The organism is Nostoc sp. (genome assembly GCF_041747015.1).
Classification (GTDB): Bacteria; Cyanobacteriota; Cyanobacteriia; order Cyanobacteriales; family Nostocaceae; genus Nostoc.
In genome coordinates, this window is record NZ_JBGTFY010000244.1 from 57,672 (window position 1) to 102,320 (window position 44,649).

Genomic DNA, 44,649 nt, shown 5'->3' on the forward strand with positions numbered 1-44,649 from the left:
TCGATCGCATTTTGTAAATGAGGCGCTGGGTAGAGTCCGTAAACAGCTAAACCTACTCGCACAATGTCGTAATGCAATGCTGGATCTGTGAGTGCAGCCGCTGAGTTTGCCAAGTGTAAGCAGGGGGGGTGAATTCCCATTGCTTTGATTTGAGCGATCGCTTCCTCAAATCGTTTATGCTGTTCTTCCATTACCGTGGTATCAGGATCATCTGCTGTTGCCAAATGAGAATAAATGCTGGCAATGTCAAGATGTGGTAAGCGCTGCACTAATTGCACAAATTCACCAGCTTGCTGCCAGTTAGTTCCCAATCTAGACATTCCCGTGTCTAATTTGATGTGTACGGGTATGGAGGAACCATAATTCATCGATTCTAAGGTGTCAGAAAACACTAAAGCTTGTTTAGGGCTACAGAGTGTCGGCTGAAGTTTCCAGTGTGCGATCGCATGAATCTGCTCTAGTGTATGAGTCGCCCCTAGAATTAAAATGGGTGCTTGAATCCCGCCTTCTCGCAATTGAATCGCTTCTGGAACTGTAGCGACTCCCAGCCAACTAGCTCCCGATTGGATTACAGTTTGGGCGACTGTTACTGCTCCATGTCCATAAGCATCAGCTTTTACTACCGCCATTAGTTCAGTGTGCGGCGATAACAACTGCACCAGTTGCTGTACATTGTACGACAACGCCCCTAAATCAATTTCTACCCAGGCTCGTTGCGAGAACCACGCGTAGGTGTCGCACTGCTGATTAGTAACGACACCAGGGATTTCTTTGCGACTTAACATTTCTACTGACTCCTATCCCACCACGGCTAAACTTTCAAGTTATCTATCTATACACGCTCCTAGAAGCGATATCAGATTAAACAGGAAGTTTACTCTTCATTTAAGAATTGATACAAGATACCTGAAAAAGTAAAGCACGAGTTACGAGTTTTGCTGCCAAACTCTTCACTCTTACCTCATAACTTAATTCTGGAATTATCCTGAAAGTATAATTTATTCTCGTCTCCATAACAGAGTATATTTGTGTTAATATTTATGTAAAGCTAATACCCTGAGCGCAGATAAATGGGGAAGGTTTTAGTCTTAAACGCCTCTTACGAACCTCTCAATATAACGAGTTGGCGTCGCGCTGTGGTTCTGTTAATCAAGGGCAAAGCAGAACACCTAGAACACAACGGTAAGTTCTTGTACTCGGATTTCCCATTGCCGACCGTGATCCGGTTGCGTCATTATGTGCGCGTTCCTTATAAAGAAATTCCTCTAACTCGTCGAAATATATTGCACCGTGACGGTCATGCCTGTCAATACTGTGGTTATACAGGGGATGAGTTGACCCTAGATCATGTAATACCGCGATCGCGTGGCGGGGGCGATAGCTGGGAGAATATTGTAACAGCTTGTGTCCGTTGTAACGTCAAAAAAGGCAGTCGTACTCCCCACGAAGCTCATATGCCTTTGCGTCATCCCCCTCGCCAACCTTATAGTAGCCTCTATTTTGAGGTCAGCAAACATCTTAAAAGTGGACTACACCAAGAGTGGCAAAAGTATGTTATTGGTCTTTGACATGACCAAATAATTACTAATTCGTAACTTGTAATTAAAAGGGTAGTCACAGGTTCGCGTTCCTGCTTGCTTTTAGAGTTGGGCTAAAGCTGAGTTAGACACATTTGGCTTTAACAAGTTGTATGTTGAATCAGGTTTGTTCATAGATTGTGATGTACATTTTCCGGTAAAAGCTAACACAGTAGTACAGCAGCGGAAATAAAGCTACACTCAAAATCGGTGAGAAGCCTACTCTATAAGCTTTTTGACTTTTCACAAATGACAAACAGACGAAAATTTTTAAAAGGTGTAGCGGCGCTTTCTAGCTTGTCTTTAGCTAGTTGTGGCTGGAGACTGGGCCAAGTACGTGCTAATTCTACTACTTCTGGTCAACGTGACCAACTTTATATCTATACCTGGACACAATATACTGACAAACAGTTACTGAAAACCTTTAGCGCCCAAACTGGCATGAAAGTGCTAGCGGATGTGTATGATTCCAATGATGTCATGCTGGCTAAATTGCAAGCTAGTGGTGGTGGCACTTACAGCATCATCTACCCATCAGATTACATGGTGCAGAAGATGGTAAACAAAGGTTTGTTAACAGAAATAAATCACGATCGCTTAATTGGTTTAGAGAATTTATTTCCCCGGTTTGATAATCCTAGTTATGACCCCAATAATCGTTACAGTATCCCTTTTAACTGGGGGACAACAGGTTTACTTTACAATTCCGAAAAAATCAAAGATGCACCACAAGATTGGGATTACCTTTGGCAAAACCAAAAGCAACTTAATCAGCGGATGACCTTGCTCAATGATGTTCGAGAAGTCATGGGTGCAACGTTACGGATGCTAGGCTACTCTTACAACTCAAAAAATGAAGCAGAAATCAAACAAGCTTATGAAAAGTTGAAGGTACTAAAACCTGCGATCGCCCGTTTTGACACCGACGCTTGGCAAAATCAAATTCTGGCAGGAGATTTACTATTGGCAATGTGCTATTCAGCAGATGCGGTGAAAATCTCTCAAGAAAATCCTAAACTTAAATATGTGATTCCTCGTAGCGGTTCTTCATTATGGACAGACACTATTGTTATTCCCAAAACAGCCCCCAATTTAGCTGGAGCCTATGCTTGGATTAACATGATTTTACAACCAGAAGTAGCAGCTACAATCAGTGAACGTCTGAATCTTTCTACGCCTAATAAAGCCGGATTTGAGCAATTACCAAAAAAAATCCAGAACAATGCTAATCTGTTTCCCTCAGAGTCAATTTTAGCAAATTGTGAGCGGATCAGTCCTGCAGAACAATTTGAAGAGATTTATGAGCGCTATTGGACTGAATTAACTAGTAGCTAAAATAGTTAGGAGTTTAGAGGTAGGAGTTAGGAGTGATGGATTCCGAAAAAGAAGATATTTTCAAAATAGAAGAATTGCATCGCCCGCAAATAAGTTGGCTTCAACCATTAATATTGCTTGCACCATCGGGGATTTGGTTATTACTTTTGTTGGTGCTGCCAACTGTGATAATTTTCGAGTTAAGTTTAGTTGCAGACATCCGACCAGGAGATTTGGTTAATCCCAACGGATTCAAAAACTACATCCGAATATTTGATCCTCTTTACTTGCAAGTAATTGGGCGATCGCTATTTTTTGCGTTTAGTACCACAATTATTTGTTTAATTTTGGGCTTTCCTGTCGCCTATTGGATTGCTCAGATAGCGCCGCAACGTTGGCGGAATTTGCTGTTATTAGCCTTTATCTTGCCTTTGTGGACTTCCTCGTTACTTCGTTCCTATGCTTGGATTACAATTCTTCGTCCTACTGGTTTATTGAACAGTTTACTTCGCAATTTAGGCTTGCCTACTTTGCAATTACTTAACCAGAGTCCAGCTGTATTAATTGGCATGAGTTACAGCTTGTTACCTTATATGGTTTTGATTTTATATGCCTCTCTAGAAAAGCTAAACAAGCAGTTGTTAGAAGCGGCAGCTGATTTGGGTGCAAATCCTGTGCAAACTTTTTTCAAAGTAACTGTACCACAAATTTTGCCTGGAATTGCGGCTGCTTCTATGCTTGTATTCATCACAGGCTTGGGGGATTTTGTCGATCCAGAATTACTTGGTGGTGCTTCTAGTATGACGGCGGCGCGGTTAGTTTACAATCAGTTTCTTGGAGCAACGCAAAATTGGGGATTTGGTTCAGCCATAAGTATGACGTTAATTTTGCTTGTTAGTATTGCGATCGCGCTTTTGATTAAATTTGGTGAACCTGCACCCAAACGCTAAACTTTCGTCACTTACTTATAATAAAAGCATCAAACGCCAGCGAGACAACGGTCATGCTCTCACCTGATCTCAAAAATGCGTTACCAACTACTGACGAACAAAACTCGGTGTATTGTACTACGTAATTTATAACCCTGAGTTTTGGCGACGCGACCAACATCAACCTTTTGAAGTGTATAAGTTGATAGGTGGAAACTACCAACTACAAATAGGTGAACCTTATTTGATGCCAGAGGTGGGGTTAGGTATTGGGCGACACCAAGCAGTAATTGCTGGGATACAACAGGAGTTTTTATGTTGGTACGATCAGCAAGGAAACCGTTATTTGACAGATGGAGAACAGGCACAACAGCAGCGACAAAGGGCTGAACAGTTAGCGCAATATTTACGTTCTCTAGGTGTAGATCCAAATAATCTACCTTAGTAATTAAGGCGATGTCTACGACGGGCTATGCCTACGCATTTCCAAAAATATCAATGATTTGTCATTACAAGTAAATGATTGAAATCATCTGTATTACTGTCAATTAAATCATTAATTGTAGAAAGAAACTCATGCTCTAAATAAGGCTTAGTCAAGTAAGCCTTTGCACCCAATTCTTGGGCAAGCTGGCGATGTTTTTCAGCGCTGCGAGAAGTGAGAATCACTACAGGTATTTTTGCTAAATTTGTGTATTGACGGAAATTGCTCAACAACTCAAAACCATTCATTCGTGGCATCTCTAAATCGGAGACGACAACTTTAATTTCAGGATGTAATTGCAACTTTTCTAGAGCTTCTACACCATTTTGGGCTTGTATTACTTGATAGCCAGATTTTTGCAAAGTCAGAGAGAGAGTTTGACGTAGACTAATTGCGTCATCTACGACTAAAACAACTTTTGGTGATTTATTATCTGGCTCTTGAGAATAACTGGGTTGGGTTTCTATAGTTGTTGTGGAAGTAGATGCAGTAAGTAATGGTGTAGATGAAAAAGTATGTCCCGATATTGGCAAGGCTTTTTTATTTGAGGAAGAAGGTACTGGTAGCGCCCTGATATCAAGTGTTGTTTGTTGGATATCGCTAGACTTTACTAGCAATAAAGCATCAATCACTAAGATGAGATTACCATTGGCTAAACTACTACAACCATAAATGTATTTTGGCGGTGCGATCGCATTTCCTAAAGGTCTAATTACCAGTTCTTGTTCACCAATTATTTGGTCAACTTCTAAAGCAAACATTCCCTGATTTCGTCGTAGCAAAAGCACCGGATTTTTCGCTATGCTTGGCTCGTGACTATTTGACGTATTGTATGGAGTAGCACTATTAAAGAATGAACCATTATAATCAATCAACTTTGAAAGTTGATGGAGGCTGACCATAGTCTCATCATTGTCTGTATTCCAATGAAAGATTTTTTTCCCTTCAATTTCTTTAATCTGTTGTTCAGAGGGAATCAATATTTTTTCGATACTGTCCAAAATAAGGCCATAAACAACACCTTTGGCTTGAACTAGCATGAGTTTTTCTGTAGTCATAGAAAAAGGAATTTTGAGGATGAATATTGTTCCTTGGTTAGGCAAGGATTGTACTGTAACTGAGCCATTGAGTGCGTGCATCTGAGTACGCACAATATCTAAACCCATACCGCGCCCAGAAATTTCACTCACTTTATTAGCAGTAGAAAATCCAGGTGAAAATATCAAATCTAAAAGTTCAGATTCAGCCAGATTAGAAGCAGAACCTCTAGTTTTTTCTTTAGTTTCTATGAGACAAAATTCATCAGCTTTTCTGCGAATTCTATCTAAATTCAATCCCTGACCATTATCTCGAACTTCGATAACAGTTTGGCTACCCTGATGATAAGCGCAGATTTCGATTAAACCTTGTTCTGATTTACCAAGCTCTCGGCGAATATGTGGAGCTTCAATGCCGTGGTCAAAAGCATTACGCACTAAGTGTAATAAAGGATCGTAGAGCTTTTCTGCGATCGCTTTATCAACTAATACTTCAGTACCACTAAGTTTCAATTCTACAAGTTTGGCATAAACGTTCCCCAACTTATTAATCATGTGGGGGAAGCGATTCAGGATATTACCCAAAGGCGACATTCGTGCTTCGACTAAGTTATCTATAATATTAAGAGTTAAATTCTCTTGTTTATCACTAATTTGAGTCGCTTGCGTCACGAGCAAGTCAAGAGATTCTGTAGTTTCTTGTAGTTGCAGTGTTTCTTCTATTGTTTCATGCAATGTCATGTGAAACTCTGTATATACATCCATTTCTAAAGAATCAAACTTCACTGCAAAATCTTGCGTTTGTTGTAAGGAAATATTTTGTATTTGTAATGGTAAATCACGTAATTCATTTAAAGTTGTTTGGTGTCTAGTGAGTTGCTGTACTAATTGCTCAATTATTTCTTTGACTTGTTCATCTTGCAAACTACGGCGTTTTTGATAAATCAGCAATTCTCCAGCTAGATAATTGAGATGTTGCAGTCTTTCTGTATCTACTCGAATAAATGAAGGTTGGCGCAAATTTTTAGTTTGAACATACTGAGATTTGTCTTCTATTTCTTGGTTAATTTGCGTAGCTAAATCAGGCATAATTTCAATAGTTGTTTCAGAAACTACCTGTTCACTGATAGTTAATGAATCAAGCTTTTCTGAATAATCATCAGGCTGAATTGTCACGACTTCAACAACAATATTTTGGCTAGATTCTTCTCCCCATATTGCTTCTAGTAGGTGATCATTTGTTTCAGAAAAGACCGATTTAGATACTTCTTTAAAGACTAACAAGGTTTGTAACTTGGGACGATCCAGCCAATTTTTATCTTCGCCAGTCACAGGAGGATAATTTTTATATTCTTGTGCTAATTTATGAATTTGATTCTGTAATATTTTAATTACTGAGAGGTAGCTGTCAGATGCTTCAAGAGAATATTGAAATTTTGCAACTGCAAATAGGATAATTAAGATAATCCCACGTCGATAAATACAAAGACTTTGACTATCTTCTTGATTTTGGACAAAATTAAGAAACTTTTTTAGCCAATTTTGGATATAATCAAGCAGACTTTTTCTTTCTAATGTAGGAACCAGTAAAGTTAAACTGAGTTCTTCTGCCGGTATTTCCATCTCATGATGAAACCAGCCAAAAATGTAACGAATTACTTTTAAATAAAACTTGGCAGTTGTTGGGTTAACGGATTGATTTTTATTGTGATCAGATGTAGTGAGAAACTGGTAAAATTGTTCTTCATTGATAGTAAATGTACCAGCAAATGAATTATTTGGCAATTCTTCAGATGGCTGATTATTTGCTACTGTTGTGAGTTTTCGCAAACCTGGAGAAGGTTCTCCACCAGAAGTGCGATCGCCCGCTAATACTAATTGTTGTGCTTGTTGTAAATCTGCAAGGGCAATTTCTGCTATTTGCTGCACCTGCGTAGGATTTGCTTGCAGCGCTGATAGAATTGTTTGGGCTATTTCTCCCAATCCAGGTAAATTTAGAGATTCTGCCAAGCCGAAAAACACTTCAGCTTGAGACTGTAAAAACTCGATAAATTCGTCACTATTTGGTGGATTGTTAACAGCGTCAGCAATACTATTTAGACGTTGTTCTACACCCACTTCAAAAACGGACTGCACAATATCAAATCCCAATTCTTCAGAACTGGGAATATGAGACTCAGCACCAAAAGCATCACCCAGTTTTTCTTGCAACTGTGCAAACACTGAAGTTGCTCGATGTATGAGTTCTTCATTATTAATACTACTGCCTATCAACTCGGTATTTAATGCTATGCTAAGACATTCGTAAGCTTGTAACAAAAGTGTTTGCAATTCGGCATCAATTACTACTTTTGGATTATATAGAGCCTTAAATACATCTTCTAAATAATGGGCTATCATCTTAATTACTTCTAGTCCAACATTAGCCGCTCCACCTTTAAGTGTATGAGTAGCCCGCATTAAATTATGAACTTTAGCAATGCTATAACCTTCCGATAAGCTAAATAGTTCTTGTTCAATAATTTGGATTAATTCCGGGGCTTCAGCTAGAAAGTAAATGTATCCTTGTTCGCGGATTTCTTTATCTGTGATCATATTTTAGATTTTGGATTTGTTGCGTAAAGTTTTGATTGATGCAACTGTCATCAATACGCTTGGGTTAAGAAAAATAGTAGGTTGGGTTGAGGAACGAAACCCAACATTATCAACCATTTGTTGGGTTTTGCTATTGCTCAACCCAACCTACACCATGACTTACCACGACTAACTCCTAACTCCTAACTCCTAACTCCTAACTTTTTATTAGTTGACTTTAAACTTGCCAGCAGTTGTTAATAAGTCTTTTGCCATTCCTGATAAATCTTGGAACACACTAGCAATTTCCTGAGATTCAGCAAAAGTTTTATTGGCAATTCCTGCTACATCTTGCATTGATTTAGTTACTGTTACAGATTGCGTCATTTGTTTTTGAGTCGCTGCGGTAATTCGCTCAATTAGCTGACTAATTTCGGCAGTTGCAGAAACGATCGCATTTAAGTTTTGGCGGGTATCATTGACAAGATTTGTGCCTTCTACTACCTGTTGAATGCCAGTTTCCATCGCTACTGCAACTTCTCCGGTTTCTGTTTGAATCTCCTGGACTAATTTTTCAATTTCAATACTGGCTGCTGCTGACTGGCGAGATAAAGAACGGACTTCATCAGCTACAACTGCAAAGCCTTTGCCATATTCACCTGCACGGGTGGCTTCAATGGCTGCATTCAAAGCCAGTACGTTTGTCTGTGTGGCAAAATTACCAATCAAATTCACCACTTTGGAGATTTTTTGCGAGGATTCGCTGAGGCGTTTAATCTTTTTGCTGGTCTGAGCAACGGTTTCACGAATTCCTTGGATTGCTTTGACAGTCAGGTTCATCGCAGTATCGCCAGACTCTACAGTTTGATTGGCTTGTTGCACTGCTAGTTGCACCAATTCAGCATTCGCCACCACAGCTTCAGTAGAGTCCACCATCAGTTGAATTTCGCCTAAAGCTGCGGTAATTTCCTCAGATTGTTGTTGCGCTAAATTGGTCAATCCTGTTAGTGAAGCCTCGCTATTACCAGAAGTTTGGGCAACTTGTTGAGCAGCTCCCTGTACCTGAATAACGATTTGTCGCAGTGCTTGCAGAGTGCTATTGTAAGCATCAGCGATGGTGCCTAGCTCGTCTTCTGTAATCGGTGCGCGTACCGTTAAGTCGCCGGTGAGGGCGGGTCTAAGAGCCATTAAGAGTTGAATAGAGCGTTGTTGTAGTAATTCCTTGGCTGCCTTTTCTCGTGCTGCTGCTTCTGCTAATTTTGCTGACTGCGCTTGTACTTGTTGCAAATATTCGGCTTGTTGTAATGTCAGTCCTAACTGACCGCTAATGCGTGCTAACAAATTGACTTGCGATTCTTCCCAATCACGAGGGCTGGAATTTTGATAAGCTGCCAGCAAGCCCCACAATTGCTCCCCAAAGAATATGGGAACTATGATATAAGCTTTGGCTTCAAACTGCTCTAAAATTTCAATGTGGCAAGTAGAATGACCTACCTGATAAATGTCGTTGACAACAAAGTTTTCCCCTTGGGCATATCGACCTCCCTGAGTTTCTTGTAAGTGAGTATCTTCCCAAACGGTTTTGATATCGGGTCCTACCAGTTTTATCCAACCATAAGCTACTGACTCCGCTACAAATTCACCACTCCAGTCGGGATTGAAGCGATAAACAGCGACGCGATCGCATCGCAATAATTGTCGCACTTCTTGAGTGGTTATCTTGAAAATATCTTCCATATCAAAGATTTGCCGGATGCGGTTACTAATCTTGGTAACAGCTTTCTCTTGTTCCGCTATCTCAGCTAGTTTCTCAGATTTTACCCGCACTAATTCTAGATAGTCTATCTGTGATTTAGCTAGGGTAAATTGCAAGCTAGTCTGAACCAAAAAGTTAACTTCCCAGGTTTGCCATTCACGTGCTCCCGAATTTTGATAAGCTGCCAACAAGCCCCACAATTTATCCCCGAAGAATATAGGAACAATTATGTAAGCTTTGGCTTCAAACTGCTCTAAAATCTCAATGTGGCAGTCAGTAAGCCCTATTTGATAGATGTCATTAGCAATAAAGTTTTCACCTCTGACATACCTACCTCCCTGAGTTTCTTGCAAGTAGGTATCATCTAAAACGGTTTTAATATCAGGTCCTACCAGTTTTGTCCAACCATTACCTACAGACTCAGCCACAAATTCGCCACCCCAGTCAGGGGTAAAGCGATAGACTGCGACGCGATCGCATTTTAGTGATTGACGCACTTCTTGAGTGGTTGTTTTGAAGATCGTATCTACATCTAAAGATTGGCGGATGCGGTTGACTATCTTAGTAAAAGCTTTTTCTTGTTCGACTATTTGAGCTAGTTGATCAGATTTTGTCTGCACTTGCTCGACATATTCTTTTTGTGATACGGCCACACCAAATTGCAAGCCAATCTGAGTTAAAAAGTTTTCTTCCCAAGGTTGCCAATCACGCGGCCCAGAATTTTGATAAGCTGCTAGCAAGCCCCATAGTTTCTCTCCGGTGAATATGGGCGCAATGATGTAAGCTTTGATTTCAAACTGCTCTAAAATGTCAATGTGGCATTGAGCATGACCCATTTTATAGATGTCTTTGACCACAAAGCTTTCACCCGTAGCATAACGTCCTCCTTGAGTATCTTGTAAGTGGCTATCTTCCCAGACTGTGTAAAAATCAGGGCCGACCAATTTTGTCCAATTATTACCCACTGATTCAGACACAAATTCGCCACTCCAATCAGGTTTGAAGCGATAAACACCGACGCGATCGCATCTTAGTAATTGACGTACTTCTTGAGTGGTTGTTGGAAAAATCTTATCAAGATTTGATACGCGGAGAATTTTGTCGATGACTTTAGCCACCGATTTTTTTGCTAGTATCTGCTGTTGCTGCTCATTTTGGAATTCAAAACTCTGCAATTTGTAAGTTAATTCTGTTGTAATTTGAGATAGTAAACTAATTTCTACCTCTTGCCAATGCCGCACTGAAGAACAATTATTTACTACCAGCAACCCCCATACTTTACCTTCTACTACAATCGGTAAACTCAAACTAGCTTTAATTTGAAACTTCTCTAGTAGTTGCTTTTGATAAGGGGTAAGTTGTATCTGATTGATATCATCAATAACTACAGGTTCTATATAGTCTTGATTGGTATATAAGCCAAAAATAATTCCGGGAATATTTTCGCCTAAAGTTGGTGTCCAACCTAGTGTTCTGGATTCTGCTAAAACCTCACCTGATTCTAGGGAGGTAAACTGATAAATTAAGGCGCGATCGCAGCCAATCTTTTCTCTAATTTGCGCTACAGTAATTTTAAGTAGTGTATCAAAGTCTGGTGCTTGACGCATATAAGTTGCGATGTCTTGCAACTGTCGCCGCCAAGTTTTAAATTCTTGAGCGATCGCATTTAATAAAGATATTTCATTACTGGCAATATTCGCTATATTCGGATCACCATTAATATTTTCTACTTCTGAGATTAGATTCTCATTTTCCTGGCTATTTTTATACAAAAATGTCATTTGATTCACCTCAAAAATTGTGATTGGTAATAACTTGATATTTGGTAGAGAAGAATGATCTGGCTTTTGGTGATTCAGGATTAGTAATTGTTAAAATACTACGCCTAATCACCCATTATTAAATTTTCAATTATGAGTCCCCCACATAGGAGCTTGAATAATCGTTATAGCATCCAAATTAAAAATCATCTCCTCGGAATCATTAATAAAGTATCCCTGTAAAAAAGGTGAAATTTTCGGATAAAATAATTCAGGAGTTGCGGGTTTCATTTGCCTAGTATCTAGCCATTCAATATCTATCAGATGTCGCACCAATAGTCCCAAATACTTACCCTTGTTTTCCAAAACAATCCCCATCATTATTGAAAGTAAATTTGATCCTTGCGAAATTGGCGGATAACCTAACATTGCCTCTAAATCTATCAACCAAAGCATCTCACCGCGCCAGTTATAAATACCCAAGACGCTATTGGGCATCTGAGGAACGCCGCATATTTCAGGTAATGATACTTGCAAAACTTCTGTGATGTGTTGTAACGAAATTACGGCTGTATCACTTGCTCCCAAATTAAAACTTAAAAACTTTTCTTTGGTTTCCAAAGTTATTGAGCCTTTGTAATTGATGATTTCTTTTTAGTCATTATTTGCAGTTTATATTTAACTTAGAAGTAGTTAGTTTTATTGACTGTATTGCATTTTTACTTCTTAATCAATTGGTTCAATATTGTCATTAATTCCTCTCGTTCAATCGGTTTTGATAGATAACCATCAGCGCCCAACATATTACCCCAAATTTTATCTACATCAGTATTTTTGGTAGAGCAAAAAACCACAGGTATTTTGCTAGTGTTGGGATTGGTTTTCAATTCTCGGCAAATTTCAAAGCCACTTTTACCTGGTAAAATTACGTCGAGAAATATTAGGTCTGGCTTGTTTTTATCTATTTTGTCTTGAACCTCTTCACTGCTTGTGGCGCTAATCACAGAATAACCTGCCTGTTGCAAGTAACGGCTGATTATTTCCATATCTGTTAAGCCATCTTCAACAACTAAAACAGTATTCATAGCAATTACTCGTTAAACCTTTCTCACAATGTAAACGAATTAGACATACAAACCCTAAATGATTCCTTAACAAAGACATAGAAAGGACTAGAGACTAGCCGCTAACCTCTTTGCCCCAACCACTATTTCACAACTCACATAGAACTGCTATAAATACACAAAATTGTATTTGTCTAATTTTGATTCAATCTTTATGTATTAACCTCAGAAAAACTACGTACTAAACATAACTTAATATAGTAATCGTAAATTGTTTTTGAAAAAATCTAAATAGCTTTTTAGGGTTGTTAGACGAGAGTAAGGCAGCAAAAGCTTGGAATGATGCCGTACTTTCTGCGCTAACATCACCCTACACTTAATATTTTGTTTATAAATAAGTAAGTCGGCATGAATCATTAAAGGTTCATAGTAAGGGTGAAACCCTCATCCTATTAATTTTTGAAGATGTGCCTACATAACTCACGCGAAACTATATATGTAGGGGCAACTGATAAATTGTCCCTACATGAATAAAGTACAATCTTATATAGAATTGGTATTATTATGAGCCAACTTAATTAATTTTATATTGCGTAACATAGTTTGATTTATTCTTGCCGACTTACTTAGCCTCTAATTCCCAAATTACAAACCTCTTAATTAGAATTAGATTTATTCTTGTCAATGGATACACTTGGTATAGGTAAATATTTACGTATTATGGCCATTACCTTATCAGCCATTACGGGTTTTGTGAGAAAATCTGTAGAACCAACTACCTTTGCACGAACTCTATCTAAAAAACCATCATTTCCTGTTAATACGATTATTGGTGTGTTGGCAAAAGTAGATATTCGTCGCAACTGAGTGCAAATTTCGTAACCACTAGCAACTGGCATAATTAAATCCAAGAAAATCAGGTCTGGTTTCTCCTGAATGAGGGTTGGTAGAGCTTGTACAGCATCTTGAATTTTGATAAATCTCAATCCATTGGAAGTGATAATATCCTCTAGCATTTTACAGACTTGAGGGCTATCATCCACACAAGCTATTAAGGGAGCAGTCCGCTTCTTTGTTTGTGTGGTGGTGGAGTTATTGTTGACTTCAGTAACTCCTAAAGGTAAGTCAGGTGCTTCCACCAATTCAATGATTCCTTTAAGAATATATGGAAGTAACGAACGCGTGAGCGGTAGTACACTCTGCTTCATTTTCACGGCTAAATCTCGCAGAGTAAATTTGCCGTTAATTAAATTGACAAAGTTTTTGTAAATAGATGGACTTATCATCTGCTTAAGTTGTTCTGGTCGCCGCAGAATGGGTGCCAAGTCAGGAGAAAAATTTGCTAAACCAGCTTCTGACCAAATTTTCCACGAGTCTTCCATGTGCTTGACAGGCATTTCTGTACTCGTAAAACTCATTGGTGTTTCTAGGATAACTTCTTGACTGCGATCGCAACTCATAGAAGCAAAGTTTGCTTGCAGAGCTAGATCAAATAATAGTTCTGCTATCGTGCTTTCCACAATAGACTGAATCTGTTCCCGCTGGATTTTCTGCTTTTTATACAATATTTCTAAAAGGTTATAATCCCAGTAATTGATTGATAGGTCTTGCAAACGCACCTGCAACTTATCAACATCAATCTGAGGACAATTTTGCGCTATTTGTCTACGCCAGCGTCGGAAGGGATGAGTTCCCCCTGTTGCCCAAACTATCCGTCCCAGCCGATAGTAAAAAGTCCATTGGCTGCCTTTTGAACTCTTAATATTTAATTTGCCATTATATTGCAGCTGAGTACAATTTTTAAACTCATTTACTAAATTATTTGAAATAACTTCCCGGTGGGTCATATTTTATTCCTATTATTAAAAAGCCAGCCGTTGAAAAACCCACACTAACTGTATAGTGGTCACCAAACATATCAACAAGTGCAAATACATTTGGTATATAGCAGTCTAAATCAAGATTATTAAAAGCAAGGGAGATGGGAATGGGCAGATAGCAAAAACCTTTCTAGCAAATAAGTCATCTAGCACAGAGTTTCTTATTGGCAGACTTTACTTTTCTGCTAATATTTCATCACTCAAGTAGATTGCTATAGTCCACATCATTAAGATGCATTCAATATTAGTATCCTATTTTAATAATTTTAATACGGAATCATAACCGTATAAATTCTGAATTTTTGTTTAAAAAAGATTAGCAGCTTCTAGAGATTTTTGCTTCAATTATTGAAATTTGACATAAAGTTAAAAATATTTATTTAAAGTTATAATTCTTAATTTATATCAATCATAGATGAGTTTTTCTAGGAAATATTATCCTTAAAGAAGGCGTGCTAAACTGTTCATAATCTAGTTTTACAGGTCAATCTAAGGCAGCAAATGAGTTTAGGCACTAAACTGTTTATCCTTTGGGGGCTGAACTACAGCGCTTCCGGCTATTATGGAATATAGTTTTTCTCCTTGCCCCTCTCCTAGCATACCTTTCAGCTTTGAGGATGTACCCCATAGCTGCCGGAAGTGCTGTATCGAAGTAATCTTCAGTAACTTTTGCGATGAAGTCTCTTTTGCGGCTGCAAGTTAGTTTATTGGCTGCATCTTTGAAGGTAGATTTTATAGTGTCGGTAAGCATGAAAGAATGCGATTCCAATTCTAGAGATTAGAGCAGGCGCTGGCAGATCCGCGCTTCCTATTCTTCTAGAATGGCTGATATTTTATTTCTCTGCAAGTCCCTAAAGCGCTTACTTAACCGGCTGAGAACTAAACTCTCCCAATCCCCAATCCCTTTTAACCCGATTTTCACATCTGGTCGTATTTACGTAGAATCTTTGATAAAAACTCATATAAACTGTATATTTTAAAGTATCTTAGCAAATTATTCTTTAATTACTGCGAAAGTGAGGTTAGCGTACCTAACTCGGTGGGACTAATGCAAAAGCTCCCAGTGAATAGGCTACGGCGTAGCTTCTTGACAGACGAGATATTCTTGAGATGCCCGAGAGCTAATGATGACTGAAGCAATCCAAATCGGTAATCGTACAATCACAGCTAGTGAACTGATTTCTTTACTGGCAAATTACCAAATGCTGCCACAATTGCAGCGGGAATTGATCATTGATGAGGCAATTGAGCAAAGCTCACACGCTGCAAACGTAACAATAGAGTGTACTTCTGAGGAAGTAGCCCAAGCTAAACAGCAGTTTTACACTGAAAAACAGTTCAAAAATGAAGAAGATATCCAAGCTTGGATGGCACGTCAAGGGCTTATCCCTGAACAACTAGAAGTTATTACCACTCGTAAGCTGAAAATTGAAAAATTCAAGCAAGCCACTTGGGGTAATAAACTGGAATCTTACTTTTTTCAGTCCAAGGCAAAACTAGACAAAGTAATTTATTCTCTACTGCGAACCCAAGATGTAGGAATTGCCCAAGAACTTTATTTCCGGATTCAGGCAAAAGAAAACTCTTTTGCTAACTTGGCGCGGGAATATTCACTCGGTCCAGAAGCCCAAACTGGCGGTTTAGTAGGCCCGATTGAACTGAATGCACTACATCCGATAATGATGCAAATGCTCTCTAGCAGTCAACCAGGTCAGATATTACCTCCTAGCCGTATTGCTGAGTGGTTCGTGATTTTGCGGCTGGAAAGATTTATCCCCGCACAACTAGATGAATTGATGAAAGTGCGTCTGCTGAATGAACTCTTTGAAACCTGGTTACAAGAACAGCAAAAGCAAATCATGTCTGCACCACAGAGGGAGGGTAGCAGAGGAGGACAGCAAGAGGGCGATAAACCCTTAACCTAAGGCTGAGAGGCGACTCCTATGCTTGACTTTAAAACCGGGAGTGAGGTGAGGTAGATGGTCACGCAGAAAGTGATCTAACTTTTAAAAGCCACAAACTAAATGTTATCAGTTGCTACCAAAGTTTTTTTGTGCTTTAATTTTAAGCGTTTCAGAGTGCGGGACAAACTTGATATACTTACTTTTATTTCTGTGCGCTCTTTTATTACTTCTTGAATTTTTCGTAAATATATATCACTTTACTCTGTCACCATTATTTTTACATAATTTATATCAAAGCGATCGCTCATACTAGGAATACTAAGAAATCAGCAGCAAATCTTACTTACTTAGTATTCCTAATTACAAGTACTATCTAACTCAAGGTATGATGTCGCCGTCGGAAGCGTATTATCTCCAACACCGATTTAGCCGCAGTAAACTTTTTATCCTCTGACAAAATCTTTCTACCAGAGGTCTAGGTTTTGATATAGGTCTGGGTGATCGTGATCTACGTGTAGCCCCCGGATTTTTTAACTCTTGTTCTATAAGTGCCGCTTTATTTAAATCGGAAGTGGCTCTATATTCGTATCCCAGTTGAGAGCAAATCAGCCCACGATATTTATATGCGTCAATATAGTAAGGATTCAGACGAATCGCACGGGTAAAATCTGCGATCGCATCTTCATATCTTCCTTGTGTAGCATTTTCTACTCCCCAAGTATAGAAAGTTTCTGCATCTCAACGATCGACAGATATTTTTGGAGGATTTGTAGGCGAAGATGAAGGTGGATTTTTAGGAACAAAGGCGATGTCTACGATGGTCACTGAGCTTGTCGTACCCTTCTCCTGTCGGAGACGCTACGCGAATGGGATCTTGCTACGCGCAGCGCGATGCCCTAAGCTTGCCGTACCCCTGCGGGGAAGCAAGCTACGCGGAGCGTCTCGTAGAGAAGTGCGGGCTACGCCTACGCAGCGTTACTATACTATTGGTGCGTTAATCTACACTTTTTTTCGAGAACCCACTAAAGTCTTGATGTCTTCTAATTGACTAAATTAATCCATAGAAACAATTGTGAGGTAATGAATGCGTTGCATTAGATTTTGGGTATTTTTGCCCGTTACCGTGATATTCGGCTGCTCAGATCAAGTGTTTCAATCTAGCCCATCTGTAGCAAACTCTACCCCATCTCTAGTTCAACCAGCCAGTCCAATTTTGTTAGCAAAGGCGAGTTACCTTTCACCGTTGGAACAACAGGTAATTGTTGAAACAAATAAGGTACGAAGAAATCCCAAGGCATACCTCCCGATTCTAGAAAAGTATAGAAAGAGCTTTGATGGGAACCGAGTCAAAATTTTTAATAATACCTATTTGCAAACTCAAGAAGGAGTCAAAGCAGTTGATGAGGCGATCGCATTTATGAAATCTGCTCGTCCTCTAGGAACGTTGAGTGCATCTAAAGGTATGTCTTTAGGCGCAAAAGATCACGTAAAAGATCAAGGACCAAAAGGTGCTACAGGTCATAGTGGTAGCGATGGTAGCAACCCCTTTACTCGCATCAACCGCTATGGTAAGTGGCAAATAACCGCAGGTGAAAATATTAGTTATGGACTAAACACTGCCCAAGATGTCGTCATGCAGTTAATTATTGATGATGGTGTGCGCGATCGCGGTCATAGAACAAACATCTTTAACGGCGCTTTTAAAGTGTCTGGTGTTGCTTGTGGAGCTCACAAATCATATAGAATAATCTGCGTAATTAATTACGCTGGTGGATACAGGGAAAAATAACTTGAGGTGAAAGGTTATTTTTGAGGCAATACAGTTTTATTGATAAGGGAATAACGTAATACTTTTATCTCCGCTACCACTACCCACTGTCTTACCATCTGGGCTAAAAGCAACGGAATAAACCGCATCTTCAGAGCCTGAAAAAGTACAGAATTCATTGCCTGTATCCACTTCCCATAACTTGATAGTTTTGTCTTTACTACCGCTAGCTATTATCTTGCCATTGGGGCTAAAAGCGACAGAACAAACATGATCAGAATGCCCAAATAAAGTGCGGATTTCTTTACCACTTTCTACGTGCCATAGTTTAATCGTCTTGTCCCAACTACCACTGGCTAACATCTTGCCATTGGGGTTGAAAGCAACAGAATTTATCCCTCCAAACCAATCAGAATGCCCTGTAAGGGTAAGGACTTTCTGTTTATCCAAATGCCAAATCTTGATGGTTTTGTCATTACCAGCACCAGCACTGGCTAAAATTTTTCCATCTGGGCTGAAAGCAACGGATAAAACGTCATCTGAATGCCCTTTGAGTGTGTGTACTTTCTTTCCTGTCTCTATTGACCAAAGTTGGATCGTCTTGTCCTTACTGCCACTGGCTAAAGTTTTTCCATCCGTGCTAAAAGCAACAGAGTAAACCTTTTCTTCATGTCCAGTTAAGGTACAGATTTCATTCCCTGTTAGGACTTCCCACAATTTAATAGTTTTGTCATCACTAGCACTGGCTAGAATCTTACCATTAGGGCTGAAAGCAACAGAATTTACTCCTCCAGACCAAGAAGACTCTCCATGTCCCTTAAAGGTGCGTGGTTCATGGTTAGCTAAATGCCAAATTTTTATGCTTTTGTCATCACTACCACTAGCTAAAGTGTGTCCATCAGAACTGAAGACGACAGACATTACTTTATTTGAGTGCCCTTTGAGAGTGCGTACAGATATTAAATCTTGCATATTTAAGAATTAAGAAATCAGCAGCAAATCTTACTTACTTAGTATTCCCAATTATAAGTACTATCTAACTCAAGGTATGATGTCGCCGTCGGAAGCGTATTATCTCCAACGCCGATTTAGCCGCAGTAAACTTTTTATCCTCTGACAAAATCTTTCTACTAGAGGTCTAGGTTTTGATACAGGTCTGGGCGATCGCAATGTACGTGCAGCCCCCGGATTTCTTAACTCTTGTTCTATAAGTGCCGCTTTATTTAAATCGGAAGTGGCTCTATATTCATATCCCAGTTGAGAGCAAATCAGCCCACGATATTTATATGCGTCAATATAGTAAGGATTCAGACGAATCGCGTGGGTAAAATCTGCGATCGCATCTTCATATCTTCCTTGTGTAGCATTTTCTACTCCCCAAGTATAGAAAGTTTCTGCATCCCAACGATTGACAGATATTTTTGGGGGATTTGTAGGCGAAGATGAAGATGGATTTTCAGGAATGGGAGGCTCGGATGGACTTTCAGATTTGAGATGGTTGTAAGCTGCGTTGATTTCTTTGATTTTTTCTTCAGCTTCCTGCTTTTCCTTTTGCTCAAAAAAGCGATCGGGATGCCAAATTTTCACCAGTTGACGGTAAGCTCGCTTCACTTGTGCTTGTGATGCACCGGGTTTCAGCCCAAGAATTTCATAAGCATGATTGATATCGAGGTCATCGCGCATACTGAAAAAATCGCTAACTATATAAACCTATGTTAACTATTCCTGTAAATCCTCTCCAATCAACTCAAACACCCCATTCTGGTTATCAGTGGGATGGTAGTAGTCGCCGCTTCTTTGAAGGCTGGTATTACCGCGTCACTTTGCCGGAAATTGGGCAAACATTTGCCTTCATGTACTCCATCGAAGACCCCATTGGTAATCAACCCTACAGTGGTGGTGCAGCCCAAATCCTTGGCCCAGATGATGAGTATTTATGCCGGACTTTTCCGAATGTAAAGAAATTTTGGGGTAGTCGGAATGCTCTAGGTTTAGGTCATTGGGGTAAAACTGATTTGCAAGTTTCTCCCCTCTACCTGATGCCAGGAGAGTTTGAGCATCATGTTCAAGAAGGATATCAAGCCACAGCCACTTTAAATCAGGGAGTAATTTGCGATCGCGCCACTAATAATTATTGCCGTTGGCAGTATGAAATTCAACCAGTATACGGTTGGGGCAATCAAAACAGCATTCAGCAATCAACCGCAGGCTTGCTGTCATTCTTGCCGATTTTTGAACCCGGATGGCAAATATTGATGGCTCACGGTCTAGCTAGCGGGAAAATTGACTGGAATGGCAAAATCTATGAATTCACCAACGCCCCAGCCTACGGCGAGAAAAATTGGGGCGGTGCTTTTCCTGAAAAATGGTTTTGGATAAATTGTAATTCCTTCAAGGGCGAACCCGACTTGGCATTAACTGCCGGCGGTGGACGGCGGGGTGTGCTGTGGTGGATGGAATCTGTAGCGATGATTGGCTTGCACTATCAAGGCAAGTTTTATGAATTCGCTCCCTGGAATTCACAAGTAGATTGGAAAATTCAGCCTTGGGGCAGATGGCAAATGTTAGCTCGTAACTCCAACTACGAAATTGAATTAACAGGAACCACCCATCTACCTGGTACACCTCTACGTGCCCCCACACCCGATGGTTTAAGATTTTGTTGCCGGGACACCATGCAAGGAAAGCTAGATTTAGAGTTGCGAGAACTAAATGGAAGAAAACCTAAAATAATCTTGAAAGCCGAAAGTCTTCTTTGTGGTTTAGAAGTAGGCGGCGGATCTTGGGATAATTGTTGGCAATCTCGCTAAAACTACTGCTATAATTATATATGCTTCGCAGTTGGGGTTGTAGCTCAGTTGGATAGAGCGGACGCCTCCTAAGCGTCAGGTCGTGCGTTCGAGCCGCACCAGTCCCGTTGTTTTCAGCCAATTAATATAGCAACAATTCGTAGGGCTGCACCGATTTACATAGGTGTCAAGTTAACGTATAAGCTAGGTTTAGCAAGCGTTCTAGGGTTGCCCTAAACCCTTCTGCCGAGTTGGGAAAAGGGGAACTGGAGAATTTGCTCTCTCTTCCCATTTCGGGCTATCCATTAGTCACGTCTTTTTTATTTCCTCTGGCTTAATCTTTTGTAACGCAAAAAGCTCATTGATTTGTTTACAATTCTTGATTTTTAAATTTGACTTTTAGGATATAAAGAGTCTGATTGAGGAGTAATAACCAATTTATTTACAGTTCTTGCCTTTTAATTTCTTAGGTAAAGTTTATTGTATTTTGAAATGGATAGCTCCTATGGACTGTTAATCTGTTAATTAAGTAAGCAATGTTTGAGCTTTATATATGTGTTTCAACTATTTAACAAAGCTTAAAATTTGCCAAATTAGCGTTGATTTCATAGCAATTAATTAGTTTGTTAGGAATCTCTGAGAGATTATATTCATCAAGTACACAACTTTCACAAACCGAATTCCCAACCCCGATGATGAATCATTACTCACTTCAATGGATTGAGATATGGTGCCAAGAAAATGGCTGGACAGATTTGTTTGTCGAGCGACGTAACAACTATTGGGCTTTTCCACCGGGTGGGGTAATGCCGGAACCAATCCCAGTTCATGTTCTCAGATTGATTAAAGCCGAAAAGGGATTAACCTTTGAAGAACGATTATGGTCGGTGTCAGCAGTGATTGGTACAATCCTAGCTGTTATTTTTACCTTTTGGTTTCAGTCTCCAATGCCATTAGTTTTGGCTTTCGCTTTTAACGCGGTTACAGTGGCTCAATTTGAACTTGAGGATGCCTAAATTCTTCTTTTGGGCTTTTTGCTATTAAAAACTGCTCTTAATCTGCTACTTTTAGTAAAAGCAGTTTTTAATTTACTCGCTAAAAAAACTGGGATACTCCTGCTCCTAGTTTCCAGTCTTCAACTTAGAGCGTCTTCTTCAAAGGCTAACTATTTTCTTGTATAGTTTCTCACCCTTGACTATCTCTTCATAGTATTGTTCATAGGGAGTGAACCTGAGCGATTCTTGTCGTCCTAAACCCAAGATGCCAAAGGTACAGAGACTATTATAAAAGAGTTCATGTACCCGCTTTTGAAGTACCTGATTGAAATATATGAGGACGTTACGACAAAGGATGACATTAAACTCATTAAAAGAACTGTCAGTTGCTAAATTATGCTGGGCAAAGACAACGTTTTCTCTCAGGGATGCTCGAAAAATAGCATTGTCATAAGCTGCTGTATAATATTCAGAAAATGACTTTTTGCCGCCTGCTTTTAGGTAAAGCTGAGTATATTCCTGCATCAGTTTGAGGGAGAAAATGCCACTTTTGGCATTTTGTAATACTTTCTCGTTAGTATCAGTGGCATATATGCGGCAACGGTGATAAAGTCCTTCTTCTTGTAGTAGAATCGCCAATGAGTAGACTTCTTCACCGGTGGAGCATCCAGCGTGCCAGATGCGAATAAACGGATAAGTTTGCAAGAAGGGGATAACTTGATTTCTGAAGGTGTTATAAAAGCTAGGGTCACGAAACATCGATGTTACATTTACTGTCAAACAAAGCAAAAATCGTTCCAGATAGGTACGGTTGTGGAGTAACTGCTCTTGTAATGCAGAAACATTAGCTAACCCTTCTGAGTTTATGAAGCCTTGAATGCGACGCTTGAGTGAGGAAAGAGCATAATTGCGGAAGTCATAACCGTAGTACTGATACACCCCTTCTAATAGCAGATGTATTTCGATATCCTCCAAGGTAGGTTTGAGCAAGGTCATAATAATTTATAATTAATAATTGTTGATTCATAATTCTTACCCCAGGCATGAATGGGCTTTTTGAAATAACAATGCTGAACTTTTGGTCATTTCCATAAATAAATCAGTTTAACCAAGTGACTGTTACTCCTAAAACAGCGATCGCTATTATTGAAATCCCAGCTAGCCATCTAACTTGGTAGCGCAAATTTTTAATCTCTTGGCTCAAAGTTTCTGTTTGTGTTACAGGATATGGTTTAAGTTGTGTAACTTCAATAGCTACCTCTTGAGGCTGATTTTGGGGATTTCCAAAAGTGACCTGTGAGTGTAGCCAATTAGTAATCAGTTGGGGACAGTTTTTCTTAAACCAATTCCAGGCGAAGGCTCTAAAAACTGGTTTGGACATTCTGGCAATTAATTTCATCACCCTGTTGAAGGGTTGCAAGGGAATTTTTTGGTTGATCAGGTTGACTGAGCCAACATCGTAAAGACAATTTAGAATTAGTTTGACAGTCGCTTCTTCACTGTTAAACAAGTTTTGCAGTAATAACCGAATATCACGCATCCGCTCTGCTTCAATATATTTTTCTGCCAACGTTTCTGGAGGACTTACGGTTGTATTTAGAGTGTTTTGTCTTACTATTGTCATATTGTTAACATAGCAGCCATCATAATGTAAGTACTAGTATCCGCCGAGAGAAAGGAATTTTATCTCAAGAGATAACCTGATTATTTTATTACTGAAGTGAATTTTCTGTCATTGTTATCAAACAGAATTCAGGAGTCAGGAGTCAGAATGGGCTAAACCTTAGCTATCCGCTAACAGAATGAATTCTGTACGAGTGGCGGACTTAAGCGTGAGCGCTCAGTCGAACGCTGAATAACTGGGTTTAAGACCCCACCAAATTGGGGTCAAGACGCTCTCTACGTTCGCGCAGCGTGTCGCAGACAGACGCTAAAAGCGTAGCTTGCTTCTCTGTAAGAGTACGCGGACTCGCTACCGCTGCGCTATCAGTGGCGGGTCTGAATCCCCGACTGACTTGTACTGATCCTGTCGTTGGCGCAGCCTCTCGTAGAGAAGTATTGATTCTGACTCCTGTTAGCGATAGCGGGGCGATTAGCCCATTCTGACTTCTGAATTCTTCTTCAATGTTTCTACATTCTTTCACCACTCCCTACTTCCTTACCGATACAACCAAACCCGGAGTAATGAAAGCAGTTGCTCGGTATCTACAGGTTTAGTGATGTAGTCAGAGGCTCCAACTTCGATGCACTTTTCCCGATCGCCTGGCATGGCTTTGGCAGTTAAAGCAATTATTGGTAGTGAGCGAAACTCTTGTTGTAGGCGGATGGCGCGGGTGGTTTCATAACCATCCATTTCCGGCATCATTATATCCATCAAAACTATGTTAATATCAGGATTAGCTTGCAGCTGGTCTATGCCATCTCTGCCATTTTCGGCAAACAGCACTTGCATTTGATAACTTTCTAAAAAGCTGGTGATGGCAAAGATATTTCGCAGGTCATCATCTACAATCAGAATTTTCCGATTAGCTAGCACCGGATCGCTTTGGTGTAATTGCTCTAGCATTTGACGCTTAGGTGGGGGCAAATTCGCTTGCACCCGATGCAAAAACAGCGCAGTTTCGTCTAACAACCGTTCTGGCGATCGCACATTTTTAATGATAATTGTCTCTGCTAGTCCCCGCAATTGGGTTTCTTCTTGGCGGCTGAGTTCTTTACCTGTGTAGATGATGATCGGTAGTTTCCAGAGGCTGGGTTCTTGCTTTATCTGCTCAATCAGGGCAAAGCCGCTCATATCGGGCAGACCTAGATCCAGTACCATACAATCAAAGTGATGCGATCGCAAAACAAGCAGTGCTTCTGCTCCCGTACCCACTGCTGTACTCTGGACATCGCCATTCCCAATTAATTCGATAATACTTTGGGCTTGTACGGGGTCATCTTCTACCACTAGGAGATTTTTTATCTGACGCTCAATAAAGCCTTTAATGTCAGCCAATACTTGAGTTAGTGCTTCTGGAGAGACGGGTTTTTGGAGATAAGTGATTGCTCCTAGTTGTAATCCGCGTTGCTGTTTTTCATCAACAGAGAGTATGTGTACTGGTATGTGTCTGGTATCGGGATTATGTTTCAGACGATCTAACACTGTCCAACCATCCATTTCTGGCATATGGATATCTAGCATAATTGCATCTGGCTCAAACTGTTGCGCTAGTGCCAGACCTTGTTTACTCTGTAAAGCAACGATTGTTTTAAAGCCCTGCTGACGTGCCATATCTAATAAGATTCGGGCAAATTTATCGTCATCCTCAATTACAAGTAAAATGCGATCGCTTGCTTGAATTGTTTCTCGGTCATCTGCAACTTCGTTGGGGAACGTGGGAAGCACTTTCGCTGATGAAGAGATGTCCACAGACGTAGGTCTGCTTGCGAGGAGAGGGACTTCTTTGATAATCGAAGCTGCACGTAGCCCGCTTCCCCGTAGAGGTACGGAGGTGGTTGACTCAGGCGGTGCTATGGTGATATCTGTCTCTGCTTGTAGCTTGGGCAAATAGAATGTGAAGGTGCTTCCCTGCCCTGGTTGGCTGACTAGCTCAATTCTCCCTCCCAAAAATTCAGCTAACTCGCGGCTGATAGATAAGCCCAAGCCAGTTCCCCCATACTTGCGGCTAGTTGTGCCGTCTGCTTGCTGAAATGCTTCAAAAATAATCTTCTGCTTTTCAACTGGAATGCCAATGCCCGTGTCGCTGACTGCAAAAGCAATCATGGAATTATCAGCTTGGTCTGCCTTAATTGCCATGCTAATTTGCAACTTCACACCTCCCTGTTCTGTAAACTTAAAGGCGTTAGCTAGGAGATTTTTCAGTACTTGTTGCAGACGTTTGGAGTCGTTATAAATTGTCGAGGGTAATTTCTCATCTAGTTCAATAGTAAAACTGAGTTCTTTATCGTCAGCAACTTGCCGGAAAGTTTGCTCTAGAGATGCCTGCAAATCTGCAAAATCAATTTGCTGAATATTGAGCGACATAGTACCTGACTCAATTTTTGCCAAATCTAAAATGTCATTGATTAACTCCAGCAAATCAGTGCCAGCAGAGTAAATAGTCTGGCTATACTCTACCTGTTTGTCGGTCAAGTTTTTAAGAGAGTTATCCGCTAGCAGCCTTGATAAAATTAACAAGCTATTTAGCGGTGTCCGTAACTCGTGGGACATATTCGCTAGAAATTCCGATTTATATTTGGAAGACAAGGCCAATTGTTCTGCTTTTTCTTCAAAAGACTGCCTCGCCTGTTCAACTTCCTGGTTCTTACGGGCAACTTCCCAATTTTGTACCTCTAACAATTCTGCTTTTTCTTCTAGCTCTTCATTTAATTGCTGCAATTCTTCGTTAGATTCCTTCAGGAGAAATTGTGATTCTTCCAACTCGTGCGCCTGTTCTTCTAAGCGTTGATTGGTTTGCTTTAGTTCTTCTTGCTGGCTTTGCAGTTCTTCTGTTAAAGTAACAGACTCTTTAAGTAGTTGCTGAGTTTGCAATTGAGAGGCAATGTTATTTAAAAACACACCAACGATTTGACCAAATTGCTCTAGGAATGTCAGATGCAAATTGCTAAAAGACCCAAACGAGGCAAGTTCAATTACAGCACTCACCTGCGTCTCAAACAGTATCGGCAACACAATAATATTTAACGGTGGAGCTTCTCCCAAGCCAGAACTGATGCGGATATAGTCACTAGGAACTTTAGTTAGGAGAATCTTTTGTTTTTCTAAAGCGCATTGTCCCACCAGTCCTTCGCCCAAGTGAAACTGGTTTGCGACGTTTTTGCGTTCTTGATAAGCGTAACTACTCAATAACTTGAGTACAGGCTCGTCGTCTATTGAGTCCATCAGATAAAAAACGCCCTGCGCTGCCCCAAGCATCGGTGCTAAATTTGACAAAATCAAGCGAGTCACACCTTCCAGATTCCGCTGTCCTTGAAGCATCTGGGTAAATTCAGCTAAGTTAGACTTGAGCCAATTTTGATCTTTATTTTTTTGATTTGTGTTTCGCAGATTAAGGATCATTTGGTTGAAGGTGCGAGACAACACGCCAATTTCATCCTGGCGATCGCTATCTGGTAAAGTGACTGATAAATCCCCACCTGCCATTTTTTCTGCTAAATCAGAAACTTGCTTCAACGGTACTGAAATATGTCGGGTTAGCAAGAATCCAATTACAACTAAGATGATAAAAAATAGAGGAATACTAAAGAAAATATTAGCTATCGTTTGCTGGGCAGCAGCTTGTACTTTGTTAGAGCGCTGCTTTAGGAGTACATTCTCCTCTTTTTCCATCGCCACGATTACCTGACGAATTTCAGTCATCAGTTGCTTGCCCCAATCTGTCAGCACGACCTTCTGAGAAGCTTCAAAGCTTTGATTCTGGCGCAAGTCAATAGTTTGTCGAAGTTCAGCCAGTTTTTTAGTAATTAGTGGCTGCAAAATGTCCAGCCGCCGTTGTTGGTTGGAGTTATCTGCTGTTAACCGCTGAAGTTCCTTTACTTTTGGCTCTACAAGCTTAATGGCAGCGTTATAAGGTTCTAAATAGCGTTGTTCTCCAGTAATAATGTAACCGCGTTGCCCAGTCTCAGCTTTTGTCAGTTGCAAGTTGAGTTCTTCCAGCTGACTTATTACCTGATATGTATGTTTTTCTTGCTGTGAAGTTTTAATTAGTTCATTGGTGTTTTGGTAGGAGATTAGACCAATAGTAGTTAGAGTTGCCAAACTCAAGGCAAAACTAACTCCAATCTTGGTTCCAATCTTCAAACGTTTCAACATTATTTCAGACAGTTACTTAAATGATTCTATCGCTATGATTATTATTTTTTAATAATTCAACTATCATTGAATATCTGATTATGATGATTGAACAACTTTTGACCTGACAAAAAAACTAAATAGAAAACTCAAGCCGATGGATAGTAAAAATTAGGCTCACTCAACCATAATTTATAGAAATTATAAATGTTGTGGGTCTTGGCGTTGGATATAATGAAATCATTGACATGATATATCACTACTATACAGTTACACCTTAGTCTTAATTATCCCCAGTTGTATCTTGCAGGAAACTGCAAAAGGCAACCCATATTTATACGAGTGCAAAATTTATAGGAGAAGCATATTGCTTTTCCTATAAATTTTCAGGAATGTGTATAATTAAGATATATGACCAAACTTCTGCCAATTGACTTTGACGTTTAATTAAAAGTAAAGATTAGTATTCATAACATAGCGATCGGTTCTATTTGCATTACTTGTCGGTTGGCTATAAATACGAAAATGTTGAATCTTGTTACTCTCTAAAATAGCTCTCGCACCTGCAATGTAAATATCAGTGCCATTTAGCACTACAACATAATTGCCAAGCTTCACTTGGTCTTCATAATGTCTAGCCAGATCGTCAGGAATTCCTAAAGTGGTGTAGTTATGTTTAGAATTGCTAATATCTAGCCCACTTAGACCGTTAAGCGTGCTGATATCTTTAGCAACTACCGAAACCTGACTCATCGGAAAGCCAGCTGTTCTCAGTTCAGTAAGTGCTGCTTCTATATCTTGGCGAGCATAAAATACACCAACTCCATGTTTATAGCGCCTATTTTGCGACGAACATATTTGATAAATAGCCGATTGTTGAACACAACGACGATTAAAAATCCTCTCGACAAGACGAATTTCTATATCTATTCCAGTTACTATCACCAGATAGTAACCCTTGGACACTAAGTCGCTGTAACCGTGTGCTTGCTCTTCAGGAATTCCTAAACCTAGTAATGCCCCAACCAGAGTACCTGCGGTTACAGCGATCGCACTGCCTGCTAAAGTAGTAGCGATCGTTGTTTCTTCTAGTTCAGGTACCGTGACTGGATTGATATCAGCAATCGTCAACACGCCTAGACCAACTAATAAGCTAGTAAGACCACCTAAAGCACCTTGATGTGATGTATTACTAGTTGGCTTTTTAACTTCCACACTAGGAATATCACCCTGTTCTTTTACATTCCGTGCAATTACAGAAACTTTGTGCATTGGAAAATCAGTAGCTTTTAGTTCCTGAAGCGCCAATTCTGCGTCTAAATGTTTAGCAAAAATACCTAGAAACCTTCGTTCTTTTTCTAACGTCATTTTACTGTTTCTAGTTACTAGAAATGATTCCCCAAAGTATTGACCGAACTCAGGAAATTACACAGCGCGACGAGTTAGCAAACCCCAAAGGAAAATCAACAGCATGGCACCAAGAACTGCAAACAAAATGCTTCCAAGTGAGAAAGCACCTGCGGACGCTGCTGCTGCTGAACCACTTCCTAACAAAGTTTGACCTAAATAACCACCTACTACAGCTCCAAGAATTCCTAAAACAATAGTCGAGAAAATACCGCCACCTTGGGTTCCTGGATAAAATAACTTAGCTAACGCACCTGCAATTAAACCCAATACCAACCAAGCTATTATGTTACCCATAAGAATTCTCCTTTTGTGAAAACGTGGTTTGTTTGCTTTTGACTATTTCATAATAAAATTTATCTGCAAAATTTCTGATCTATCTGAAGAACTAATATCAAAAATCTTTAGATATCATTCTAATGGTCACAACGCAATGAAGAGCGTTTTCTTCTTAGATACCTGGAAACGAGATTTGCAAAGGTTTCACTTGAAGTTGATACAAATCGTAGATGTGCTATCCAAAGGAGAACTTCTAGTTTTCGCCAGCCACAGGTAGACTTATAGTAAATGTACTACCTTGCCCTGGCTCAGATATCACATCGATTGTGCCTTGATGTGCTTCAATAATGCAGCGAGATAGATATAGCCCCAAACCGCTACCAGAACGCTGGTGTTTACCTTGGCGAAATCGCTCGAATAAAATTGCTTGGTCTTGTTTAGAAATTCCTGATCCTGTATCTTTGATGTCAATAGTCACTGCCGCCAAAGCGACATGGCAATGAATATCTACAAAACCCTGGTCTGTAAATTTGATCGCATTACCAATGATATTTGTCAAAACTCGCCGCAGTTCTATGCGATCGCCCATGATGGTACTTGTAGTTTCGTCCCGATTAATGTTGAGAGCTAATCCTTTTTCTTCAGCTAAAGGAGTTAATTCTTGGGCAACTTCACTAACTAATTCTTGAATATTACAAGGAGAAATTTTTAAGGTTTTACAACCCGCCTCATGACGATAAACTTCTAACAAGGTATTTACCATTTCTAGCAGGTCTTGGTTACTGCCAATCATGGTATCAATTATTTCTTGCAATTGTGGTGAAACTTCGCAAAACCTCCCTTCTAACAATAATTTTAATACCCGGTTAGAGGCTACCAACGGTATGCGTAAATCGTGAGTAAAACGCGAGACAAAATCTGCCCGCAGGTTAGCCATCTGATCTCGTTCGTCGATACTATGCTTGAGGCGCAGGAGCGATCGCACTCGTGCATCTAGTTCATCAGGATCGAATGGTTTACGAATGAAATCATCTGCACCAGCATCGAGTCCTTTAACAACGCTCGACTCATAGTGAGCTGTGATTAGCAAAATGGGGATAAATGGCAACGCCTGATTCTGTCGGATGCGTCGAGTGAATTCATAGCCATCTATCTCTGGCATCATCACATCTAAGAGGATTAAGTCTGGTGGTGACTGCTCAACCATATTTAGAGCAATTTTGCTACTTTCCACCAAGCTAATTTCATAGTCCTTATCTTCTAGGACTGCTTCTAAGACCAGTAAATTGTCAAGAACATCATCGACAACGAGAATTTTATCTTTTTTGACAGTTTTAGTTAAAGACATGGCTAAATATAAATAAAAAAGAAGTGCTTGGCTATCCCTTGCAAATTTAGTAATAGCTTACTTCACCAGCGCTGAGATGATTAAAAATTCACGTTTTCGTATAAAGCTTCCTAAATTTAAAGATATTATTTTTAAGTAATTCTACTGAAATAGTATTTTTATGCATTAGTTAGTGCTAATATTTAAATTTTTACAAGTATCTTAACCAATGGTAGATGAAGTTAGCGAAATAATACCAAAGGCATTGCTTTTTGGATAAAATCCTGAACAGAAGAACAAGATTATTTTAATCTGTACTTTAGATAGATAACAGTAAAATTAAGCAACTATGAGTGAAATCAAGATCCTCGTGATTGAAGATCACAACCTTACAAGAATTGGCTTACGGGCTGCCTTGCAAACCCAGCCAGAGTTAAAGATTGTTGGTGAAGCAGCAAATGCAGCAGATGGAATAAAGCTTCTGAAAACTCTCAAGCCTGATGTTGCTACTATTGACATTGGTTTGCCTGACATGGATGGTATTGAACTAACACGCACATTTAGGCAATATCAAGCCGAGAATGAAGATTATACAACAAAGCTACTGATTTTAACTATGCAGAATAGTGAGCAGGCAGTTTTAGCAGCATTTGCAGCAGGTGCAGATTCTTATTGCATGAAGGATATTGAAAGTGAGAAACTGGTTGAGGCTGTGCGAACCACATACTCAGGTAGCTCATGGATCGATCCAGCGATCGCAGACCTTGTACTACAACAAATACGTCAAGATTTCCCCGATGCCAGCAGAGGGGCAGCAGGAAAAAGAGTCTTGATTGAAGGCATTGACCCTGATGTTGAGAAAAGTATAGTCGGCTATCCTTTAACTCCCCGCGAGATGGATGTTTTGGAGTTGATTGTCGCTGGGTGTGACAATGCAGAAATTGCCAAAAGGCTTTATTTAACGGTCGGTACTGTAAAAACTCATGTTCGAGGTATTCTCAATAAACTCTGTGTTGCTGACCGTACACAGGCTGCTGTCCGTGCTTTGCGTGCTGGGTTGGTATCCTGAGTAAGTAATATCATATTCGGCGAAAGACTTAATTATTACAGCAGTTTCCGGCGTTGCCTAAAATAGAGATGATTCTTGTGGGATGGGCATCCTGCTCACCTGGAAATACAAGGGAGGGGCAAGACTTCGACCCTTTGACAAGCCTGAGGAACCATTGAACGCTGCCCATCCCACAAATATGCAACGCCATAAAATTTTACAGACAAAAAGTTAATATTGACTCAATAGTAAAAACCCTACCTGGAATAACCCGATAACAAAACCCAAAACACCACCTAAAGTCACGATCGCCTGCAATTCATTTTTGACAATTCCCTCTATTGCAGTTTCTAAATCAGCCGCTGAAGTTGATTTTACACGGTCAACTATCACTTGATCTATCGACAAAATTGGAATCACCTGTGCCACAATTACTTCTAAATCTTTTTCTAAATACTTTTCTAAAATTAGAGCCAACTCTTGACTCATAACTTCTAAAGAAGTACTTACAACAGGTGAACTACTAAGACGATTCAGCAGCACTACAGCAATATTTTCCCAATCAACAGAATCAGTTAATCCTTGTAAAAAATCGCTGCCACTATTTTGCAGGTAATGGCGGACACTTTCACGGGTAGTTTTTCGGAGTTGGCGCACCGTCCCAATTGGCAAGTTTTGTAATGATAAATTTTGTAGTAATTTCCGAATGCGATCGCGTATTTGCAAATCTTGAGTCAATTCCTGCAAGCGAGCATTAGCAACCTCTTTTTCATCCAAACAAAAAGTCCGTAGCCGTGTGAGAGTATTACGTAAACCAAATAAATTTGCTACTACCCAATAAGTACCACTACTTTTTTCTCGAAAGCCTTCATCAATAATTTGAATTGTGCGATCGGTCAAAAAATCAACTATCGTCTGGCGCAGCAAATCAGGCGGTAAAACTACTTGCAATAACCAATCAGCAAGCCGCGTGGCTTGTTCTTCACTAAGTTGAAATTCCAGCAATATCTGGTCAAAAATTTGATTGATCTGCGCTTCTAAAAAATCTTCACGTCGCGCCAAAACTTTGAGTAATCGTGGTAATGATTCCCCTAGTAAATCCCGCAAAATTCCCGCTACAATTTTGGCACTTTTCTGGTTTTTATCTGTTTTGATTTGTTCGATGGCTAACCGCAACAACCAGATAATTGCTGCTTGTACCCGTTCTGTTTGCAACAGACGCTTTGCCAGATTTTGCAATTCTTGCGGTGTCAGCAGCGATCCCATGATTGTATCGGAAATGTTCAGAGCCAGACGTTCCTGGTTGCGGGGAATCAATCCAGGGGTGAAAGGTACTCTTCGTCCAGCGATATAAATTGCTCGGTAAGGACGGAACAACATTTTTATGGCTATATCATTTGTGAAATAACCAATAATTCCACCCAGTACCGGGGGAGACACATAAAGCCAAAGATGAGACCAGTCCACAGGGAAGAATTAAAAAAGTTAGGAGTTTAGAGTGAGGAGTTAAGAATGATAAATTTTAAATGAGAATTTATCACTACTGATAATTCATAACTTCTAACTCATCACTCATTTTTCTTGACTACCAGCACTCCCATCATATCGCTCGCAATGGGGTAGTGGGTAGCAACAGCAAAACCAACTTGACGCGCTAACTCTACTTGCTCTTTCCCGATGGGAAAACGGTCTAAGCTGGGACTGATGTAAGCATATTCTTCTTTTAAGCCTAAATGATTGGCAACTGGGACTACAAAACCGTCCAGATACCACTGTTGAAAGGCACGTAGCGCCGGATTACTCGGTCGATGAAAGTCTAAAATTGCGGCTTTAGCGCCTGGCTTGAGGACACGATATAACTCTTGAAGACTGAGGGGAATATCTTTAACATTTCTTAAACCATAGCCCATTGTTGCGGCGTCAAATTGGTTGTCATCAAAGGGTAAATTTAGCACATCGGCTTCTACCCAGTTGATAACAGGTTGGGGGTACTGCTTTTGGGAGCGTTCTCTAGCAGTTTTTAGCAGGTTTGGGGAAAAGTCCACTCCATACACCTGTCCTGTTGTTCCCAGATGCCGTGCCAAACGCAGGGCTAAATCACCACTACCGCAACACAAATCTAATGCAGTATCTCCCGGTTTAGCTGCACTCCATTTCACTGCCATTTCTTTCCAGATTCGATGCTGTCCCAGACTCAACCAATCGTTTAACTGGTCATAAACTGGAGCAATGCGGTTAAAAATGGCCTGAATTTCGTTAGTCATTGGTCATTGGGCAGAGGGCATTAGTCATTGGTTTTTGACAACGGATAAATGACTAATGACAACTATACAATGGTTTAATGGCAGCCACTACTCGTAAGAGCGATCGCTATTAGTTGCGCTGACAAATCGATTAGCTTTAATTCATCTTCTCGCAAAGTACACGGTTGTTTCCACTGTAGTGACAATACCCCCAACAGTTTATTTCGGTAGCTAATTGGGATAACTGAATGTGCTTGCACGCCAGTGTTTTGGTAGTGAATAGCATCATTTAAGTTAGTGTCTTTAGGTATATTTAAGGAAGTTTGGATTTCCCCTGTGGCGATCGCCTCTGTTGTTAATGGGTCTTGGGAGAGCCAGTTTTCTATTATACCTGCATCGCTGTAAGTTCCTTGAGCCGCAACCAAAGTATTTCCATCTGTAAGTTGTAGAATACAACCTTCCACAGCAAAAGTCTCACCAACGGCTCTAGCAATTGGGGCGAGGGTTGCCTCTAAACTAGAAGTTGTTTGAGTTATTTGTACCAAGACACTCACCAGTGCCATCTGAACGTGAGCACGGCGTAATTCTTCTGTACGTTGCTTGAGTAAGTCGTAGGTTTCTGCTGCTCTTTGTACCACCGCCTTCAGTTCCCCTGGGTCCCAAGGCTTAGTGATATATTTGTAGACTTGCCCAGCGTTAATCGCCTCTACCAAGTCTTCAATATCAGTAAATCCAGTCAGAATTATCCTTACCGTATCGGGAAACTGAGGTACAGTTTTGCTGAGGAACTCAGTTCCTTTCATTTCTGGCATCCGTTGATCGGAGATAATCACCGCTACCTCTCCTTCTGCTGCCAAAACTTGTAGGGCGTGAACCCCACTATCAGCTTTCAAAACATTAAAGTCGCGTCTAAAGGTGCGATAAAGCAGATCGAGATTATCTGGCTCATCGTCAACTACCAGTATTTTGAGCTTTTTTGGGCGTTCAAGAGTCATCACTTGAGACTGGACTTTATCAATTTCGAGACTAGGATTATCCATAAGATATTTCCTTTAAATATTCACTATCTTGTTATATTCCATACCCAGTTTAGTTGAGAATATTTCAGATGTATTAAGTGTTTTTACGGTCTTAATTTGCATTTTTAACTATGGTGGCTGTGAGTGATACAGAGATATTTGTCTGCTCAAATATCTGAATTAGAAAAAATTGCACCAAAAAAACCAACTAAATCAGCGTGAAATCGACGGATCTTAGTGGCTATAAGCCTTGTAAACAAAGGATTTTTGAAGCCAATGCTGAAAAAACTCTCAGCCATTAGTTGAGAATAAAGTCAATAATTGACCTATTCAGAAGTTACTGATTTTATTTTCAATAAGTTCAAGGATTTTTATAACCAGGCAGCGTTTGCTCCAATTCAAAATATGACCGGACAATCAGGAGCATTGTTGCAGTCAAGGTGGGTAGACATAGCCTGCCTGACTACCAGACTACAACCGAACGGCATCGCTCAAAAGCAGAACTCATGGCGAGCCAGGGCTATTTCATTCTCATCTAGCCCGCCTCAGAATGAATTCTGAGTCTAATAGCGAAAGTCGTCTAAAGACGACCGAAAAAAGGTTATAGTCCGTTTTAACGGACTTTAGCTATCAGAAAAGGAACTTTAGTTCTGGGCGGTTTATGCCTAGAATGAAATAGCCCTGCATGGCGAGCCATCATTCGCTCCACTCAAGAACACTTTTGTAGCAGCATTAGCCCAACATCTCTTCACGGCTACAATCAACTTAAGACCCAAAGGTTTGCTTCATTTTTGAAATAAGCTTCGAGATGGACTCCCCGTGAATAATAGAACCATGCATTGTTGCAAGGTACTTAATGGGTAGATTCTCTATTGCCTCAATCCCGCGAGTGAAGCTTTTGCCTTCAGACATAAATCCTAATTTTTGCTGAAACTTGATGATAGATTCTGTAAGATCCTTTTCGGTAACTGGTTCCTCGAACTGACCAGGATGAGCCGCAAGATCGGAACAAAAAAGGATCTCCTCTTGCGGCTGATAAAATACACAACTCTCCCATCCATGAGGGAAATGAGGAGTTTCAATCAGGATAATATCTCTTTTGCCAAGGGAAAGAGCAAAGTTATTTTTAAGAACCGTTGTTGGTCGCAGTGCAAAGTCATCGATGTTCGATTGATTCAGAGGACTCACAATTGTTTTCGCTTGCGGAGCTACTTCAAGCCACTGATTAAGCGCTCCGCACTCATCAGCCTCAAGGTGACAAAAGCCAATGTAATGAAGTTTTGAAGCATCGCAGACAGATGAAACAAGCTGATAAGTTTGCTCGAACCAATTTGAGCGACCCGTATGAATCAGCATCGGGCGCTCATCAAGGATGAGGAATTGACTGAAAACAAACTTTTTATTATTTGAGATAGAGAGCTTATATATATTAGGAACTATCTCATCGATCCGCGTGAACTTAGCATCGAAATGCGTAAACATCATATTTAGGGGTAAAAAAACATCTGGCATTTTTTCCCAAAGTCCAAAAAGTTAAAGCTGCTGAAATCGGGGAATTAGGCAGCAACTCAACTCATGTTACTACCTAATAGCTGTAGGTCTGGGTAGTTCATAGATTAGAATAAGACTTGCTCATGAGGTGTTAATCAACCTCTCAAGTTGAAGCTTGTACTGTGATTATGACTGATCTACCACCCAACGCTCAGAATCCCGAAGAAAATGCTACCAACGATGTAGCACAAGAATTACTGCGAAAGCTGAGGCAAAAACAAGGCAACTGGGTGGAATGGGGAATAGCGATCGCCTCGTTGCTAAAAGCCGGTTACAATCCCCAAGAAATTTTTGAGGCGACTGGATTTGAGCCAATTCAACAAAACCAGGTGGTTGTAGGTTCCCAAGTTTACAATTCTTTGGAAAACTCTGGAGTATCGGCAGCCACGCGATCGCACTATGCCACGCGCGGCAGTGATGTGTTGTACGAGCTGCGTTTGCTCACCCAAGAAGAACGCGCTGCCACTGCTGAACTGATCTTTGTTCAGAAACTCGACGCTGATGAAGCGCGGGATGTGGCAAAAGTAATTAAAGAGTTTTCCTATTTTCGTATTTTGCCAGAAGGGTTTTCTGCCCATCCTGGAGATGCCGTTGCTCACCAAGTTTGGAAACTGGCACGCCAAAACAGTGATTTACAACAGCGATCGCGCCTAATTGCCAAAGGTTTACGCTTTGCTCACACGCCAGCAGCAAGGCAAAAAATCGAACAGTTACTAACTGATTTTACTACCGTTCCTCAGCGTCCAGCTCCAATTTTACCCTTTTACCGTCTGGAATCTGAAGAACAATTACCTCGAATCGTCCCGGTAGTAGGCGAGTTGCCGTTGTCACGGCAAGACTTGCAAGCTGTACCTATAGTGACCGAAATTGAACCATTTCGGATGGTTAAGTTTTCTGGAGAACAAGCTTGGGTGTCGTTACCAGGTTGGCAAGTGCTGCTGGCGGCAGAAGATCCAGTAGTGATTTTAGCGAATAGCGATCGCTTCCCCATCCAAAACCAAAGCCGAATAGAACTCGTCGTCGTAGTGGTAGATCGTGCCCAACGACAATGGGATGCCTCCAGCTACTTTGTCGTTGAAAAGGGTGGTGAATTAGATTTTCAGTGGTTTGAAACTGAGCCAGAAATTCCTCTACTAGGAGAAATTTTGATCATTGTGCGTCCGAAGAAAATTTTGGATGAAGAATTAACTAAGGATTCCTGGCAGATTGACGAATAAATTTAATTTTAGACAGGACTAACGCCGTAATCTGATCTATTAAGACCATCCAAACAACGGATAATATGGGGCATTGGTTGAATGTTCTGTTTAGCTAATGCCGCCAATTGCTTTAAGGAGACTTAAGCAGAGCAACGCATTGCCCATTGGTGTCAACTTAAGCTAAAAATTGCTTATCTTTTGGCTTCCACGCTTGCCCAGAAATGAATTTCAGGGCTAATAGCCAAAGTCTATAGTTATCAAATTTTAAATAAATTTTCAAACTATTTTTAATAGAAAGTGCCGGTGACTACCGCCAAAAAGTCAATGATTCGGAATCAGCGTCGATGTGGCAGAGTCTTGCTTTCAAATCAAACTATAAAGCAGCTTATTGTGTAGCTGCTTGTCCAGCAGGAGAAGATGTGATTGGTCAATTTTTGAAGAATAAAAAAGGGTTTGTTCAAGAAGTAGTTCGACCTTTACAAGATAAGGAAGAAACTATCTATGTGGTTCCAGGTTCCGATGCTCAAGACTACGTAGTACGTAGATTTCCCCACAAGAAAGTCAAGCAAGTTAGCAATGGCATTCGTCCTGATTCTATTCAAGGGTTTCTCTTCGGGTTGCCTCTGTTGTTTCAAAGGAATCAATCAGTAAATCTGGATGCTATCTACCACTTCACATTCACAGGTAAGGAGGTATGTCAAGCGACAGTAATAATTAAAGATAAAACAATTCATGTGGAAAATAGTCATATTGGAACAGCCAATATTCAGATTATTGCCGACAGCTATACCTGGCTGAGGTTTCTAGCTAAGGAACAGAATATTGTTTGGGCTATAATCAGGAGGAAGATTCGTATTCGAGGATCATTGTGTTTACTTCAGGCTTTTGGAAAATGTTTTCCCTCGTGAATAACTGCGATCGCAGATTTGTGATAATTGAGCTAATACGAAGTAAACAAATAATTGAGGAATGATAATTGTTTGTAGTTGCGCTTTAGCGCTAAAGCGCAACTACAAACCTATCAAAGCAAAATTGACGGACTACTATTAGCAATCTAGTAATTTGAGATTAATAATCACAGAAGATTATTTATATCTGCGGTTTGGGAATTACATTTAATATCTATTCAAAATATAAAATTTTAATATGTCAGACTCTAAATTTACTGTTCCTGTGGCTCAAGAATCACTCCACTCAGAATTGTCTGAGCGATCGCCTATTCTTTCTTTGCGGGAGAAAATTCTCGCAATCCGCAATGGTTTACGCCCTGGACAACAGCAAATGGCTGACTGGCAATCTGGGCCTTTGGCAATTTCTGCCGTTCCTGGTGCAGGCAAATCTACTGGTATGGCGGCGGCGGCGGCGATCGCGATCGCCCGTCAGTATGAGCGTTCATCCTCCCGCCGTCACTTGGTAGTCGTTACTTTTACTCGCTCCGCTGCTGCCAATATTAAAGCGAAGATTCGCAAAGACTTAAAGAAATTATCTCTACCTCAGACGGGATTTTTTGTTTATACGCTACACGGTTTAGCATTGAATATTGCCAGTCGCCATCCTGATTTGTCGGGTTTGCAGTTAGAAAATGTCACATTAATTACACCAACTCAAAGTCATCGCTTTATCCGAACAGCTGTAGAGCAATGGATTGCGAATAATCCAGAACGTTATTTGCGCTTATTAGAAGGTCATCAATTTGACGGAGAAGAAACAGAAAGGTTACGTCGCCAATCGGTGCTGCGAACAGAAGTATTACCAGAATTGGCTAATACGGTAATTCATGAAGCAAAAAGTTCTGGGATATCGCCAGAATTGTTACGGGAGTGGAGTAAACAAACCACAGACGAATATGTAATTTTGAGCGTAGCGGCAGGGTTATATGAGCAATATCAAAACTTAATGCGATCGCGTGACTTCATCGACTACGACGATATGATTTTAGCCGCACTGCGCGTTTTAGAAAATGACAGCGCTCGTCGCATTGAGCAAAACCAAGTTTTCGCCGTCTTTGAAGACGAAGCCCAAGATTCTAGTCCATTACAGACGCAGCTTTTAGAAATTTTGGCGAGTGATACAGACAATGGGGATAACTCGTCACTCAACTTAGTACGAGTTGGCGACCCCAACCAGGCGATTAACTCCACCTTTACCCCAGCTGATCCGATTTATTTTCGGCAATTTTGCGAAGAGTGCGATCGCATCAAGCGATTGGCAACGATGGATCAAGCCGGTCGCAGTACCAGAATAATTATTGAAGCTGCTAACTTTGCCCTCAAATGGATCAATAGTCAACAGTCAGCAAAAACAAATAACAGACAACAGACTACTTACAAACCACAATTACCATTTCGCTTGCAGACAATTCGCCCTGTTGAAGTTGGTGATCCGCAAACTAACGCCAACCCAGCACCAGTAGGACGAGGACTAGAACTTTATACCCCGCGTGATATTCATCACACCCTAGAATTGTTGTCTCAAAGAGTGATTGAGTTATTCGGCGAAGACCCAACACAGAATAGTGCAGCGATTTTAGTGCGAGAAAATCGCCAAGGAAGATGGTTAGCAGAGGCTCTAACTACTGTGTGTAAAGAGTGTAAAATTATACTTTATGATGTGGGAGAACGCGATCGCCGTTCCCATGTTCCCCAAGAAATTTTAGCATTACTCCAATTTTGCGATCGGCCCCACTCCCCCGATTATCTCAAAGCTGCACTAGAAGCATTAGTACAGCGCCAATTAATTCCTACCCAAGACCTCAACGCCCTTGCTAGCTTGCCAGAAGAGTTTTTGTATCCTGGCCCCCTAGCAGCACCGCAGTCAGAGTCAGTACAAAAAACCGCACGTTTATGTCGCAATTTACTCCGCGCTCGGTTGGAATTGCCCCTATACCAGCTAATTTCTTTCCTCGCCTTGACGTTAAATTATGACCAAGCAGAATTGGCAACTGCTGACAAACTCGCAGAACGGGTAAACCAGCAGATAGCTAGCAATAGTTCGATGGGGGGAATGCTGTCAACTTTAAGCGAAATCGTCAGTTCCGAAAGGTTTGAACCAGTGGAAACTGAGGATTCGGAAGAGCGGTATACTCGTCGTGGTCAACTGACCATTATTACCATGCACAAAGCCAAAGGGCTGGATTGGGATTATGTTTTTATTCCCTTTCTGCACGAAAACTTGATTCCTGGGAGATTTTGGGTTCCTCCCCAAAGCCAGTTCTTAGGTGACTTTACTTTATCAGAAGTAGCCCGTGCCCAAATTCGCGCTACTCTCCATGAAGAGTCTATTATACCAGATGTGACTCAGGCATGGGAGGTGGCAAAGCACTTGAAAATATCTGAAGAGTATCGTTTACTCTATGTTGCTATGACACGGGCAAAGCGTTTAGTGTGGATGTCTGCGGCGCAGAAGGCTCCCTTTACTTGGAGTAAACCGGAGAATTTACAAGAACAAGCACCTTGTCCGGTTTTTCCAGCATTAAAGCGTCAGTTTCCTGAATGTGTAGTGAATTTAGGAGCCTTGATTAAATAAGCATTCGTGGCTGGTTATAGGCAACCCTTACCACCGAGGATTTTCCATAATTAATGCCTCTGCTGCCGAACTATTTAATGGAACAGAGAAAAAGTATCCCTGTCCATATTCACAGTTCAACTTTCTTAGAAGTGCTAGTTGCTCTTTTGTCTCTACTCCTTCGGCGAGTACATCCACACCCAGCTTGTCTGCCAATGTGACAATTATCTCAATAATTTCTACATTCTTACTATTAGTACCCATCGGGCTGATGAAAGAACGGTCAATTTTCAATACACTAATTGGAAAGTTATAAAGACGACCTAATGAGGAGTAGCCCGTACCAAAGTCATCAATTGATAACTCAATGCCCATCTCTCGAAGTTGTAAGAGTGCGGCAGTTGCCTTATCGCTATTTTCCACAATTATGTTTTCAGTAACCTCTAGCATTAGAGTGCCAGCATCAAGACCAGTTGAATGCAAAATTTGCCTAATCTGCTCAATCAAATCCGGTTGAAAAAATTGCTTGAGGGAGAGATTAACACTTATTTTCTCTAGTAAGTTGGAACGATGGCACACCCGCCAAGCTTGCATCTGGCGACAGGCTTCATACAATACCCAGTTGCCAATGGAGAAAATTAGTCCAGTTTCCTCTGCCAAGGGAATAAAATCTGCTGGATTAAGCAAACCACGCTCTGGATGTTCCCAGCGCAACAGAGCCTCAAAACCTAAAATAGAGCCATTGGTAAGCGAAACAATCGGTTGGTAATAAACTTCAAACTCAAGGCGTTCTATTGCTTGGCGCAAATCGGTTTCTAACTGCAATTTCGCCAAAGTATTAGCATACATATCTGAGTTGAATAGCTCATAACGCGCTCTGCCCTGCACTTTGGCTCGGTACATTGCTGTATCAGCATCTCTCAGCAGTTCTTCTGGCTGTTCATAATTTACGGTCGAACTCAAGGCAATGCCAATACTTGCCGTTATGAAAACTTCTTGTTCATCAAGCTCAAAGGGTAACGCCAGTTCCTGTTGAATCCGTTCGGCTACTGTGATGGCGTCTGACACATCTTGGATTCCCTCAAGCAGGATTGTAAATTCGTCTCCCCCAAGCCGTGCGGCTGTATCTATAGAACGTACACACACTTTTAGCCTACTTGCAGTAGTCAGCAGTAATTGGTCTCCATTTAAGTGTCCAAGACTGTCATTGATCGCTTTAAATCGATCCAGGTCGATAAATAATACAGCAAATAGATAATCTGAATGGCGTTTTGAATAATTGATTGCATGCCTTAAGCTGTTCATAAATTCAGCGCGGTTTGGCAGACCTGTCAGCGCATCGTGAAACGCCAAGTGCAGCAGTTGCGATTCGGACTGTTTACGCTCTATAATTTCAGTCAGCAATTTCTGATTTGCTTTTACCAATTCCGCTGTCCGTTCCGCCACCCGTATTTCTAACTCATCCTTAGCTGGATGCAACATTTCTTGGGCTTTTTTACGTTCATTGATGTCGCACAGTAGCCAACGCCAGCCAACTTTCTTTCTTTGTAAGTCGTACACCGCAGATGCCTTAATATTAACAGGAAAAGGCGTTCCTCTCCGTGGCTGTACGTTAATTTCCCAGTTTAGGAACTCCTGCAAATTGTTTATTTGAGAGCTAAAAAACTGACGGTCTTGTTGAGCAATAAAGACAATTAATAGTTTACCTGCTAGATACTTTTGGCGCACACAGAGTAAAGTTGCTGCTGCACGGTTAGCCTCTTGGATTGTCCCGGCGGTATCAGTTACTAAATAACCATCGGGAGCAAACTCAAACAATTCTTGATAACGCTGGCGCTCTTTTTCTACTGCTGCTCGTGTTACATCTAACTCTTCGGAGGCTGTTAATAATTCTTCCACTACCGTGTGGAGTTCTTCAAAAACCTCTGTTATTATCTCTTGTTGTGAGTTTGGCTTAATCGTACTACTTTGCAATAGTCGTTGTACGTGTGAGCGTAATTTCTCTATGTGTTGGCTAAATCCATCTACGTTCATATTACTTAATTAACAAAACTATGAACCGTAGCTGTAAAACAAGATAGCAGGGTAAGCAAACCCCATGCCTTTCTCGAAACTTCAAGTCCTGTTGAGTAGGGGAGCATCGGGTTTCTTGCGAAAGCAGACAGGTTGTAAATAAATATAGCAGAACTTGCTTGCTTAATAGTTAAAAATTTATCGATAACATTTCTAGTATTGTTAGAGCCAATCAATTATCTTGGCATTCTCTGGCAATGTAGCGTCTCTTTGCCCAGCAGTACGCGCCCTAGCAGTGAACAAACCAATGGGAGTATTTAAAAAATCTACAGGAGTCGCTCTACCTGCGATTGCCTTCTTAATATCTCTTGGTACTTCCTTTAATAACCAACGTAATAAGCGATAGCCGCATTCTTTGAGTGTAATCTCTCGCATCAAATCTACACCGTGTAGTTCGTGTAGGTAGCGATTTGAGCGTCCATACCGCCGCCATTGACTTTGCAGTTCTTTAAGTGTGGCACGATGGCGGTGCTGAACGATCGCCTCTGGGACAAATTCCAAACGCCCAATGTTTTCCTCTAAAATCCGCCAGCAAATGTCTGCATCACCTCCAGTAGTAAGATAGGGGCGAAATAAACCCGCTTTTTCTAAGGCGATGCGTCGAATCGCTAAATTAGCGGTTTGACCATAGGGACGAAAGGAATGGGCAAGGGTATGTTTTTGCGATAGAGTTTCTTCACGGTCTGCGTGTTGTTCTAACAGAGTTTTGCCTGGTAGCGCCAAAATTTCACCAGCGACCATTACCACTTCTTTGTTGACAAAAGGTTTAATTAATGTATCTAGCCATTGCGGTTGCGGACGACAATCAGCATCGGTAAAAACTATAATTTCGCCTACAGCCGCACGAATCCCAGTATTACGAGCAGCATAGGAGCTTTGAATGTGGTTTTCGCTTAACGGGTGAATTGTAATTGGGCAATTTTCGGCAGATGTTTTGAGGATGGTGAAAGTGCGATCGCTACTGTTATTGTCCACCAATAAGTACTCTACCCGGTCTTTTGGGTAAGTTTGAGATAATAGACAATTGATCAAATGTAGTAAATCTGTCTCACCGTTATAAATAGGAATAACCACCGACACCATTGGCAAAAAGCTGGTGACGGTGGTTGTATTAACTGGTTGATGATTCATAAATCTGAAACTTTGGAGATAGGATTACTAACTAGTATTCCCAGAATTCAGCAGTCAGAATTAATTAGTGAGAGATTGGGACTCACGACTTTCTTATTGACCAGTGACATACTCCTACACTGATTGCAAGCAATACAGTGTAGGCTTCTCAGCGACTCCCGGTATCCCGTCGGACATTAACTGAGCTTTGCTTATACTGCACGTCATGCCCTGGCGCACAGTTTGTAGCTTGCTTCCCCGTTC

General features: G+C 40.7%; 35 protein-coding genes and 1 tRNA gene (1 of these 36 cut by a window edge). 13 read left to right on the plus strand and 23 right to left on the minus strand.

Features of this window, described 5'->3' with window-relative positions; genetic code table 11:
• Nucleotides 1-785 carry the 5' portion of an alanine racemase gene (alr, locus tag ACEW80_RS20065; protein WP_373528277.1) on the minus strand. 403 nt of this gene lie to the left of the window's left edge, so only the first 785 of its 1,188 coding nucleotides appear in the window; the start codon lies at nt 783-785; the stop codon falls past the left edge of the window.
• Between the two features lie 285 nt (nt 786-1,070).
• On the opposite strand from alr, the gene ACEW80_RS20070 reads away from it, so the two are divergent.
• The 4 genes from ACEW80_RS20070 to ACEW80_RS20085 all read left to right on the plus strand — a co-directional run bounded on the left by ACEW80_RS20070 (nt 1,071) and on the right by ACEW80_RS20085 (nt 4,265).
• A complete protein-coding gene (locus tag ACEW80_RS20070; RefSeq protein ID WP_373528278.1) occupies nt 1,071-1,568 on the plus strand; it encodes an HNH endonuclease in 498 nt (165 codons plus the stop codon).
• 258 nt (nt 1,569-1,826) lie between these two features.
• The gene (locus tag ACEW80_RS20075) at nt 1,827-2,912 is read left to right on the plus strand and encodes a spermidine/putrescine ABC transporter substrate-binding protein (protein WP_373528279.1); all 1,086 of its coding nucleotides are present in this window, start codon (nt 1,827-1,829) and stop codon (nt 2,910-2,912) included.
• Nucleotides 2,913-2,947: 35 nt separating this feature from the next.
• Nucleotides 2,948-3,841 (plus strand): ABC transporter permease, encoded by an 894-nt coding sequence (locus tag ACEW80_RS20080; RefSeq protein WP_373528280.1) that lies wholly within the window; start codon nt 2,948-2,950, stop codon nt 3,839-3,841.
• A gap of 112 nt (nt 3,842-3,953) precedes the next feature.
• Nucleotides 3,954-4,265 (plus strand): hypothetical protein, encoded by a 312-nt coding sequence (locus tag ACEW80_RS20085; RefSeq protein ID WP_373528281.1) that lies wholly within the window; start codon nt 3,954-3,956, stop codon nt 4,263-4,265.
• A 50-nt stretch (nt 4,266-4,315) separates the two neighbouring features.
• Here ACEW80_RS20085 and ACEW80_RS20090 read toward each other — a convergent pair whose 3' ends face one another.
• From ACEW80_RS20090 to ACEW80_RS20110, 5 genes are all read right to left on the minus strand, one after another.
• Nucleotides 4,316-7,936 carry a response regulator gene (locus ACEW80_RS20090; protein ID WP_373528282.1) on the minus strand — a complete coding sequence of 1,207 codons (3,621 nt, stop codon included), beginning with the start codon at nt 7,934-7,936 and terminating at the stop codon, nt 4,316-4,318.
• Nucleotides 7,937-8,143: 207 nt separating this feature from the next.
• A complete protein-coding gene (locus ACEW80_RS20095) occupies nt 8,144-11,452 on the minus strand; it encodes a GAF domain-containing protein (RefSeq protein WP_373528283.1) in 3,309 nt (1,102 codons plus the stop codon).
• 126 nt (nt 11,453-11,578) lie between these two features.
• Nucleotides 11,579-12,052: a chemotaxis protein CheW gene (locus ACEW80_RS20100; protein WP_373528284.1), complete on the minus strand. Its 474-nt coding sequence runs from the start codon at nt 12,050-12,052 to the stop codon at nt 11,579-11,581.
• A 98-nt stretch (nt 12,053-12,150) separates the two neighbouring features.
• A complete protein-coding gene (locus ACEW80_RS20105) occupies nt 12,151-12,516 on the minus strand; it encodes a response regulator transcription factor (RefSeq protein ID WP_373528285.1) in 366 nt (121 codons plus the stop codon).
• A 635-nt stretch (nt 12,517-13,151) separates the two neighbouring features.
• Nucleotides 13,152-14,342 carry a response regulator gene (locus ACEW80_RS20110; protein ID WP_373528286.1) on the minus strand — a complete coding sequence of 397 codons (1,191 nt, stop codon included), beginning with the start codon at nt 14,340-14,342 and terminating at the stop codon, nt 13,152-13,154.
• Nucleotides 14,343-15,502: 1,160 nt separating this feature from the next.
• Between ACEW80_RS20110 and ACEW80_RS20115 the strand changes: the two genes are divergently transcribed.
• The gene (locus tag ACEW80_RS20115; protein WP_373528311.1) at nt 15,503-16,300 is read left to right on the plus strand and encodes a peptidylprolyl isomerase; all 798 of its coding nucleotides are present in this window, start codon (nt 15,503-15,505) and stop codon (nt 16,298-16,300) included.
• A 95-nt stretch (nt 16,301-16,395) separates the two neighbouring features.
• Here the strand turns inward: ACEW80_RS20115 and ACEW80_RS20120 are convergent, their stop codons facing one another.
• Nucleotides 16,396-16,530, minus strand: coding sequence for a winged helix-turn-helix domain-containing protein (locus ACEW80_RS20120; protein ID WP_373528312.1), 135 nt, complete (start codon nt 16,528-16,530; stop codon nt 16,396-16,398).
• A 157-nt stretch (nt 16,531-16,687) separates the two neighbouring features.
• Complete coding sequence (locus ACEW80_RS20125) at nt 16,688-16,954, minus strand: hypothetical protein (RefSeq protein ID WP_373528313.1); 267 nt, start codon at nt 16,952-16,954, stop codon at nt 16,688-16,690.
• Nucleotides 16,955-17,363: 409 nt separating this feature from the next.
• Between ACEW80_RS20125 and ACEW80_RS20130 the strand changes: the two genes are divergently transcribed.
• The gene (locus ACEW80_RS20130; RefSeq protein ID WP_373528287.1) at nt 17,364-18,068 is read left to right on the plus strand and encodes a CAP domain-containing protein; all 705 of its coding nucleotides are present in this window, start codon (nt 17,364-17,366) and stop codon (nt 18,066-18,068) included.
• 36 nt (nt 18,069-18,104) lie between these two features.
• Here ACEW80_RS20130 and ACEW80_RS20135 read toward each other — a convergent pair whose 3' ends face one another.
• Entirely contained in the window at nt 18,105-19,019 is a 915-nt protein-coding gene (locus tag ACEW80_RS20135; protein ID WP_373528288.1) for a WD40 repeat domain-containing protein, read from the minus strand.
• Nucleotides 19,020-19,118: 99 nt separating this feature from the next.
• Nucleotides 19,119-19,730, minus strand: coding sequence for a DnaJ domain-containing protein (locus ACEW80_RS20140; RefSeq protein ID WP_373528289.1), 612 nt, complete (start codon nt 19,728-19,730; stop codon nt 19,119-19,121).
• A 29-nt stretch (nt 19,731-19,759) separates the two neighbouring features.
• Between ACEW80_RS20140 and ACEW80_RS20145 the strand changes: the two genes are divergently transcribed.
• From ACEW80_RS20145 to ACEW80_RS20155, 3 genes are all read left to right on the plus strand, one after another.
• Entirely contained in the window at nt 19,760-20,857 is a 1,098-nt protein-coding gene (locus ACEW80_RS20145) for a tocopherol cyclase family protein (RefSeq protein ID WP_373528290.1), read from the plus strand.
• Nucleotides 20,858-20,890: 33 nt separating this feature from the next.
• A tRNA-Arg gene (locus ACEW80_RS20150) sits at nt 20,891-20,964 on the plus strand.
• 564 nt (nt 20,965-21,528) lie between these two features.
• Nucleotides 21,529-21,852: a hypothetical protein gene (locus ACEW80_RS20155; protein ID WP_373528291.1), complete on the plus strand. Its 324-nt coding sequence runs from the start codon at nt 21,529-21,531 to the stop codon at nt 21,850-21,852.
• Between the two features lie 138 nt (nt 21,853-21,990).
• On the opposite strand, the gene ACEW80_RS20160 is transcribed toward ACEW80_RS20155, so the two are convergent.
• The 7 genes from ACEW80_RS20160 to ACEW80_RS20190 form a co-directional block, all read right to left on the minus strand.
• Nucleotides 21,991-22,827, minus strand: a complete 837-nt coding sequence (locus tag ACEW80_RS20160; RefSeq protein ID WP_373528292.1) for a protein-glutamate O-methyltransferase CheR — start codon at nt 22,825-22,827, stop codon at nt 21,991-21,993.
• A gap of 103 nt (nt 22,828-22,930) precedes the next feature.
• On the minus strand, nt 22,931-23,455 hold the full coding sequence (locus ACEW80_RS20165; RefSeq protein WP_373528293.1) for a hypothetical protein: 525 nt from the start codon (nt 23,453-23,455) through the stop codon (nt 22,931-22,933).
• A gap of 241 nt (nt 23,456-23,696) precedes the next feature.
• Nucleotides 23,697-23,978, minus strand: a complete 282-nt coding sequence (locus tag ACEW80_RS20170) for a hypothetical protein (RefSeq protein ID WP_373528294.1) — start codon at nt 23,976-23,978, stop codon at nt 23,697-23,699.
• An 11-nt stretch (nt 23,979-23,989) separates the two neighbouring features.
• A complete protein-coding gene (locus ACEW80_RS20175) occupies nt 23,990-27,646 on the minus strand; it encodes a response regulator (protein ID WP_373528295.1) in 3,657 nt (1,218 codons plus the stop codon).
• A gap of 426 nt (nt 27,647-28,072) precedes the next feature.
• Nucleotides 28,073-28,993, minus strand: a complete 921-nt coding sequence (locus tag ACEW80_RS20180; RefSeq protein ID WP_373528296.1) for a hypothetical protein — start codon at nt 28,991-28,993, stop codon at nt 28,073-28,075.
• Nucleotides 28,994-29,050: 57 nt separating this feature from the next.
• Complete coding sequence (locus tag ACEW80_RS20185; protein WP_373528297.1) at nt 29,051-29,329, minus strand: GlsB/YeaQ/YmgE family stress response membrane protein; 279 nt, start codon at nt 29,327-29,329, stop codon at nt 29,051-29,053.
• Between the two features lie 235 nt (nt 29,330-29,564).
• Nucleotides 29,565-30,659: a response regulator gene (locus ACEW80_RS20190; RefSeq protein WP_373528298.1), complete on the minus strand. Its 1,095-nt coding sequence runs from the start codon at nt 30,657-30,659 to the stop codon at nt 29,565-29,567.
• Between the two features lie 328 nt (nt 30,660-30,987).
• Between ACEW80_RS20190 and ACEW80_RS20195 the strand changes: the two genes are divergently transcribed.
• Nucleotides 30,988-31,707: a response regulator gene (locus tag ACEW80_RS20195; protein WP_373528299.1), complete on the plus strand. Its 720-nt coding sequence runs from the start codon at nt 30,988-30,990 to the stop codon at nt 31,705-31,707.
• 210 nt (nt 31,708-31,917) lie between these two features.
• On the opposite strand, the gene ACEW80_RS20200 is transcribed toward ACEW80_RS20195, so the two are convergent.
• The 4 genes from ACEW80_RS20200 to ACEW80_RS20215 all read right to left on the minus strand — a co-directional run bounded on the left by ACEW80_RS20200 (nt 31,918) and on the right by ACEW80_RS20215 (nt 36,460).
• Nucleotides 31,918-33,153 carry a DUF445 domain-containing protein gene (locus ACEW80_RS20200; protein WP_373528300.1) on the minus strand — a complete coding sequence of 412 codons (1,236 nt, stop codon included), beginning with the start codon at nt 33,151-33,153 and terminating at the stop codon, nt 31,918-31,920.
• A 101-nt stretch (nt 33,154-33,254) separates the two neighbouring features.
• A complete protein-coding gene (gene ubiE, locus ACEW80_RS20205) occupies nt 33,255-33,950 on the minus strand; it encodes a bifunctional demethylmenaquinone methyltransferase/2-methoxy-6-polyprenyl-1,4-benzoquinol methylase UbiE (protein ID WP_373528301.1) in 696 nt (231 codons plus the stop codon).
• Between the two features lie 74 nt (nt 33,951-34,024).
• On the minus strand, nt 34,025-34,969 hold the full coding sequence (locus tag ACEW80_RS20210; RefSeq protein ID WP_373528302.1) for a response regulator: 945 nt from the start codon (nt 34,967-34,969) through the stop codon (nt 34,025-34,027).
• Nucleotides 34,970-35,713: 744 nt separating this feature from the next.
• Nucleotides 35,714-36,460, minus strand: a complete 747-nt coding sequence (locus ACEW80_RS20215) for a hypothetical protein (protein WP_373528303.1) — start codon at nt 36,458-36,460, stop codon at nt 35,714-35,716.
• A gap of 167 nt (nt 36,461-36,627) precedes the next feature.
• On the opposite strand from ACEW80_RS20215, the gene ACEW80_RS20220 reads away from it, so the two are divergent.
• The 3 genes from ACEW80_RS20220 (at nt 36,628) to ACEW80_RS20230 (ending at nt 41,223) form a co-directional block, all read left to right on the plus strand.
• Complete coding sequence (locus tag ACEW80_RS20220; RefSeq protein ID WP_373528304.1) at nt 36,628-37,716, plus strand: RuBisCO accumulation factor 1; 1,089 nt, start codon at nt 36,628-36,630, stop codon at nt 37,714-37,716.
• A gap of 326 nt (nt 37,717-38,042) precedes the next feature.
• Nucleotides 38,043-38,606 carry an SCP2 sterol-binding domain-containing protein gene (locus ACEW80_RS20225; RefSeq protein ID WP_373528305.1) on the plus strand — a complete coding sequence of 188 codons (564 nt, stop codon included), beginning with the start codon at nt 38,043-38,045 and terminating at the stop codon, nt 38,604-38,606.
• 238 nt (nt 38,607-38,844) lie between these two features.
• Nucleotides 38,845-41,223: an ATP-dependent helicase gene (locus tag ACEW80_RS20230; RefSeq protein ID WP_373528306.1), complete on the plus strand. Its 2,379-nt coding sequence runs from the start codon at nt 38,845-38,847 to the stop codon at nt 41,221-41,223.
• A 27-nt stretch (nt 41,224-41,250) separates the two neighbouring features.
• Here the strand turns inward: ACEW80_RS20230 and ACEW80_RS20235 are convergent, their stop codons facing one another.
• Together ACEW80_RS20235 and ACEW80_RS20240 are read right to left on the minus strand one after the other, a co-directional pair.
• Complete coding sequence (locus tag ACEW80_RS20235; RefSeq protein ID WP_373528307.1) at nt 41,251-43,236, minus strand: putative bifunctional diguanylate cyclase/phosphodiesterase; 1,986 nt, start codon at nt 43,234-43,236, stop codon at nt 41,251-41,253.
• Between the two features lie 201 nt (nt 43,237-43,437).
• A complete protein-coding gene (locus ACEW80_RS20240; RefSeq protein ID WP_373528308.1) occupies nt 43,438-44,406 on the minus strand; it encodes a glycosyltransferase family 2 protein in 969 nt (322 codons plus the stop codon).
• Nucleotides 44,407-44,649: the final 243 nt, after the last annotated feature.

Bases quoted from the DNA above. Each gene is read 5' to 3' on its own strand.
- ACEW80_RS20165 (WP_373528293.1), bottom strand. From the start codon at position 23,455: ATGACAATAGTAAGACAAAACACTCTAAATACAACCGTAAGTCCTCCA.
- ACEW80_RS20075 (WP_373528279.1), top strand. From the start codon at position 1,827: ATGACAAACAGACGAAAATTTTTAAAAGGTGTAGCGGCGCTTTCTAGC.
- ACEW80_RS20160 (WP_373528292.1), bottom strand. From the start codon at position 22,827: ATGACCTTGCTCAAACCTACCTTGGAGGATATCGAAATACATCTGCTA.
- ACEW80_RS20155 (WP_373528291.1), top strand. From the start codon at position 21,529: ATGATGAATCATTACTCACTTCAATGGATTGAGATATGGTGCCAAGAA.
- ACEW80_RS20095 (WP_373528283.1), bottom strand. From the start codon at position 11,452: ATGACATTTTTGTATAAAAATAGCCAGGAAAATGAGAATCTAATCTCA.
- ACEW80_RS20190 (WP_373528298.1), bottom strand. From the start codon at position 30,659: ATGTCTTTAACTAAAACTGTCAAAAAAGATAAAATTCTCGTTGTCGAT.
- ACEW80_RS20225 (WP_373528305.1), top strand. From the start codon at position 38,043: ATGTGGCAGAGTCTTGCTTTCAAATCAAACTATAAAGCAGCTTATTGT.
- ACEW80_RS20070 (WP_373528278.1), top strand. From the start codon at position 1,071: ATGGGGAAGGTTTTAGTCTTAAACGCCTCTTACGAACCTCTCAATATA.
- ACEW80_RS20240 (WP_373528308.1), bottom strand. From the start codon at position 44,406: ATGAATCATCAACCAGTTAATACAACCACCGTCACCAGCTTTTTGCCA.
- ACEW80_RS20180 (WP_373528296.1), bottom strand. From the start codon at position 28,993: ATGACGTTAGAAAAAGAACGAAGGTTTCTAGGTATTTTTGCTAAACAT.
- ACEW80_RS20145 (WP_373528290.1), top strand. From the start codon at position 19,760: ATGTTAACTATTCCTGTAAATCCTCTCCAATCAACTCAAACACCCCAT.
- ACEW80_RS20230 (WP_373528306.1), top strand. From the start codon at position 38,845: ATGTCAGACTCTAAATTTACTGTTCCTGTGGCTCAAGAATCACTCCAC.
- ubiE (WP_373528301.1), bottom strand. From the start codon at position 33,950: ATGACTAACGAAATTCAGGCCATTTTTAACCGCATTGCTCCAGTTTAT.
- ACEW80_RS20135 (WP_373528288.1), bottom strand. From the start codon at position 19,019: ATGCAAGATTTAATATCTGTACGCACTCTCAAAGGGCACTCAAATAAA.
- ACEW80_RS20185 (WP_373528297.1), bottom strand. From the start codon at position 29,329: ATGGGTAACATAATAGCTTGGTTGGTATTGGGTTTAATTGCAGGTGCG.
- ACEW80_RS20140 (WP_373528289.1), bottom strand. From the start codon at position 19,730: ATGCGCGATGACCTCGATATCAATCATGCTTATGAAATTCTTGGGCTG.
- ACEW80_RS20235 (WP_373528307.1), bottom strand. From the start codon at position 43,236: ATGAACGTAGATGGATTTAGCCAACACATAGAGAAATTACGCTCACAC.
- ACEW80_RS20110 (WP_373528286.1), bottom strand. From the start codon at position 14,342: ATGACCCACCGGGAAGTTATTTCAAATAATTTAGTAAATGAGTTTAAA.
- ACEW80_RS20090 (WP_373528282.1), bottom strand. From the start codon at position 7,936: ATGATCACAGATAAAGAAATCCGCGAACAAGGATACATTTACTTTCTA.
- ACEW80_RS20115 (WP_373528311.1), top strand. From the start codon at position 15,503: ATGACTGAAGCAATCCAAATCGGTAATCGTACAATCACAGCTAGTGAA.
- ACEW80_RS20105 (WP_373528285.1), bottom strand. From the start codon at position 12,516: ATGAATACTGTTTTAGTTGTTGAAGATGGCTTAACAGATATGGAAATA.
- ACEW80_RS20210 (WP_373528302.1), bottom strand. From the start codon at position 34,969: ATGGATAATCCTAGTCTCGAAATTGATAAAGTCCAGTCTCAAGTGATG.
- ACEW80_RS20195 (WP_373528299.1), top strand. From the start codon at position 30,988: ATGAGTGAAATCAAGATCCTCGTGATTGAAGATCACAACCTTACAAGA.
- ACEW80_RS20175 (WP_373528295.1), bottom strand. From the start codon at position 27,646: ATGTTGAAACGTTTGAAGATTGGAACCAAGATTGGAGTTAGTTTTGCC.
- ACEW80_RS20215 (WP_373528303.1), bottom strand. From the start codon at position 36,460: ATGCCAGATGTTTTTTTACCCCTAAATATGATGTTTACGCATTTCGAT.
- ACEW80_RS20130 (WP_373528287.1), top strand. From the start codon at position 17,364: ATGCGTTGCATTAGATTTTGGGTATTTTTGCCCGTTACCGTGATATTC.
- ACEW80_RS20220 (WP_373528304.1), top strand. From the start codon at position 36,628: ATGACTGATCTACCACCCAACGCTCAGAATCCCGAAGAAAATGCTACC.
- ACEW80_RS20080 (WP_373528280.1), top strand. From the start codon at position 2,948: ATGGATTCCGAAAAAGAAGATATTTTCAAAATAGAAGAATTGCATCGC.